At 67.4% G+C, this 55,522-nt stretch carries 55 protein-coding genes, 1 tRNA gene and 1 riboswitch (2 of these 57 cut by a window edge); of the genes, 24 read left to right on the top strand and 32 right to left on the bottom strand.

What is annotated here, in order from left to right; translation table 11 throughout:
- On the top strand, positions 1–360 hold the 3' portion of the coding sequence (locus L540_RS06230; RefSeq protein WP_043210153.1) for an Ldh family oxidoreductase. It extends 696 nt beyond the left edge of the window; the window shows 360 of its 1,056 coding nt (coding positions 697–1,056); its start codon lies off the left edge, out of view; it ends in the stop codon at positions 358–360.
- On the opposite strand, the gene virB11 is transcribed toward L540_RS06230, so the two are convergent.
- The 17 genes from virB11 to L540_RS06145 form a co-directional block, all read right to left on the bottom strand.
- Positions 278–1,345: a P-type DNA transfer ATPase VirB11 gene (gene virB11, locus L540_RS06225; protein WP_068945266.1), complete on the bottom strand. Its 1,068-nt coding sequence runs from the start codon at positions 1,343–1,345 to the stop codon at positions 278–280. The genes L540_RS06230 and virB11 overlap by 83 nt on opposite strands.
- Positions 1,338–2,372, bottom strand: coding sequence for a type IV secretion system protein VirB10 (gene virB10, locus L540_RS06220; protein ID WP_053073175.1), 1,035 nt, complete (start codon positions 2,370–2,372; stop codon positions 1,338–1,340). The genes virB11 and virB10 overlap by 8 nt, the downstream gene beginning before the upstream one ends.
- Positions 2,373–2,376: 4 nt before the next feature.
- Positions 2,377–3,147, bottom strand: coding sequence for a TrbG/VirB9 family P-type conjugative transfer protein (locus tag L540_RS06215; RefSeq protein WP_053073174.1), 771 nt, complete (start codon positions 3,145–3,147; stop codon positions 2,377–2,379).
- 3 nt (positions 3,148–3,150) lie between these two features.
- On the bottom strand, positions 3,151–3,837 hold the full coding sequence (locus tag L540_RS06210; RefSeq protein ID WP_043210155.1) for a VirB8 family type IV secretion system protein: 687 nt from the start codon (positions 3,835–3,837) through the stop codon (positions 3,151–3,153).
- 169 nt (positions 3,838–4,006) lie between these two features.
- Positions 4,007–5,284: an EexN family lipoprotein gene (locus L540_RS06205; RefSeq protein ID WP_043210158.1), complete on the bottom strand. Its 1,278-nt coding sequence runs from the start codon at positions 5,282–5,284 to the stop codon at positions 4,007–4,009.
- Complete coding sequence (locus tag L540_RS06200) at positions 5,281–7,731, bottom strand: VirB4 family type IV secretion/conjugal transfer ATPase (RefSeq protein WP_048026090.1); 2,451 nt, start codon at positions 7,729–7,731, stop codon at positions 5,281–5,283. Before L540_RS06200 ends, L540_RS06205 begins: the two co-directional genes overlap by 4 nt.
- Positions 7,728–8,045, bottom strand: coding sequence for a VirB3 family type IV secretion system protein (locus L540_RS06195; RefSeq protein WP_053073172.1), 318 nt, complete (start codon positions 8,043–8,045; stop codon positions 7,728–7,730). The genes L540_RS06200 and L540_RS06195 overlap by 4 nt, the downstream gene beginning before the upstream one ends.
- 4 nt (positions 8,046–8,049) lie before the next feature.
- Positions 8,050–8,385 carry a TrbC/VirB2 family protein gene (locus L540_RS06190; protein ID WP_268902917.1) on the bottom strand — a complete coding sequence of 112 codons (336 nt, stop codon included), beginning with the start codon at positions 8,383–8,385 and terminating at the stop codon, positions 8,050–8,052.
- On the bottom strand, positions 8,346–8,717 hold the full coding sequence (locus tag L540_RS06185) for a hypothetical protein (RefSeq protein WP_043210160.1): 372 nt from the start codon (positions 8,715–8,717) through the stop codon (positions 8,346–8,348). The genes L540_RS06190 and L540_RS06185 overlap by 40 nt, the downstream gene beginning before the upstream one ends.
- A gap of 4 nt (positions 8,718–8,721) precedes the next feature.
- Positions 8,722–9,126: a hypothetical protein gene (locus tag L540_RS06180; protein ID WP_043210162.1), complete on the bottom strand. Its 405-nt coding sequence runs from the start codon at positions 9,124–9,126 to the stop codon at positions 8,722–8,724.
- A gap of 12 nt (positions 9,127–9,138) precedes the next feature.
- Positions 9,139–9,804 (bottom strand): Pertussis toxin subunit 2, encoded by a 666-nt coding sequence (locus L540_RS06175; RefSeq protein ID WP_165590409.1) that lies wholly within the window; start codon positions 9,802–9,804, stop codon positions 9,139–9,141.
- A gap of 20 nt (positions 9,805–9,824) precedes the next feature.
- Positions 9,825–10,577: a hypothetical protein gene (locus tag L540_RS06170; protein ID WP_053073170.1), complete on the bottom strand. Its 753-nt coding sequence runs from the start codon at positions 10,575–10,577 to the stop codon at positions 9,825–9,827.
- A gap of 264 nt (positions 10,578–10,841) precedes the next feature.
- Positions 10,842–11,978, bottom strand: a complete 1,137-nt coding sequence (gene rodA / locus L540_RS06165) for a rod shape-determining protein RodA (RefSeq protein WP_043210164.1) — start codon at positions 11,976–11,978, stop codon at positions 10,842–10,844.
- The gene (gene mrdA / locus L540_RS06160) at positions 11,975–13,873 is read right to left on the bottom strand and encodes a penicillin-binding protein 2 (protein WP_043210166.1); all 1,899 of its coding nucleotides are present in this window, start codon (positions 13,871–13,873) and stop codon (positions 11,975–11,977) included. The genes rodA and mrdA overlap by 4 nt, the downstream gene beginning before the upstream one ends.
- Positions 13,874–13,884: 11 nt before the next feature.
- On the bottom strand, positions 13,885–14,451 hold the full coding sequence (gene mreD, locus L540_RS06155; protein ID WP_043210169.1) for a rod shape-determining protein MreD: 567 nt from the start codon (positions 14,449–14,451) through the stop codon (positions 13,885–13,887).
- Complete coding sequence (gene mreC, locus L540_RS06150; RefSeq protein WP_043210170.1) at positions 14,435–15,319, bottom strand: rod shape-determining protein MreC; 885 nt, start codon at positions 15,317–15,319, stop codon at positions 14,435–14,437. The genes mreD and mreC overlap by 17 nt, the downstream gene beginning before the upstream one ends.
- An 84-nt stretch (positions 15,320–15,403) precedes the next feature.
- Positions 15,404–16,447, bottom strand: coding sequence for a rod shape-determining protein (locus L540_RS06145; protein WP_025515253.1), 1,044 nt, complete (start codon positions 16,445–16,447; stop codon positions 15,404–15,406).
- Positions 16,448–16,675: 228 nt separating this feature from the next.
- On the opposite strand from L540_RS06145, the gene gatC reads away from it, so the two are divergent.
- From gatC to gatB, 3 genes are read left to right on the top strand one after another with little or no spacing between them, the layout of a single operon-like run.
- On the top strand, positions 16,676–16,984 hold the full coding sequence (gene gatC / locus L540_RS06140; protein WP_043210174.1) for an Asp-tRNA(Asn)/Glu-tRNA(Gln) amidotransferase subunit GatC: 309 nt from the start codon (positions 16,676–16,678) through the stop codon (positions 16,982–16,984).
- Between the two features lie 3 nt (positions 16,985–16,987).
- The gene (gene gatA / locus L540_RS06135) at positions 16,988–18,514 is read left to right on the top strand and encodes an Asp-tRNA(Asn)/Glu-tRNA(Gln) amidotransferase subunit GatA (RefSeq protein WP_043210175.1); all 1,527 of its coding nucleotides are present in this window, start codon (positions 16,988–16,990) and stop codon (positions 18,512–18,514) included.
- 2 nt (positions 18,515–18,516) lie between these two features.
- A complete protein-coding gene (gene gatB / locus L540_RS06130; RefSeq protein WP_043210177.1) occupies positions 18,517–19,974 on the top strand; it encodes an Asp-tRNA(Asn)/Glu-tRNA(Gln) amidotransferase subunit GatB in 1,458 nt (485 codons plus the stop codon).
- 55 nt (positions 19,975–20,029) lie between these two features.
- On the opposite strand, the gene pyrE is transcribed toward gatB, so the two are convergent.
- The gene (pyrE, locus tag L540_RS06125) at positions 20,030–20,698 is read right to left on the bottom strand and encodes an orotate phosphoribosyltransferase (protein ID WP_043210179.1); all 669 of its coding nucleotides are present in this window, start codon (positions 20,696–20,698) and stop codon (positions 20,030–20,032) included.
- 47 nt (positions 20,699–20,745) lie between these two features.
- Positions 20,746–21,528, bottom strand: a complete 783-nt coding sequence (locus L540_RS06120; protein ID WP_043210181.1) for an exodeoxyribonuclease III — start codon at positions 21,526–21,528, stop codon at positions 20,746–20,748.
- Positions 21,529–22,033: 505 nt separating this feature from the next.
- On the opposite strand from L540_RS06120, the gene gdhA reads away from it, so the two are divergent.
- The gene (gdhA, locus tag L540_RS06115; RefSeq protein WP_043210183.1) at positions 22,034–23,371 is read left to right on the top strand and encodes an NADP-specific glutamate dehydrogenase; all 1,338 of its coding nucleotides are present in this window, start codon (positions 22,034–22,036) and stop codon (positions 23,369–23,371) included.
- 79 nt (positions 23,372–23,450) lie between these two features.
- Here gdhA and L540_RS06110 read toward each other — a convergent pair whose 3' ends face one another.
- Positions 23,451–24,089, bottom strand: a complete 639-nt coding sequence (locus L540_RS06110) for a trimeric intracellular cation channel family protein (protein WP_043210186.1) — start codon at positions 24,087–24,089, stop codon at positions 23,451–23,453.
- 154 nt (positions 24,090–24,243) lie between these two features.
- Between L540_RS06110 and L540_RS06105 the strand changes: the two genes are divergently transcribed.
- Entirely contained in the window at positions 24,244–25,113 is an 870-nt protein-coding gene (locus L540_RS06105; RefSeq protein WP_043210188.1) for a universal stress protein, read from the top strand.
- A gap of 25 nt (positions 25,114–25,138) precedes the next feature.
- On the opposite strand, the gene L540_RS06100 is transcribed toward L540_RS06105, so the two are convergent.
- From L540_RS06100 to metX, 4 genes are all read right to left on the bottom strand, one after another.
- Positions 25,139–26,206: a porin gene (locus L540_RS06100; RefSeq protein WP_043210191.1), complete on the bottom strand. Its 1,068-nt coding sequence runs from the start codon at positions 26,204–26,206 to the stop codon at positions 25,139–25,141.
- A 119-nt stretch (positions 26,207–26,325) separates the two neighbouring features.
- On the bottom strand, positions 26,326–27,582 hold the full coding sequence (locus L540_RS06095; RefSeq protein ID WP_082149566.1) for a muropeptide transporter: 1,257 nt from the start codon (positions 27,580–27,582) through the stop codon (positions 26,326–26,328).
- A 60-nt stretch (positions 27,583–27,642) separates the two neighbouring features.
- Positions 27,643–28,254 carry a methionine biosynthesis protein MetW gene (gene metW, locus L540_RS06090; protein WP_043210193.1) on the bottom strand — a complete coding sequence of 204 codons (612 nt, stop codon included), beginning with the start codon at positions 28,252–28,254 and terminating at the stop codon, positions 27,643–27,645.
- Positions 28,251–29,474: a homoserine O-succinyltransferase MetX gene (gene metX / locus L540_RS06085; protein ID WP_043210195.1), complete on the bottom strand. Its 1,224-nt coding sequence runs from the start codon at positions 29,472–29,474 to the stop codon at positions 28,251–28,253. The genes metW and metX overlap by 4 nt, the downstream gene beginning before the upstream one ends.
- A riboswitch (SAM riboswitch) is annotated at positions 29,468–29,548 on the bottom strand. It overlaps the preceding gene by 7 nt.
- Before the next feature lie 116 nt (positions 29,549–29,664).
- Between metX and L540_RS06080 the strand changes: the two genes are divergently transcribed.
- Entirely contained in the window at positions 29,665–30,702 is a 1,038-nt protein-coding gene (locus tag L540_RS06080) for an Ldh family oxidoreductase (RefSeq protein WP_048026085.1), read from the top strand.
- Here L540_RS06080 and L540_RS06075 read toward each other — a convergent pair.
- Both L540_RS06075 and L540_RS06070 read right to left on the bottom strand, forming a co-directional pair.
- Positions 30,689–31,582 (bottom strand): AEC family transporter, encoded by an 894-nt coding sequence (locus L540_RS06075; RefSeq protein ID WP_043210198.1) that lies wholly within the window; start codon positions 31,580–31,582, stop codon positions 30,689–30,691. The two genes, L540_RS06080 and L540_RS06075, sit on opposite strands and share 14 nt — an antisense overlap.
- Before the next feature lie 52 nt (positions 31,583–31,634).
- On the bottom strand, positions 31,635–32,141 hold the full coding sequence (locus L540_RS06070; RefSeq protein ID WP_109842474.1) for a hypothetical protein: 507 nt from the start codon (positions 32,139–32,141) through the stop codon (positions 31,635–31,637).
- Between the two features lie 72 nt (positions 32,142–32,213).
- Here L540_RS06070 and L540_RS06065 point away from each other — a divergent pair, with 72 nt between their 5' ends.
- From L540_RS06065 to L540_RS21205, 5 genes are all read left to right on the top strand, one after another.
- Positions 32,214–33,095, top strand: a complete 882-nt coding sequence (locus L540_RS06065; protein ID WP_372433001.1) for an alpha/beta hydrolase — start codon at positions 32,214–32,216, stop codon at positions 33,093–33,095.
- 38 nt (positions 33,096–33,133) lie between these two features.
- Positions 33,134–34,720, top strand: a complete 1,587-nt coding sequence (gene gshA / locus L540_RS06060) for a glutamate--cysteine ligase (RefSeq protein ID WP_082149560.1) — start codon at positions 33,134–33,136, stop codon at positions 34,718–34,720.
- Positions 34,721–34,756: 36 nt separating this feature from the next.
- On the top strand, positions 34,757–35,278 hold the full coding sequence (locus L540_RS06055; RefSeq protein ID WP_043210201.1) for a lipocalin family protein: 522 nt from the start codon (positions 34,757–34,759) through the stop codon (positions 35,276–35,278).
- Positions 35,279–35,439: 161 nt separating this feature from the next.
- The gene (locus tag L540_RS06050; RefSeq protein ID WP_048026082.1) at positions 35,440–36,606 is read left to right on the top strand and encodes a DUF1624 domain-containing protein; all 1,167 of its coding nucleotides are present in this window, start codon (positions 35,440–35,442) and stop codon (positions 36,604–36,606) included.
- An 8-nt stretch (positions 36,607–36,614) separates the two neighbouring features.
- Positions 36,615–37,703: a porin gene (locus tag L540_RS21205; RefSeq protein ID WP_053073169.1), complete on the top strand. Its 1,089-nt coding sequence runs from the start codon at positions 36,615–36,617 to the stop codon at positions 37,701–37,703.
- A 253-nt stretch (positions 37,704–37,956) separates the two neighbouring features.
- On the opposite strand, the gene L540_RS06040 is transcribed toward L540_RS21205, so the two are convergent.
- Positions 37,957–38,031, bottom strand: a tRNA-Arg gene (locus L540_RS06040).
- A gap of 203 nt (positions 38,032–38,234) precedes the next feature.
- On the opposite strand from L540_RS06040, the gene L540_RS06035 reads away from it, so the two are divergent.
- A complete protein-coding gene (locus tag L540_RS06035) occupies positions 38,235–39,131 on the top strand; it encodes a c-type cytochrome (protein ID WP_043210203.1) in 897 nt (298 codons plus the stop codon).
- Between the two features lie 90 nt (positions 39,132–39,221).
- Here L540_RS06035 and L540_RS06030 read toward each other — a convergent pair whose 3' ends face one another.
- From L540_RS06030 to L540_RS06015, 4 genes are all read right to left on the bottom strand, one after another.
- The gene (locus L540_RS06030) at positions 39,222–40,736 is read right to left on the bottom strand and encodes a 3-hydroxyacyl-CoA dehydrogenase (RefSeq protein ID WP_043210205.1); all 1,515 of its coding nucleotides are present in this window, start codon (positions 40,734–40,736) and stop codon (positions 39,222–39,224) included.
- Positions 40,737–40,765: 29 nt separating this feature from the next.
- Positions 40,766–41,998, bottom strand: coding sequence for a CaiB/BaiF CoA transferase family protein (locus tag L540_RS06025; RefSeq protein ID WP_043210208.1), 1,233 nt, complete (start codon positions 41,996–41,998; stop codon positions 40,766–40,768).
- A 110-nt stretch (positions 41,999–42,108) separates the two neighbouring features.
- Positions 42,109–43,257 (bottom strand): acyl-CoA dehydrogenase family protein, encoded by a 1,149-nt coding sequence (locus L540_RS06020; RefSeq protein ID WP_043210210.1) that lies wholly within the window; start codon positions 43,255–43,257, stop codon positions 42,109–42,111.
- Between the two features lie 5 nt (positions 43,258–43,262).
- Positions 43,263–43,895 (bottom strand): TetR/AcrR family transcriptional regulator, encoded by a 633-nt coding sequence (locus L540_RS06015; protein WP_043210213.1) that lies wholly within the window; start codon positions 43,893–43,895, stop codon positions 43,263–43,265.
- A gap of 149 nt (positions 43,896–44,044) precedes the next feature.
- On the opposite strand from L540_RS06015, the gene L540_RS06010 reads away from it, so the two are divergent.
- A complete protein-coding gene (locus tag L540_RS06010; RefSeq protein ID WP_043210215.1) occupies positions 44,045–45,031 on the top strand; it encodes an NAD(P)H-dependent flavin oxidoreductase in 987 nt (328 codons plus the stop codon).
- Positions 45,028–45,777: an enoyl-CoA hydratase-related protein gene (locus L540_RS06005; protein ID WP_043210217.1), complete on the top strand. Its 750-nt coding sequence runs from the start codon at positions 45,028–45,030 to the stop codon at positions 45,775–45,777. The genes L540_RS06010 and L540_RS06005 overlap by 4 nt, the downstream gene beginning before the upstream one ends.
- 1 nt (position 45,778) lies before the next feature.
- Here the strand turns inward: L540_RS06005 and L540_RS06000 are convergent, their stop codons facing one another.
- Positions 45,779–46,612 (bottom strand): enoyl-CoA hydratase/isomerase family protein, encoded by an 834-nt coding sequence (locus L540_RS06000; protein ID WP_043210220.1) that lies wholly within the window; start codon positions 46,610–46,612, stop codon positions 45,779–45,781.
- A gap of 75 nt (positions 46,613–46,687) precedes the next feature.
- Between L540_RS06000 and L540_RS05995 the strand changes: the two genes are divergently transcribed.
- From L540_RS05995 to L540_RS05955, 9 genes are all read left to right on the top strand, one after another.
- Positions 46,688–47,551 (top strand): NAD(P)H-hydrate dehydratase, encoded by an 864-nt coding sequence (locus L540_RS05995; protein ID WP_043210222.1) that lies wholly within the window; start codon positions 46,688–46,690, stop codon positions 47,549–47,551.
- Positions 47,552–47,685: 134 nt separating this feature from the next.
- A complete protein-coding gene (locus L540_RS05990) occupies positions 47,686–47,919 on the top strand; it encodes a hypothetical protein (RefSeq protein WP_043210225.1) in 234 nt (77 codons plus the stop codon).
- Positions 47,920–48,244: 325 nt separating this feature from the next.
- Complete coding sequence (locus tag L540_RS05985; RefSeq protein WP_048026080.1) at positions 48,245–49,870, top strand: ABC transporter substrate-binding protein; 1,626 nt, start codon at positions 48,245–48,247, stop codon at positions 49,868–49,870.
- Positions 49,871–50,009: 139 nt separating this feature from the next.
- Entirely contained in the window at positions 50,010–50,969 is a 960-nt protein-coding gene (locus L540_RS05980) for a M14 family metallopeptidase (protein WP_043210227.1), read from the top strand.
- 65 nt (positions 50,970–51,034) lie between these two features.
- Complete coding sequence (locus tag L540_RS05975; RefSeq protein ID WP_043210230.1) at positions 51,035–52,012, top strand: ABC transporter permease; 978 nt, start codon at positions 51,035–51,037, stop codon at positions 52,010–52,012.
- A gap of 8 nt (positions 52,013–52,020) precedes the next feature.
- Entirely contained in the window at positions 52,021–52,941 is a 921-nt protein-coding gene (locus L540_RS05970; protein WP_043210231.1) for an ABC transporter permease, read from the top strand.
- A complete protein-coding gene (locus tag L540_RS05965; protein ID WP_043210234.1) occupies positions 52,938–53,915 on the top strand; it encodes an ABC transporter ATP-binding protein in 978 nt (325 codons plus the stop codon). The genes L540_RS05970 and L540_RS05965 overlap by 4 nt, the downstream gene beginning before the upstream one ends.
- Entirely contained in the window at positions 53,912–54,922 is a 1,011-nt protein-coding gene (locus tag L540_RS05960) for an ABC transporter ATP-binding protein (protein WP_043210235.1), read from the top strand. The genes L540_RS05965 and L540_RS05960 overlap by 4 nt, the downstream gene beginning before the upstream one ends.
- A 2-nt stretch (positions 54,923–54,924) precedes the next feature.
- A protein-coding gene (locus L540_RS05955) for an alpha/beta hydrolase family protein (protein WP_043210238.1) crosses the window boundary here: on the top strand, positions 54,925–55,522 show its 5' portion. It continues 308 nt past the right edge of the window; 598 of the gene's 906 nt are visible here — the first part of the coding sequence; the start codon lies at positions 54,925–54,927; the stop codon falls past the right edge of the window.

Genomic DNA, 55,522 nt, shown 5'->3' with positions numbered 1-55,522 from the left:
AAAGGCTACGCCATGGGCCTGGTGGCCGAGCTGCTGGCCGGCGTGCTCTCCGGCGGCGGCACCATACAGCCGGACAACCCGCGCCAGGGCGTGGCCACCAACAATATGTTCGCGGTGCTGCTCAATCCGCAGGTGGATTTCAACGCCAGCTGGCGCACCCATGAAGTCGACGCCTTCATCGATTATCTGCACGCCTGCCCGCCGCAGCCGGGCGTGGACCGGGTGCAATATCCCGGCGAATACGAGGCGGCCAACCGCGCGCTCAACCACGACGCCATCAGCTTCGCCCCGGCCATCTGGGCCAACCTGAAGCAGCTGGGCGACGACCTGGGCGTGCCCGCCCCCGCGCCCCTGACCTGAGGCGGCCGCCGAACCAGATGTCCGTCATGTGGCGGCGATTGCCCGGTCCTCTGTCCAGATGCACCACGACATCGATGACACTGTCCAGCAAACGCCGTATCACCGGATAGCGCAGCCCGCGGCTGTCCGGATGCTGCAAGCACATCAGAGCCAGGCGGTCGAAGGCCGAGGCGGCGGAATCGGCATGGCAGGTCGTCAGGCCGCCCTGGTGGCCCGAGGAGCAGGCGCGCAGGAAATCAAAAGCCTCCGCGCCGCGCAACTCCGACAGCAGCAGGCGCGACGGGCTCATGCGCAAGGCCGCGCGCACCAGCTCGCTCACCGGCAGCGTGCGGCCGGCTGCCGTGCCATGCAGCAAATGGACGTGGTTGGGATGGTCGTCCAGGCGGATCTCGCGCACGTCCTCTATCGTCACGATTCTTTCGCCGGCCGGAATCTCCGCCGCCAGGGCATTCATCAGCGTCGTCTTGCCCGCGCCCGTCTGCCCCGCCACCACGATGACCTTGCCCAGCCGGACCGCCAGCCGCAAAAACCCGGGCACATCCTGCCGGGCATAAAGGCGGCGCAACGCCTCATCAGTCTCGTGACGACTGGCCGCCGCATCGAACATGCCCTGGGCGGCGAGTTCCGGCAGCCCCCAGCGCGTGGCCGCCGGCTTGCGCACGGTCAGCGACAGCCGGCCCTGCTCGCAGGCGGGCGGCACCACGATCTGTATGCGTTCGCCCTGCGGCAGATTGCCGGCCAGCAGCGGCGTCTCGAATGACACATCCCGGTCGTTGTAGCGCGCGACCGCCTTGGCCAACCCATGCAAATGCGCCAGCGACAGGCCCTCGACAGCATGGCGCTCCCATTGCCCTTTGCGCTCGCACCACAGCTCCGCCGGGCGGTTGACGCAGATTTCCTGAACATCCGGCGCCGCCAGCCAGGGCTGGATGAGTTGCAGATGGTAGGCCACCGAGGCATCGCGCAACAGCGTCGGATTACTCATGGATGACTCCGGAGAAATCGATCTCGCGCGCCACCATGATGCCCACCCGCTCGCCCGGGTTCTTGCGCAGGGTCGCCGGGATGTTGATGGAATGGCGCAGGACTTCGGCGGCCAGGGTGTTGACCGCGCCGCTGGTCTGCACCGTGACGGTGGCGTCGTTCCTCGGCCGCAAGAGCTGGGATGCCGCGTCGCCCATCACGCTGAACAGCAAGGCCGCTCCAAAACGCTGGGCGAAATGCGTGTCGACCACGCCCGGCAGGCCGCTCGCGCCCAGGGCGTCGATGGCGGGAGAATCCAGGGCCACCGTGACGCCAGCCGGCGTGATCAGGCGGTTCCACAACACATAGATCCGCGAGACGCCCTGAGCAAGGCCGGCGGCATAGCGGCCGGTGACCATGGCGCCGCGCGGGATCACCACCCGTCGGCCCGAGGCGCTGTAGACGTCCTGCGTCACGCGGCATGTCGCCATGCCGGACACGGTCGTGTCCAGGCGGGTCTGAAGCACGCATTCGATATAGCTGCCCGGCAAGAGCACGGCATCGCGGTCCCGGACCCGCGCCGCGCGGCTGGGCCGCGCCTGGGCTTGCAAGGCATCCGGCGACGCGCCCTCCTGCACCGGCTCGCCCCGCCACTGCGCCTGGGGCGGCGTTTCCTTGATCATCATGGTCGCCCCGTCCTTGAAGGGCTGGCCGCGCCGCTGCGGCAGGACCGGCATATCGGGTTCCGGATACCACGGCGGCTCGGGCGCCGGGGCAGGCGGCGGCGGGGCCGGCTCGATGACGGCTGGCGCCATGGCTTCAGACGCGGCGAATACCCGATGTCCGGTCAGCGGCAAGGCCAGGCTGGCGCCGGCCGCGGGCGCGCTGACCGGCGCCAGCCAGCGTTTCCACAGCAGGCCGGCCGCGAGGATGAGCAGCGCCGCCAGCAGGCAGGCGAGCACGAGCCGGCGCGGCGCGGCCGGGGCCTGGGCAAAGCGGGGCGCGCCGCGTCCCAGACGGTTTTCCGCGCCAGGGATATCCGGTTCCATGCCGTCACCGCGAGCAGGCCAGGGCCTCGCCCTGATTGATGACCTTGACCACCTGCCGCCCCAGCCGCAGCATCAGCGCGGGCAGCACGCGGTGCACGAGCACATCGTCGCCTTCGACATGCCAATTGACCAGAGACTCTTCGCCCGTGGGGTCGACCGCGAAGATGGCCGGCAGCTCGCCGCGGTTGCGGAATCTCAGCCGGGTCATTTTGCCGTCGTCATCGGCCAGGATGGGCGCGATGCCGGCAGAGTTCTCCCCGACCTGCATGGCGTAACGGCGATTGACCGCCTTGAACGCCGCGGGCATGGCCGCCGGGCTGCCCGCCGGATAATCGAAGGCGATGCGATAGGCCACCGCCCGGCGCCGCAGGGTCTGCGCGTCCACCGTGTCCGCGCCCAGCAGGACAAGATCGAAATCGTAGAGACGGGCATCGGTCTTGACCTGCAGGTTGGTGTCCCACACGCCGGGCTGGGGCTCCATGGTTTCCATGCCCTGCTGGGCGGCGGCCTGCGGCTTGATATACAGGACATTGGCCTGCGGGCTGAAGCTCCATCCATCGGCAAAGCCCGAGGCCACATCGACGATGGTCTCGCCCTCGGAGAATACGATGCGGGTCACATAACCGCTCCAGGCCCGCACCAGGACCACGTCCTCGGCGCGATACTCGGCGCGCTGTATGCGTGCATCGTCGCGTCCGGGGCGCGGCAATTGCGCCGCGCCGGCGGCGCCCGCCAGCCCGCATATCAACAGCATGCACGGCCACTTCGGCATCATGCGCTACTCTCCCAACTCGATATCCTTGCGGTAGCTCAAGACCTGGAAAGCCAGGGGATTCTCCAGGCGCTGGGCCTCGCTCAAGACCTGCGGCCGGCCATAGGCGAAGCCGATGGAGGCCACCCAGATTTCCGTGGCGGGGCGGTCCCCCTTCACTGTCCTGTCCTGGACGCCGCGGCTGAAGCGCACCGTGGCGGCCCCATTGCCGTGATCGACCAGGGACAGCACCTTGACCTGGACCTGGGTCGATTCTCCATAACGCTGGTCCAGGGCCTCGGGACCCTCGAAGAGCGCATCGTAGGCCTGGGCCACGTCCGGACTGGACAACAGGCGCGTCAACTCATAATCGCGTTGCAGCGTGTACCAGTCGTAGCTCTCCCGCGCCCGCACATAGCGCGCCAGCCAGTACTTGTTGACGGCGGCGTTGGCGGTCACCGGCATGCTTTCCAGCAGCGGGACCGCCGTGGCGGCGCCCGTGGCGCGCTCGACCTCGATCAAGTAAGGCGTGGACGACTTCAGGGGCAACATCACGACCACCGCCGTCACCGCCAGGGCCGCAAGCAGACAGGCCGCGCCCGCCACGCGCCAGGCGCGGCGCTCCGAGCGCGCCATCGCGGCCAGCCGGCTGGCTTCCCAGCCCAGGATGTCCATCTCCGGGTCCGCCTGACTTGCCCTGAACACCGGTTTCATGGCGTCGGGTGCCGCGGCGCACATGCCGCGGCGTCAAGGGGAACGCCGGCATTGACCGGAATCACCGGCTTGCCCCGCACGGAGGGCATATCGGGCAGCGCGGCGCAGGCGGCCAGCCCCGCGCACAGCGCGGCGGCCGCCAGGCAGCGTCCGAGAACCCGCGCCGGCCTCATTTGCGCACCCGCCTGGCGGCCGCGCCGCGAGGCGCCGTCCAGGACCATCTGCCGCGCGACGGCGGCAGGGCGGCGGCGCCGCCGCCGCGCGGGGCGGACCGCAGGGTGAAGGGGGCCGCGCCCGGCATACCGCGCGGCGCAACACTGCCGGGCGCCAAGACCGTGACAGCCGGCGCACGGTCTCCCCATGAGCGCGGCGCGGCGACCTCCGTGCGGATCCGCTGCCGAGGCGGGACCTCGCGCGCCCGCCCTAAGGCCGTCGCGGGCCGCAGCAGGACGATCAGGCCGGCCAGCGCGAGCAGCGCCAGGCTGTGGGCCAGCGCCAGGCCGCTGGTGTACAAGGCAAACCCCAAGGGATCGGGGCCCGGCTCCGGCCGCAGCAGCGAGAGATAGACCTGGCCCACCAGTCTTGCGCCCGCCGGCCCCAAGGCCATCCCCACGATGGCCAAGATCGCGGCGCGCATCCAGGCGCCGGCCCACGCGGCCAGCGGTGGAAAAACCCACAGAAGCAGGAACACCGGTCCCACCGCCAGCAACAGCGCCAGCGCCAAGCCCGGGCCCAGCGTCAACGCCATGGATAGCGCCAGCAGCAGACCCTGGGCCAGCAGCACGGACAAACCGCCCAGCATCCACAGCCACGCGGCGGGACCGGCGGCGCCCAGGACCGCCTGGTGGAAGTAGTACGCCCCCCACTGTTGCGCGAGGGCGCCGATGCGCAGCAAGGGGTCGGCGCCCAAGACCTCCTGCAAGCCCTGCGCCCAGCCGGCCAGCGCCTGTGCGATGCCGGCGACCGCCTGTTGATAGCCGTCCGCCGACAGACCGATGGCGCCGACGACCACCACAGGGATGGCGCGATACAGCAGCTGGCCGGCGGACATCGACCGGCCGGCCAACAGGCCCAGCGCCAGCAGCAGTATGGACAAGGTCAGGGCCAGCCGCGCCAGGCCCTTGAGCGGCGCCACCACCCACTTGACGGCGGCGGTCACGAGACTGCTGTCCGCCCAGGCGCGATACCATCGCGCCAGGACGGCGTCGTGCTCGGCCGGCGCCGGCGTCAAGGGCACGGCGGGCCAGCTGCGCCGCGCCAGCGCCTGCTCGGCATTGACGCATTCGGGGCCGGCGCCGCCCGGATCGGCCCGACAGCGCTCGATCTGCTCGGCCAGGGCATCGGGATGCTCCAGGAACCAGGCGACCGAGGGCGTCGCGGCGGGCTCGGCGCCGGTCACCAGGGCCGGCAATAAGCACAGGACAGCGAGCAGCACGCGCGGGTTCATGTCCTCCCCTCGCGCCGGCGCAGCCGCTGAAACGCTGCCAGCCAGTCCCCGTCGTCGCCAGGCTGCGCCACGGCGCGGTCGAAGTAAGCCAGGTTTTGCGCGGTGCCGGACAGCACCGCCAGCTCGTCGTCCATGCCCGAAAGATCCAGTTGCGCCAGGACGGACCGCGTGCCTTGCTTGACCAGAAACAGCCGGCTGTCTTCAGGCAGGGAGCGGATGATCTCGTACTCGGTGCGCGTGCACTTGAAACCCTCCACGTACTCCTGTTCGTCGGCCCTGGGATTGGGCAGATAGATTTCCGTGGCGCATTGCTGCACCAGGGCCGCCGCGATGGGCGAGCCGAGCAGGCTGCTGGGCATCTGGGTCGAGAACACGCCCAGGCCGTTCTTCTTGCGTATGGTCAGCTGCTGGTCCCCGACAAAATCCGCGAAGACCGGGTCGCCCAGCCAACGCCAGGCCTCGTCCATGAAGTACACGAAGCGGCGTCCATCCATGGCCTGCGTCATCCGGTGCAGCAGGTACAGGGATACCGGCGTGCTGACCTCCGGATGCTCCAGCAGCTCCGTGCCGTCGATGCCGTGGTTGGTGCAATGTTCGAAATCGACAAGGTCTTGCGCATTGTCGAAGACCCACCACAAAGCCCCCTGGCTGCCCGCTCCATCATCGCCGCACCAGCGAGCCAGCCGCCGCACCAGCGCCTCCTGGGCCCGATCGCACTCGGTGAGGTTCTGCAAGACCGTGGTCAGTCTGCGCAAGGCGGGAGGCATGCGCATCACCGTGCGCAGGGCCTGTGACAAGGCGGCCTGCTGCTGGGCCGTCAGTGTCTGCCCCGGCATGCGCACCAGTGTCTGCAGAAAGACCTCCAGGAATTGCAGATTGCCCTCGCTGGCCGGCATGAGCAGCGGGTTGAGTCCGGTCGGCCGGCCGTCGCGCAGGCGCAGATAGGTGCCGCCCAAGGCCTTCAGGACGATCTCCGCCCCCCTGTCCTTGTCGAAAAACACCACGGTGAGCCGCTCGTCGCTGAACTTCTGCAATTGGCACAGCAGCATATTCATCAGCACCGTCTTGCCGCTGCCAGACTGGCCGATCACGCGGGTATTGCCCAGCACCATCCTGCGCTGCGCATTCTCCTGGGAATTCGAGTAATGGAAATTGAAGTAGAAAGGCTGACCTGAGGGGGTGGCGAATACCGTGAGCGCATCGCCCCAGGGATTGCCATCGCGCTTGCCGGCAAAGAATGCGTGAAAGCAGCATAGGTCGGCGAAGTTGCGGCTGGTGAGCAAGGCGACGCGGGGCCGATAGGCCCAGTTCGCCGGCAGTTGCGCATAAAACGCCGCGGCCAGGCCGAGCGTGATGGGTATGGCCAGAAAGCCGCGCTCCTGGATGATGGTCAGCGCCTCGCTGACATGCTTGCGCAGCGCCTCCGTATCCTGGCCGAAGATCATCATGGAATAGTGATACTCGCCCATCACGAACTCGCCATCGAGCAGGGCATCCTCGGCCTGCGCGATGTCGGCGATCTGGCTATGGGCGGCATCGCCGACATTGCGCAATTGCCGCCGTTGCCGCTGAAGAAAGGCCAGGGCGTGGCGATTGCCCACGAAGCTGAACGACTGCGTGATCACATACTCGTAGTCGGCGTACATCAGGCCATCGAGCATGCCGGCCTCGGTATGGGTCCCATACTCCTTGAAGTCTATCGCCTGCGCGTAGAGGCTGTACTGCGCATGGCGCAGCTCCATCATCTCCGAGCCGAAATAGAGCGCGGCCGTTCCCAGGTAGTGGTCCAGGGGCCCGGCGGGCACCCGCAGCCGGCCGCGCCGTCCCGTCATCAGGAATTCAAGAAACTCCAGCGGCTGGGAGCAGAGAACGCCGGGGCCGGCGTCATAACTTTGCAGGACTTGCGGACCACCACTCTCACCCCCGCCATATCTGCGCAGCCCCGCCTCCAGCACGGCGCCGAGTTCATCGAGGCGATGCAGGGCCTGTTGCAGCGCAAGACGCCAGCCGGCTTCGTCGCGATGCCTGCCGGCCCGCCATCCTCGCCCGGCGGCGATGCGCGGACGATAGACCAAGGTGAGGAATAACTCGTTGACCATGGGCCGGGTGGCCGCCAGCGCCACGCAATAGGCCTCATGCAGCCGCTGGCAGAAGTCGTTCCGGTAGCGGGCCGGCGGCGGATCGTCGGCATGGCGCCGGACGCTGTGCGCCCACAGCGCCACCTGTTCAGAGGCCAGGGTGCGCAGCAGCGCATTGAACTGTTCGCGCCGTGTCACCAGGGTTTGCGCATCCGCGGTCTCGAAAGCCAATCCGTCCAGACGCCAGATGCGCAGCAGCTCGCCGTCCTTGGTCAGCAAGGTGTCGTGCCGCACATGGCTGCTGTACGGAATGAAAGCGGCCTGCGCCGCCGCATCGCGGCCGGGAAGAATATCCAGCGCCCGCCTCACCTGACCTGCTCCCCATTGCGCGGAAGGGATCGATGGCGATAGGGAGGGTGCACGCCATACCCCTTCAACCCGCCCGCACCGCGCAAGCGCAAAAACAGCCAGAGCAGGCGGAATTGCTGGTCGTCGCGCAGGGTCAGGAAGCGCATCACCGCCACCAAGAACGGCAGCATCAGCAGAAACCAGAGGCTGAACCAGATGCCCAGGAGCGCGCACAACGCCACCACCCCGACAAAGGCCACGGCCGGCACCCCGAGTATCATCGCCGGGCGCGTGCAGCCCTTGAACAGCGCGGATCGCAATAAGGCGTCCTGCATCGCTTCAACCCAGCAGATAGCGCGCGATCTCGGCGGCGCCGCCGATCAGCAAGCCGGCCAGCACGACGCGCGCCACATCCAGCACATCGGCCTGCCGGAACAGCAGCCGGTAGCCCGACCACATGATGGCGATCGTGACCGTGGAAACCGCCACTCCGCGCAAAACCAAGAGAATATTGTTCATGAAGGCGTTGACCCTGTGCAGCCCGCCCACCTCGGCATGCGCGGCCGTCGCCGCCAGCAAGGGCAGGATCAGCATGACGATCGCGCGCGCCGGCCGGCTGCCGGCCGGCCCCCGCCTTAGCGACGGGCGGGAAAACAATAGCTTCCGATGGCGCACAGATCCACCTCCTCGATATCGGCCGCCCCTCCCGGATAAGGCGAGGGCTGGGCATAGACTCGCACCGGCGCCTTGCTCCAATGCGCGAACAGGCCGGCGCGATAGGTCTTCTCGAACCACCAGTCGAACTGCCGTGCGTCCATGCTGGCGCACACCTTGACCTGGCTGGCCCGGGGTTTGGTCAGCAGCAGGCAAAACTGGCGCTGCACTTCCGGAGTCAATACATAGGAAACCTGTTCGACGGAATAGCCTTCGTAGATGACCACTCCCGGCGCGCTGCCCGCCGCGGCATGGACACCCAGCAAGACGGCAAACACGAGTCGCTTCAGCATGATTTCAATAGCAGGGATTCTGGCATTGGACGATGCGGAATGCATCTCTGGCGCGTTCACCCTCATAGACGAATTTGGCGTCGGAGGTGGACGATGAGTACACGCGAATACGGACTTGTTTCAGATAGACCGCCCGCAACAGCAACTCCAGCGGCGTCGTCACACCAACCTGACGCGGCGCGCCGAAGCAAAAGCGAAAGCGCAGACTCGGGTCGGTCAAAAGCCTGTCCTTGCGCACGGCGGCGGCGCAGATCAGGATGCGCTGGGCGTCGTAGGGCTTGACGCCGATCGATTCGACCACCAACTGGTCGGTGACGCTCGCCTCCGCTTGCCCCCAGGCCGGGGATCCCGCCAAGGCCAGTCCGCAGATGACACCCCCCGACAGGAATCGGCACACCACGCTTCTCATCACCTATCTCCTTCAGCCGCACCTGCCATCCGAACCGCACATGGATATGCCGGAAATCGTAAAGACCTGGATACCGACATCCTTGTAATCGAAATGCTCTTCGCCGAGATCCGCGTAGATGCGCAGGGCCTGACCGGTGAGAAAGGCGGAGTACAGCATCCGACGCAAAGGCGAATAGAGTTCGGAGTAGCGGATGGTGTCCGGAGCGATGCATCCGCCGACGATGACTGTGCCGCCCCGGCTGAACAATGCGCAGAACTTACTGCCCTGCGATGCCATGAAATTGGTCACCGTGACATTGGAAAACATGCCCCTGGAAGCAGCGCTTGTTTTCGTCGTTTTCACGCAGACAGTGCCCCTGTAGAAATAGGCGCTGCCAGGAGCCCCCCGCTCCCACTGGCCGCCATACTCCCCTCCCAGATACTTGCCGTCGAATAACGCATAAATGGGCCAGCCCGTGGGCGTCATCTGACGCAAGCGCCGCTGCAGTGCCGGCGTGCTGTTCAGCTCGGAATAGGTCAGCATCCGCTGGCCGCTCTTGCATCTGCCATATGCCCCTTGGAACGTCAGCAGGGAGGCATCAATCACAGGCCTGGCGGTCCGCGCTTCGGCCGGAGGATGGCAGAGAAGCAGCGCAAGGAGCAGCGCGCCATAAACCCGCTTCATATCAGCTTTCATCACCATATCGTGGCTGCCAGTTATTGAGTCAAGGTGTACTCATAAACCAAATAGTCGTACTCGGTTTCCGCCGCGCGCCTGCGCGTGCCCGCATCCCGCTGCCTGACCATGCAGGCGGTCGCATAAGGCCAGAGGCGAACCAGCGTCGTGAGCAACTCCTGCAAACTGCGCGCCGAGCGATAGGGTCCGGGGTTGCCCGCGGTTGCGCTCTCGATATAGCCGGGATTGGGGATGTATTGCTCGCTCACTTCACCCGTACGCCCATTGCGGTGGACGCGGGTGACGCCGCGGATACTGCTGCCGCTGATGCGACGATAGGCCAGCCATTCACTCTGATAGGAGGCCAGGGCGCCCGCGCCCAGGGAGGCCGACCCTTCTCCATAGGTTTCGACATAGGCCAGATAGGAGGAGACAGCCTCGTAAAAATTGGTGTCGGCGCGGATATGGTAGATATATCCGTAGAAGTCTCCGGTACCCTCTCCCGCCTGCTGGGCGCGGTATGCATCCATCATCCGCGAATCGAGGTAGACCCGCGTGTAGGTTTCACTACGCGATGTGGAGATAAAGGCTGAGTTCCTGGTCGCTGAGTTCGCGCAAGAGCGGCCGGTCAAGTGCTCCAGGATGTTGTCGTTCCCCCCCCAGGAGGTAAAGCCATTCTGGAACACATCTTCGTAGTTCCGGCCGTCATAGCGATAAACGGTGGACGGCGGGGCCGCATGGGCCGGCACAAACGCCGGCAAGAGCGCCATCAACACGATTCTCACGTAACGCATACCCACGCCATTCCTGCTATGCCCGTACTCACCCGCGACCTGTAACCCGTCGCTACTTTGTCGTGATGTAATGGTATGCAGTCAGGGGGTCCGGGGGATTCAGCGGCTGTCGCGCAATCCCCCGTGAAGCCTCCGGCAACGGCGTGCGCCCCCTCCGGCGCACGAGATTGAAACAGGGAATGTCATCCGGCGCCGCGCGGCGATCCGGCGGAAGCAGACAGGAAGCCGCCCCGCCGCCAGCGGCGGCCGCGAACCCCGTCAGGCTCAGGCTTTCAGGGGCTTGGAGCGGCTGATGCTCATCATGATGCCAAAGGCCACGCCCATGGTGAGCAGGGCCGTGCCGCCATAGCTCATGAAAGGCAGGGGTACGCCCACCACGGGCAGGATGCCCGTGACCATGCCGACATTCACGAACACATAGATGAACATCATCATGGTCATGGACCCCGCCAGCAGGCGGCCGAACGGGTTGGCGCAGCGGGCCGCGATGGCGAGTCCCCGCGCGATGAGCAGGCAGTAGAGCACCAACAGCGCCACGCCGCCGTACAGGCCGAATTCTTCGGCATAGACGGCGAAGATGAAGTCCGTGGTGCGCTCGGGAATAAAGTCCAGGTGGGTCTGCGTCCCCTGCATATAGCCCTTGCCATAGAGCCCACCGGATCCGACCGCGATCATGGACTGGATGGTATGAAAACCCTTGCCCAGGGGATCGGAGCTGGGGTTGAGCAAGGTGCACACCCGGTGCTTCTGGTAGTCATGCAGCACGACCCAGTCGACGTCCGGCTCGCAGAGCTGGTCTTCGTAGTACACCAGGGTGCCGATGCCGATCACGCCGGCCAGCACGGCCGGCACCAGCAGCTTGAAGGACAGGCCGGCAAAATAGATCACGAAAAAGCCCGCGCCGAACACCAGCAGGGCCGTGCCCAGGTCGGGCTGCAGCACGATGAGGCCAAAGGGCGCGGCCAGCATGAGCGCGGCCACCAGGAAGTCGCGGATGCGGACCTGGCCCTCATGACGCTGGAAATACCAGGCCAGCATCATGGGCACGGCGATCTTCATCATCTCGGAGGGCTGGATGCGCGTGAAGCCCAGATTCAGCCAGCGCGTGGCCCCCTTGCTGGTTTCGCCCGCGAACTCAACCCCCAGGAGCAGCACGACGCCCACCACATAAAAAGGCAAGGCCAGTTTCATGAGGGTTTGGGGCGGCACCAGCGCCATGATCCACATGGCGAAAAAGGCGATGACGAAGTTGCGCGACTGCTCGGCGAAACGCCAGTCGGTGCTGCCAACCGCCGAATGCATGACCGTCAGGCCCAGCGCGGCGAACAGCGCCAGCACCAGCAGCAAGGGCCAGTCAAAGGCGGTGAACACGCGCAACAGGATGAGGCCCAGGCGTTTCATTGGGAGCTCTCCTCGGCGGCGACCCGCTGCGGCCGCACAATCTTGTCCTCGCGCCTGGGCGCCAGCCAGTAATCGAATACTTCGCGCGCCACCGGCGCGGCGGCACTGGCGCCCCAGCCGGCATTCTCGACGATCAGGGCCACGGCGATGCGCGGATGATCCACCGGCGCGAAACCCATGAACAGGGCGTGATCGCGCAGGCGCTCATCCAGAGCCGAGGCCCGGTATTGCCCGCCGCGCAGGCTGAAGACCTGGGCCGTGCCGGTCTTGCCCGCGGCCTGGTAGGGCGCGCCGACAAAAGCCCGCCGCGCCGTGCCCGCGCGGATCACGTCGGCCATGGCGCCCTTGATCACATCGAGGTTGGCCTGCTTGAGCGGGATGCGGTAGTCGGGGGTGGAAGGCGTGGCGGCAAGCTCGCCGGAGCGCGAATCACGCACCGCGTGCACCAGATGGGGCCGGCGGTACAGGCCGTTGTTGGCCAGCGTCGAGGTGGCCTGGGCCAGCTGCAGCAGGGTAAAGGCGTTATAGCCCTGGCCCACGGCCACGGAGATGGTTTCTCCGGCGTACCAGCGCTGGCGCTCGCGGTCCTTGTAGGCGCGGCGCTTCCAGTCGGTCGAAGGCAGCACGCCGGCGCGCTCGCCCTCCAGGTCGATGCCGGTGATCTGGCCGAAGCCGAATTGCTTTGAAAAATCGTGCAGCGCGTTCACGCCGATTTCCGGGCCCAGCGAGTAGAAGTAGGTGTCCGAGGACACGACGATGGCCTTGTGCATATCCGTCATGCCGAAGACCGCGCCGGCGGCGTTGCGGAATTTCTGCCCGCCGAACTCGTAATAGCCGGGGTCGGGGATGCGATCCGTGGCGCGGCGCTTGCCCAGCTCCAGCGCGGCCAGGCCCACGAAGGGCTTATAGGTCGAGCCGATGGGATAGGTGCCGGACAAGGGCCGGTTGACCAGGGGATGGTCGGGCGATTCGTTCAGGCGGCGCCAGTTCTCGACATCGATGCCATCGACGAAGAGATTGGGATCGAACGAAGGCTGGGAGACAAAGGCCAGCACCTCGCCGGTATCCGGGTCGAGCGCCACCAGGGCGCCCCGCCGGCCCGCGAAGGCCTTCTCGGCGATGCGCTGCAACTCGAGATCGATGGACAGCATGATGTCCGAACCCGGCACGGGATCGATGCGGCGCAGGGTGCGCACCGGACGCCCGCCCGCGGTGACTTCGACTTCTTCCAGCCCCGTGCGGCCATGCAGGGCCTGCTCCCAGGTCTTTTCGATGCCCTTCTTGCCGATGACGTCGGTGCCGCGGTAGTTGCCCAGCTGGCCGCTTTTTTCGAGCTCTTCCAGGTCGTTCTCGGCGATGCGGCCGATATGGCCCACGACGTGCGCGGCCACTTCGCCCTGGGGATACTCGCGCACCCAGCGCGCGCGCAGCTCCACGCCCGGAAACTCGAAAGCATGGGCCGAGAACCAGGCCGCCTCGGTCTCATTGAGATTGTTGCGCAACACCAGATTGGCATAGCGGCTGGACTCGGCCACCCGGCGCTTGAAGCGCCGCTGGTCGGCCGGGCTGACATAGACCACCGGAGTCAGGCGCTCGAACAGCGCGTCGATCGAACCGGCGCGGGCCGGCACGACCTCCAGCGTATAGGTGCGGTAGTTGCGCGCCAGCACGACGCCATTGCGGTCCAGCACCTCGCCTCGCCGCGGCGGGATGGGCTGCACCGCGATACGGTTGCGGTCGGCGCGCTCGGAAAAGCCTTCGTAGCGGTCCACCTGCAGAAACCAGAAACGCCCGACCAGCACCCCGAAGCAAAGCAGCGCAAAAAGACCGCCGACCCAGGCGCGCAGGCGGAAGCGCTGCTTCTGCTGCTGGCTGGTCTTTTTGAACTCGAACATGGGCGCTCCGCTCAGCTGGCGGACGATTCGCCGTCATCGTAGCGGCGCTGCGGCAATTGCAGCACCCAGCCGACGATGGGCCACAGCGCCGTGGTCAGCAGCACGCCTATGGCCCAGTCCCAGCCGGCCCAGCGGCCGGCCAGCCAGGCCATGATGATCTGGGCCAACAGCTGCGGCACGAAGAATACCGGCAGCATGTGCATGGCCTGGCTCCAGAGATCGAAGCGTTGCAGGCGGCGATGCAGGGCGAGGGCCCCGTAGGCGATAAGCGTGTAGGACAAGGCATGGCCGCCCAGCAGGCCGGCGTCATGGACGTCCAGCAGCAGGCCGAAGGCGAAGGCCGTCAACATGCCCACCCGGCGCGGCTCGTAGGCGCTCCAGAAGGCGATGACCAGGGCCAGGATGTCGGGCGAGGCCGGCCATTGCCGCCAGGGCAGCAGCGACAGCAGCCACACCAGCAGCAACGTCCCCCATACGAAGGCGCCGTGCGCCGGATGGGCCAGGCGTTCGGGCTGGACATTGCTGGGCGTGCCCAGGGTGCGCGGCGCGCGCTGGGCGGCGTTATTCCGTGGCGCCAAGATCGGCCTCCTCGCGGTTGGCTTCGGCGCGCGCGACATCGACCTGCAGGACCAGGAAGTGGCGATAGCGTTCGGGATGGGCCAGCGGCTCGCACAGGGCGCGCGCAAAGCCGGAAGCGGTGTCGCGTTCGACCGAGGTCACCTTGGCCACGGGCAGGCCGGCCGGGAACAGGCCGCCCACGCCCGAGGTCACGATGGTGTCGCCCGGCTTGATGTCGGCATTGGCCGCCAGATAGCGCACTTCGATGACGCCGGGGGAGTTGCCGCCGAAGGCGATCAGGCGCAGCCCGTTGCGCAGCACCTGCACCGGAATCGAGACGCGCTCGTCGGTCACCATGGCGGCCTCGGCCGTCATGGGCGTGACGCGCACGATCTGGCCCACCACGCCGCCTTCGTCGATCACGGGCATGCCGGGCGCGATGCCGGCCTTGCTGCCTTTATTGAACACCAGCCGCTGATGGAAGGCATTGGGCGGCTCGTACAGGATCTCGACCACGCTGGCCGGCTGGCCGACCGTGTCGGTCACGCCCAGCAGGCGGCGCAGCTGGGCGTTTTCGGCCGCCAGCTGCACCGCATGGGTGGCGACCTGGGACAGTTCGATGCGCTGGCGCTGCAGGGCTTCGTTTTCGCTGCGGATGAGGTTGGCGGCGTTGACCCATTCGTCGACCTGCTGCACGAGGTCGCGCGGCGCCATGACGGCCCGCTGGAAGGGATAGAGCGCCACCGACACGGCGCGGCGCACCGGTTCGAGGATGCGCAATTGGGAATCGACGACAATCAGCGCCAGCGCCAGCGCGACCAGTACGGCCAGCCGCACTTCGGCCGGCGGGCCGCGTCTGAATAGCGGTGGAGTGCCTTGTCGTTGCATGAATCTCAGCCCGGGCCCGTCGGCCCGTTGGCATGAGGCCGGCCGGGATCGCGCGAAGGCGATCCGCAGGGCGGCCGGTCTCGCTTAGTCGTTGATGAAAATCGCGCCGAGCTTTTCAAGGTGTTCCAGCGCCTCGCCGCAGCCACGCACCACGCAGGTCAGGGGATCGTCGGCCACCACCACGGGCAGGCCGGTTTCTTCCTGCAGCAGACGGTCCAGGTCGCGCAGCAGGGCGCCGCCGCCGGTCAGGGCGATGCCCTTGTCGGTGATGTCGGCGCCGAGTTCGGGCGGCGTCTGCTCAAGGGCGATCTTGACGGCGGAGACGATCTGGTTGAGCGGATCGGTCAGCGACTCCAGGATCTCGTTGGACGAAACCGTGAAGCTGCGCGGCACGCCCTCCGCCAGGTTGCGGCCCTTGACCTCGATCTCGCGGACCTCGGAGCCCGGGAAGGCCGAGCCGATTTCCTTCTTGATGAGTTCGGCGGTGGGCTCGCCGATCAGCATGCCGTAGTTGCGGCGGATGTAGTTGACGATGGCTTCGTCGAACTTGTCGCCGCCGACCCGCACCGAACCCTTGTACACCATGCCGCCCAGCGAGATGACGGCCACCTCGGTGGTGCCGCCGCCGATGTCGACCACCATCGAGCCGCTGGCGTCGGAGACGGCCAGGCCGGCGCCGATGGCCGCGGCCATGGGCTCTTCGATCAGGTAGACGTGGGAGGCGCCCGCGCCCAGGGCCGATTCGCGGATGGCCCGGCGCTCGACCTGGGTGGAGCCGCAGGGCACGCAGACGATGATGCGCGGGCTGGGCGCCAGCATGTTGCGCGGATGCACCATGCGGATGAACTGCTTGAGCATCTGCTCGGTGACGGTGAAGTCGGCGATGACGCCGTCCTTCATGGGGCGAATGGCCTCGATATTGCCCGGCACCCGGCCCAGCATCTGCTTGGCCTCGTGGCCAACGGCCTGGATGACTTTCTTACCGTTGGGGCCGCCTTCGTGACGAATGGCGACCACCGAGGGTTCGTCCAGCACGATGCCCTTGCCCCGGACATAGATCAGCGTATTGGCGGTACCGAGGTCGATCGCCATATCGCTGGAAAAGTAACTGCGGAGGAATCCGAACATGGGAGCTCAGCTAGATTCAGGAATTAGGGGTCAAGCCGCGACCTCAGGGGCGACGCGCTACGCCACCGTGGCCCCTGACCGCAGCGATTAAACCGTGAATCATAACTTATAATTTCCTTGGAAATAGCGTACAAATCGCAGCTATTCAAGCTTTGTAACGGGTTCGACCTGTGCATACTGCCAGGTTTCCTTCACCCGCTACGCCCCCCGTTTTTAGACCTTTCCCCCATGGCGCTGAACGAACAAGACGTGGCCCGGATTGCCCGCCTGGCCCGAATCGAACTGACTCCCGAGCAGCGCGCCCGGGCGCAGGATGAACTCAACGGCATCCTGCACCTGATCGAGCGCCTGCAATCGGTCGACACCCAGGGCGTGGAACCGCTGGCCCATCCGCTGTCGGCGCACGAGGACGTCGTCCTGCGCCTGCGCCAGGACGCGGTGACCGAAACCGCCTCGGAAGAACGCCGCGGCGAGCTGCTGGCCAACGCCCCCGAGCAAAGCGCCGGCCTGTTCCTGGTCCCCAAGGTCATCGAGTAAGCCATGAGCCTATCCCACACTGAATTCGGCGATATCGCCGGCCTGCGCGCCGCCCTGGCCGAACGCCGCGTGAGCGCGGTCGAGCTGGCCGAAAGCGGCCTGGCCGCGGCCGCCGCGGCCGCCGGCCTGAACGCCTTCCTGCATATCGACCCCGAACTGACGCTGGCCCAGGCGCGGGCGGCCGATGCCGCCCTGGCCGCCGGCACCGCCGGCCCCCTGGCCGGCATCCCCATCGCCCACAAGGACGCCTTCGTGACGCGCGGCTGGCGCAGCACGGCCGGCAGCAAGATGCTCGACGGCTATGTCAGCCCCTTCGACGCCACCGTGGTCGAGCGCCTGCAGGCCGCCGGCGCCGTCTCGCTGGGCAAGCTGAACTGCGACGAGTTCGCCATGGGTTCGGGCAATGAAAACTCCGCCTACGGCCCGGCCCGCAACCCCTGGGACCCGGCCGCCGTGCCCGGCGGCTCCTCGGGCGGCTCGGCCGTGGCCGTGGCGGCCCGCCTGGTGGCCGCGGCCACTGGCACCGATACCGGCGGCTCGGTGCGCCAGCCCGCCGCCCTGTGCGGCGTGAGCGGCATCAAACCCACCTACGGCACGGTGTCGCGCTACGGCATCATCGCCTTCGGCTCCAGCCTGGACCAGGCCGGCCCGCTGGCCCCCAGCAGCCGCGACCTGCTCGAACTGCTCGATGTCATGAGCGGCTTCGACCCGCGCGACGCGACCAGCCTGGAGTCCTGCGACGGCGTCCAGAACGCGCCGGGCCGCATCCGCGCGGCCTTCGACGCGGCCCAGCAGGGCTACCAGGCCGGCGGCAGCCAGCCCCTGAAGGGCCTGCGCATCGGCGTGCCGGCCGAGTTCTTCGGCCCCGGCCTGGCCCCGGACGTGGCCGCCGCCGTCGAGGCCGCGCTCAAGCAGTTCGAGGCGCTGGGCGCCGAGCGCGTGGCGATTTCGCTGCCGCGCACCGAGCTGTCCATCCCTGCCTATTACGTCATCGCCCCGGCCGAGGCCTCCAGCAACCTGGCCCGCTTCGACGGCGTGCGCTACGGCCACCGCGCCGCGCAGTACAGCGACCTCAACGAGATGATCAGCCGCTCGCGCGCCGAAGGCTTCGGCGACGAGGTCAAGCGCCGCATCCTGATCGGCACCTATGTGCTGTCGCATGGCTATTACGATGCTTATTACCTGCAGGCCCAGCGCCTGCGCCGCCTGATCGCCCAGGACTTCCAGCGCGCCTTCGCCGGCCAGTGCGATGTCATCATGGGGCCCGTGACCCCGGGCGTGGCCAAGAACATCGGCGAAAACCGCGACGACCCGACCGCCGACTGGCTGGCCGACATCTATACGCTGGGCGTGAGCCTGGCGGGCCTGCCCGCCATGTCAGTGCCCTGCGGCTTCGGCGCCGCCGGCCGCCCGGTGGGCCTGCAGATCATCGGCAACTACTTCGACGAAGGCCGCTTGCTGGCCGTCGCCGACCGCTACCAACAAGTGACCGACTGGCATCAACGCACGCCGGCAACGCAGGACGCCTGACCATGGAATGGGAAATCGTCATCGGGCTGGAAACCCATGTCCAGCTCTCCACCGAATCCAAGATCTTCTCGGGCAGCAGCACCCGCTTTGGCGCCGCGCCCAATACCCAGGCGAACGTGGTTGACCTGGCGCTGCCGGGCAGCCTGCCGGTCATGAACCGCGGCGCGGCCGAACGCGCCATCCTGTTCGGCCTGGCCATCGGCGCCAAGGTGGCGCCGCGCTCGGTCTTCGCCCGCAAAAACTATTTCTATCCCGACCTGCCCAAGGGCTACCAGATCAGCCAATACGAGCTGCCCGTGGTGCAGGGCGGCACGCTGTCCTTCTTCGTGGGCGAAGAAGAAAAAACCATCAACCTGACCCGTGCCCACCTGGAAGAAGACGCCGGCAAATCGCTGCACGACGAATTCAACCTGGCCAATGGCGCGCCGGCCAGCGGCATCGACCTGAACCGCGCCGGCACGCCCCTGCTGGAAATCGTCACCGAGCCCGAGATGCGCTCGGCCGCCGAGGCCGTGGCCTACGCCCGCGCCCTGCACAGCCTGGTGGTCTGGCTGGGCATCTGCGACGGCAACATGCAGGAAGGCTCCTTCCGCTGCGACGCCAACGTGTCGGTGCGCCCGCGCGGCCAGGCCGCGTTCGGCACCCGGGCCGAGATCAAGAACGTCAACTCCTTCCGCTTCCTGGAGCGCGCCATCCAGTACGAGGCGCGCCGCCAGATCGAATTGATCGAGGACGGCGGCACCGTCGTGCAGGAAACCCGCCTGTACGACGCCGACCGCGATGAAACCCGCAGCATGCGCAGCAAGGAAGACGCGCACGATTACCGCTATTTCCCGGACCCCGACCTGCCCACGCTGGTCATCGGCCAGGACTGGGTGGACGCCGTGCGCGCCAAGATGCCCGAGCTGCCCAGCGCCATGCGCGCCCGCTTCGCGGCCGACTATGGCCTGCCGGCCTATGACGCGGCCCAGCTCACCGTCAGCCGCGGCCTGGCCGCCTACTTCGAGGACGTGGCCCGCGCCCTGCCGGCCGGCCAGGCCAAGCTGGCCGCCAACTGGATCATGGGCGAGCTCGCCGCCACGCTGAACCGCGAAGAGAAAGACATCGCCCAGACGCCGGTGCAGGCCGCCCAGCTCGCCGCCCTCATCAACCGCATCATCGACGGCACGATCTCCAACAAGATCGCCCGCGATGTCTTCGCGGCCATGTGGGCGGGCGAAAACGGCGCGGATCCCGACGCCATCATCGCCGCCCGCGGCCTGAAGCAGATCAGCGACACCGGCGCCATCGGCGCCATGATCGACGAGGTGCTGGCCGCCAATCCCGCCATCGTGGCCGAGTACCGCGCGGGCAAGGAAAAAGCCTTCAACTCCCTGGTCGGGCAGATCATGAAGGCCGCCCGGGGCAAGGCCAATCCACAGCAGGTCAACGAACTGCTCAAGGCCAAGCTGTCGGCCTGATCGGCACGGCAAAGCGGCCCTCCATGGAGGGCCGCTTTTTTTATGCCGCGCCGGGTCAGACGCCGTATTTCTGGCGGTAGGCCAGCACCGACTCGCGGTTCGCCGCGAATTGCGCGTCGTGTTCGAGCAGTTTGAGGATGTCGGCCAGCGAGGCGATGCTGACCACGGGAATGCCATAGGTCCGGGCGACATCCTGCACGGCGGAATGCGGCGACAGGGCGTCGTCCGGGCCGGCGCGCTCCATGCGGTCCATCGCGATCAACACGGCGGCCGGCTCGGCGCCGGCCGCGCGGATGATCTCGACCGACTCGCGCACCGAAGTGCCCGCTGTGATGACATCGTCGATGATGACGACCTTGCCGGCCAGCGGCGCGCCGACCAGGGTGCCGCCCTCGCCGTGATCCTTGGCTTCCTTGCGGTTGTAGGCAAAGGGAATATCGCGGCCGCCCGCCTGGGGATGCGCGGCCAGCGCCACCGCGGTGGCCGTCGACAGCGGGATGCCCTTGTAGGCGGGGCCGAAGAGCATGTCGAAGGCCACGCCCGAGTCCAGCAGGGCCTGGGCATAGAACTGCGCCAGCTTGCCCACGGAGCGCCCGCTGTTGAACAGGCCGGCGTTAAAGAAATAGGGACTGATTCTGCCGGACTTGACCTTGAAGCTGCCGAAACGCAGCACGCCCTCGTCAAGAGCGAAGCGGACGAAATCAGTGGCGGTGGTGGAGGACATGCGGGGATTCCGGATCAGGATTGGCAAACCCCGCCATTATCCGCGATTTACAGCGAGTATTCGTAGTCGATGGTCAGGGGCGCGTGGTCGCTGAAGCGAGCCTCCTTGTAGATGGCCGCGCGGCGCGCCGTATCGGCCAGGCCCTTGCTGGCGATGTGGTAATCGATACGCCAGCCCACGTTCTTGGCCCAGGCCTGGCCGCGATTGCTCCACCAGGTATAGCCCTCGCCGGTGGCGTCCGGCGCCAGGCGGCGGTAGACATCCACCCATTGCAGCTCGTCGAATACGCGGGTGAGCCAGGCGCGCTCTTCGGGCAGGAAACCGCTGTTCTTGAGATTGCCCTTCCAGTTCTTGAGGTCGGCTTCCTTGTGGGCGATATTCCAGTCGCCGCAGATGACCACTTCGCGGCCGCAGGCGATCAGCGCGGCCAGGTGGCGGTAGAAGTGCTCCATGAAGTGATACTTGGCCGTCTGCCGGTGGTCGCCGCTGGAGCCCGAGGGCAGATAGACCGACACCACGGACAGCTTGGGATAGACCAGCTCAATATAGCGGCCTTCGGCATCGATTTCGGGCACGCCCAGGCCGATCACGACCGACTCCGGCTTGTGCGGCGTATAGATGCCGACCCCGCTATAGCCTTTTTTCTCGGCGTAATGGAAATACCCCTGGCAGGCGCCGGGCGCCTTCATGGCCGGTGCGATGTCCGCCTCCTGGGCCTTGAGCTCCTGGACGCAAATGAAATCGGCGTCCTGCTGGCTCATCCAATCGAAAAAGCCTTTGGTGTTGGCGGACCGGATGCCATTCAGGTTGGCGGAAATGACTCGCAGCATAGGGATTCCAGAAGCAGGTGGCGGCGCAAAGTAGCCAAGGGCCTCAACTATAACGAGATCGCCTGGTTTCGAGGCCGCAGCGCCACAAAATTAAAAGGGACGTATAAAAAGGGGAAAAATTTTTGACCCGGCATGGGCGGCCGCTAAAAACGGGGAGCGTTTTTCCGGGCCACCGGATCCATGAGGAATGAAACGTGCCCATATTATTAGGGACATATAGAATAGGCGATTGATTCTATTGAAAATAAGACGGCACTCACGCGAAATGCCTACAGCTGAAATCGCCGCTTTCAAGCGGCAAACCACAATATGCGTCCCCATTAAATAGACGCCATTGGCGGCATCTTGACGGCCTCCCCGCCCCCTGCCGCAGCGCGCAAAACCTTCCTACAATCCGCGCACCAAACTAGTGCTTGCTGGTGAAAACGCACCGTTTCGGATCAAACGATGCACCGAATTGATCCATCAAGCACCGCTATGCAGCATTACCGGAGCCCCTTTTTCCATGCAGTCATTGAACGATTTCCTGGGCCGCGTCGCGAGCCGCGATCCCCATCAACCCGAATTCATGCAGGCCGTCCAGGAAGTCATGGGCAGCCTGTGGCCTTTCATCGAGAAGCATCCGCACTACGGCCAACAGGCCCTCCTGGAGCGCCTGGTCGAACCCGAGCGCGTGATCCAGTTCCGCGTGTGCTGGACCGATGACCAGGGCCGCGCCCAGGTCAATCGCGCCTTCCGCATCCAGCACAGCTCGGCCATCGGCCCCTATAAGGGCGGCATGCGCTTTCACCCCAGCGTGAACCTGTCGGTCCTGAAGTTCCTGGCCTTCGAGCAGACACTGAAGAACGCCCTGACCACCCTGCCCATGGGCGGCGGCAAGGGCGGCTCGGACTTCGACCCCAAGGGCAAATCCGAAGGCGAGGTGATGCGTTTCTGCCAGGCGCTCATGATCGAGCTCTACCGCCATCTGGGTCCGGACACCGACGTGCCGGCCGGCGATATCGGCGTGGGCGGCCGCGAGGTCGGGTATATGGCCGGCATGATGAAAAAGCTGTCGAACTCGGCCGCCGCCGTGTTCACCGGCAAGGGCCTGACCTTCGGCGGCAGCCTGATCCGCCCCGAGGCCACCGGCTACGGCACGGTCTATTTCGCCGAGCAGATGCTGCGCCGCGTGAGCATGTCCTTCGAGGGCCTGCGCGTGTCCGTGTCGGGTTCGGGCAATGTGGCCCAGTACGCCGTCGAAAAAGCCATGGCCATGGGCGCGCGCGTGCTGACCGTCTCCGACTCGGGCGGCACGGTGCTGGACGAAGCCGGCTTCACCCCGGAAAAGCTGCAAGCCCTGATGCACGTCAAGAACGTGCAGCGCGGCCGCGTCGAAGACTACGCCCAGCAGCAGGGTCTGCGCTTCCTGCCGGGCGCGCGTCCCTGGCAGGTGCCGGTGGACGTGGCCCTGCCCTGCGCCACCCAGAACGAACTGGACGAAAACGACGCCCGCGCCCTGATCGCCAATGGCGTGAAGTGCGTGGCCGAAGGCGCCAACATGCCCGCCACCCTGGCGGCCGCCCAGGCCTTTATCGACGCCCATGTGCTCTACGCGCCGGGCAAGGCCAGCAATGCCGGCGGCGTGGCTGTTTCGGGCCTGGAAATGAGCCAGAACTCGGCGCGCCTGTCCTGGACCCGCGAAGAAGTGGACCAGCGCCTGCAGGCCATCATGTGCGACATCCACGAAAACTGCGTACGCCACGGCCACGGCGAGTCGGGCTACGTCAACTACCTGGACGGCGCCAACATCGCCGGCTTCGTCAAGGTTGCCGACGCGATGCTGCAGCAGGGCCTGTACTGATCGCGGCCCCGGCATCAGGCAAAAACGCTCCCGCGGGAGCGTTTTGCTTTGGTGAGCGGCCCTGGCGAAGGCCCCGCGCTCAGTGCCAGTCGCCGCGATAGACGAACTTGGGCATTTGCCAGTTAAAGCGCAGCGCCAGCAGGCGCAGGGCCAGGCCGGCGGCCAGCGCCGCGGGCACGGCCAGGCCGCTGGCGCCGCTATAGTGGTCCAGCGCGAGATATAGCCCGCCCGTCACCAGCGAAACGCTGGCGTAAAGCTCGCTGCGAAACAGCAGGGGGATGTCGTTGCACAGCACATCGCGCAGCACGCCGCCGGCGCAACCCGTGATGACGCCGCTGATGATGACCACCGACAAGGACAGGTCCATTTGCTGGGCCACTTTGCAGCCGATGATGGTGAAGGCCACCAGGCCCAGCGCATCCAGCAGCAGGAAGACCTTGCGCAGATGGCGCAGCATGGGCGCGCATAGCGCCGTGAGCAGGGCCGCGCCCGCGGTCATGCCCAGGTATTCCGGATGGGCCACCCAGGTCAGGGGATAATGGCCCAGCAGCACATCGCGCATCGAGCCGCCGCCCAGGGCGGTCACGCAGGCGATGACGCATACCCCCACCCAATCCATATCGCGCCGGCCGGCGGCCAGGGCGGCGGTCATGGCTTCGGCCACGATGGCGATGAGATAGAGCGAATGCAGGAGCAGGGTGGAGGCTTCGGTTGGCATGCCGTAAACGGGGTCGATGCAAACAGGACATTGTAGGACGGCGTCGTTGACGCCGGTCAATGCCCTCGGGCACGATAGGCGGGACAATCAATGCATCCCTCGCGCAGATGTGCGCTCCCCGGCCGCCCAATCGGCCGTTTCCAGGAGTAGACGCATGACCGACCCCGCTGGCCCCATCCTGCTTGCCACGGACCTGAGCGCGCGCAGCGACCGCGCGCTGGACCGCGCCCTCATGCTGGCCCGCCAGCAGCACTCCCGCCTGGTCGCCCTGCATGTGATGGAGCCGCCCAACGCCACCGCCCTGACCACGCCTGCCTGGCGGCGCCTGACGCCGGACCACAAGGCCCTGGCCGAACGCCGGCTGGCCGACGACCTGGCCGAGGCGGGCGTGCCGACCGAAGCCGTCGTCACCAATGGCCACCCCCTGGAGGTCATCCTGGACACGGTCGCGCATTTCGGCTGCTCGCTCATCGTGACCGGCGTGGCGCGCGAGACGACGCTGGGACGGCTTTTGCTGGGCACCACGGTCGAGCGCCTGGCCCGCCAGGCGGCCGAGCCCGTGCTGGTGGTCAAGGCGCGTCCGCGCAAGCCCTACCAGGATGTGGTGATCGCCACCGACTTCTCGGAAGGCTCGCGGCAGGCGCTGACCGCCGCGCTGAAGGTAGCCGGCGACGCCCGCATCACGCTCTTCCATGCCTATTCGGTGCCGCCCCAGAAGGACGGCCAGCCGCAGGACGCCGTGGTGCGCAGCTTCTATAACGATGCCCTGCAGAAAGCCCAGGCCTTCGTGGCCCAGACGCCCGAGCTGGCCGGCAGGACGCCGCCGGACATCGTGCTCGAGCCCGGGCAACCCGAGAACCTGCTGTCGGAGTTTGTCTTCAACCGCCGCTGCGACCTGGTGGTGACGGGCACCCATGGCCTGACCGGCATCCTGCGCACGGCCATCGGCAGCGTGGCCGAGAAACTGCTGGAGGCGCTGCCTTGCGACGTACTCATCGTGCGCCAGGCCAAGGCAGCGGAATAAGGCGGGCGGCAAGCCCGCCGCGTCATCAGAAGATGTGACGGATGCCGACGGCGGCGCCCACCTGGGAGCTGCGGCCGGCGATGTCCACCGACGAGGCATCGTAGACCTTGTTGTAGTCCACGGTGCCATACAGCTGGGTGCGCTTGGACAGCGCGTATTCCGCCACGCCCACCAGGGCCATGCGCTTGCCCTTGTCGCCATCGACTTGGATGTTCTTGGCGACATCGTAGTAGGCCGCGCCGGTCAGGGCCCAGCGGGCCGAGGCCTGCCAGGTGGCGCCCAGGAAATAGCCGTTGTCCTTGCGGTCCAGGCCGGTCACGGGCACGTCGTTGCCCACCACCGCATTGACCCAGCCCGTTTCGTCGCGGCCATTGAAATAACCGGCGAACAGCTTGACCGTCTCGAACTTGTAGCTCGCGTTCAGGTTCCAGACTTGCTGGCGGTAATCGGAATTGCCGTCCGAATAGGTCTTCTGGTAGCCGCCGCCGACCGAGAAGGGGCCGGTGGTGTAGGTCAGCGTGGTGCCGATCTGGCGGCCCAGGCGATGATCCTGGAAATCGCTGCCGAAGGCATAGGAAACGATGAAATCGAAACCGCCCAGCTTCGTGTTGCGGTAGCGCACCGAATCCGAGCTGCGCGCCCGCGACATGGCCACCGGCAGCCAGGAGTTCTCGTTGTAGTTGCCCACGGTCAGCGGATCGTAGGAATCGGCCAGGATGGTGAACAGCGGCGTATCCTGGCGGCCCAGCGAGATCGCGCCCCACTGCCCGCCGTCCAGCCCGACATAGGCATGGCGATTGAACAGCCTGCCGCTATCGGACTGCTGGCCGTTCTGCAGGTTGAAGCCGCTTTCCAGGCGGAAGAAGGCGCTCATGCCATTGCCCAGGTCCTCGACGCCGCGCAGGCCCCAGCGGCTGTTCGAGATGGCGCCGTTCTCCAGGGAGACGCGGCTGGAATTGGCATGGGTCGCGCCGTTGCTGGTGCTCAGGTAGCGCACGCTGACATCGGCGATGCCGTAGAGCGTGACACTGGTTTCGGCATGGATGGCCGGCGCGATGCACAGGCCAGCGAACGCGATGGCGTATCGCTTCATGGAGGTCTCCTCGTGGTCGGGCGGGATAGGCCCTATATTGTCTGCGCCCATCCCCCTCGGACGGGCCGCGCGGATAGCGCAGGCGCAACCTTATCATTACGCCCCGCGGCGCGCAGTCCTCAGGCCCTGGAACCCTCGCGTTCCAGGGCTTCGATGTCGCCTTTGCGCAACCACAGCAGCACCAGCCCCGGCAAAGCGATGAAGACCGTCACCATGAAAAACCCGGACCAGCCCATATAGGCCACCAGCACCGGCGTGAGCGGACCGGCCAGATAGGTGCGCCCCACGGCCGACAGGGCCGACAGCAGGGCGAATTGCGTGGCCGAGAAAGCCTGGTTGCACATGGCCATCAGCAGGGCCACGAAGGCCGCCGTGCCCAGGCCGCCGCACAGATTCTCGATACCCACCGCGACCGCCATGAGGCTCAGGCTCTTGGGCGCCACGGCGATGACCCAATAGCCCAGGTTGGAGACGGCCTGCAGCAGGCCAAAGGCCATCAGCGAGCGATACAGGCCCCAGCGGCCCATGATGGCGCCGCCGGCCAGGGCGCCGACAATGGTCGCGGCCAGCCCGAGCACCTTGTTGACGGTGCCGACCTCGGTGGGCGTGAAGCCCGCGCCGCGGATAAGGAAGGTGGTCGACAAGGCGCCGGCGAAAGCATCGCCCAGCTTGTAGAGCACGATGAGGGCCAGCAAGGTCAAGGCGCCGCGGCGGCTGAAGAATTCCCGGAACGGCTCGACCACGGCGCGGCCCAGGCTGCGCGGCGCGGCGCTGGGCTGCTCGGGCTCGGGCGCCCAGAGCGTGCCCAGCACGCCGGCCAGCATGAGAAAGCCCATGAGGACGTAAGTCGGACCCCAGCCCAGCCAGTGATCGGCCAGCACCAGCGCCAGGCCGCCCGAGACCAGCATGGCCAGGCGATAGCCCAGCACTTTGACGGCCGCGCCGGCGCCGCGCTCATTCTTGTGCAGCACGTCGGTGGAATAGGCGTCGAAGGCGATGTCCTGCGAAGCGGACAGAAAAGCCACCAGCACCGCCAGCAAGGCCAGCGGCAACAGCGATTGCCCCGGCGAAAGCAGACCCATGGCCATGATGGAGACGGCCAGCAGCAGCTGGCTCACCAGCATCCAGCTGCGGCGGCGGCCCAGGAAGGGCGGCGCATAGCGGTCGATGAGCGGCGCCCAGAGAAACTTGAGCGTGTAGGCGCTGCCCACCAGCGTCAGGAAGCCGATCTCCTGCAGGGAAACGCCTTCCACCGTGGCCCAGGCCTGCAGGGTGCCGCTGGTCAGCGCCAGGGGCAATCCACTCGCAAAACCCAGCACCAGCAAGGGCGCCACGCGACGGCTGAAATAAATCCGGTAGCTATCGGAGGCGATGATGAATCTCCAGGCAGCGGCCCGCGCGCGGACCTGTTTCAAGGCAAGGTGGAATATTAGAGCCTATGCCTCGAATCGGTATACCGCCAAGGTGCTGCGCCAGCCCGGCAAGACCTTGATCTCGCGCTCATCATTGAAGGTGGCCCGCTCCAGGATGCGCACGCCGACATCGCGCGCCAGATCCTCGAAATCCCTCAGTGTGCAGAGGTGGATATTGGGCGTGTTGTACCACTGGTAGGGCATCTGTCCGGTGACCGGCATGCGGCCGCGCAGGATGGACCAGCCATGGGGCCAATATCCGAAGTTCGGAAAGGAGACAATGCCGAAGCGCGACACCCGCGCCATTTCGCGCAGGATGTGTTCGGTGTGATGCATGGACTGCAGCGTCTGCGACAGCACCACGGTATCGAACTGCTTGTCGTCGAACAAGGCCAGGCCGTCTTCGAGGTTTTGCTGGATGACCTCGACGCCGCGCCGCACACAGGCGATGACCCGCTCGTCGTCGATCTCCACGCCCGCGCCGCGCACCTGGCGGTGGTCGCGCAGATAGGCCAGCAAGGCGCCGTCGCCGCAACCCAGGTCCAGCACGCGCGAGCCGGGCGCGATCCAGCTGGCGATGCGTTCGAGGTCGGGGCGCAGCACGGCCGGCGTGGCGGTATGGGTGGCGGGGCTCATGCCAGGCATTCCTCGGCGGGTTGCTGGGACGTCAGCCCCAGGCTGCGGGCGATGCGCTCGTAATAGCCCCTGACCACGGCGTGGTAGCGGGCGTCTTCGAGCAGGAAGGCGTCATGGCCGTGCGGCGCATCGATTTCGGCATAGGTCACCGGGCTGCCGTTTTTCAGCAGGCCTCGGACCAGCTCACGCGACCGCTCGGGCGGGAAACGCCAATCGGTGGTGAAGGACACCAGCAGGAAGTCGGCCGTGGCCGGCGACAGGGCGCGCGCCAGATCGCCTCCGGTGTCGCGCGCGGGATCGAAATAATCGAGCGCGCGGGTGATCAGCAAATAAGTGTTGGCGTCGAAGTAGCGCGAGAACTTCTCGCCCTGGTAGCGCAAATAGGACTCCACCTCGAACTCGACGTCATAGCCATAGCGGTAGGCGCCGTTTTCGGCGGGCTCGCGCTGGGTGCGGCCGAATTTCTCGGCCATGTCGTCATCGGACAGATAGGTGATGTGCCCGATCATGCGCGCGACGGCCAGGCCCCGGCGCGGAACGGTGTTGTGGGCGTAGTAGTTGCCGCCGTGAAAATCCGGATCGGTGATGATGGCGCGGCGCGCCACCTCGTTAAAGCCGATGTTCTGGGCCGACAGGCGCGGCGTGCTGGCGATGACCACGCAATGCGCCACGCGCTCGGGCAAGGTCAGCGACCAGCTCAGGGCCTGCATGCCGCCCAGCGAACCGCCCATCACGGCGGCAAAGCGCTCGATGCCGAAATGATCGGCCACCCGCGCCTGGGCGCGCACCCAGTCTTCGACGGTCAGCACCGGAAAGGCCGCCCCCCAGGGCTGGCCCGTGGCCGGATTGATGCTGGCCGGGCCGGTCGAGCCGAAGCAGGAGCCCAGGTTGTTGATGCCGATGACGAAGAAAATATCGGTGTCTACGGGCTTGCCCGGACCCACCATGTTGTCCCACCAGCCGATATCCTTGGGGTTATCGGACGCCACCCCGGCGACATGGTGCGAGGCGTTCAGGGCGTGACAAATGAGAACCGCATTGCTGCGCTCGGCATTCAGGGTGCCGTAGGTTTCCACCGCCAGTTCGTAGGCTTGCAGCGACTGGCCGCTTGCCAGGGGCAGGGGCTCATCGAAGCGCAGGAAGACAGGAGAGACGACCCCGACGGAATTCGGGGCTTCGGACGACGCGGCAGTGGCCGCGGGAATAGCAGGGCTGGTCATGCAGACAGACCTCTTTAGCTGGATTTATAAGAGGCGCCCGCAAGCGGATCAGGCAAATCGGCGCCGACAATGTGCCGCACATTCTAGCACCGCCCGGCCGGCTGCCAAATTTGCCGCCAGGCGGCGCCGGGCCGTGGCACGATACCGGGTGTCGCGGCGCGCCGCCCCCGTTTTTCTTGGAACCCGCATCATGGCCCATGTCTATCTCGATGAATTGCAGCTGCTGGCGGCGGCCTCGCTGGTGGCCGCCGGCGCCACGCCAGCCATGGCCCAGGCCACGGCGCGCGCCCTGGTCTACGCCGACAGCCAGGGGCTGGCCTCGCACGGCGTCTCACGGGTGCCGGCCTACGCCGGCCATCTGCGCGCCGGGCGCGCCGTCGGCAGCGCCGTCCCCCGGCTGGCGCACGAAAAAGGCGCCACCGCGCTGATCGACGCCGGATCCGGCCTGGCCTATCCGGCCTGCGCCATGGCCGTGGCCGAAGGCATCAGGCGGTCGGGCGAATATGGCGTGTCCTTTGTCGGGGTGGGCAACAGCCACCACTTCGGCGCGGCCGCCTACCACCTGGAAGCCGTGGCCGAGGCCGAGCTGGTCGGCCTGGCCCTGAGCAATTCCCCGGCGGCCATGCCCGCCTGGGGCGGCAAGCGGCCGCTATTCGGCACCAATCCCATCGCGGCGGTCTTTCCGCGCCGGCGCGGCGCCCCCCTGCTCATGGACCTGTCGCTGGCCGAAGTGGCGCGCGGCAAGCTCATGATCGCCGCGCGCGACGGCAAATCCATTCCCGAGGGCTGGGCGCTGGACGCCAACGGCCAGCCCACCACCGACCCCAAGGCGGGGCTGGCCGGCAGCATGCTGCCGGCCGGCGGCGTCAAGGGCGCCATGCTGGCCATGATGGTCGAATTGCTGGTCGTGGCGCTGACCGGCTCGCAGTTCGGCTTCGAGACCGAGTCCTTTTTTGGCAACGCGGGCGGCCCCGCCCGGCTGGGCCAGGCTTTCCTGCTCATCGACCCGCGGGCGCTGGCCGGCCGCGACAGCTATCTGGAGCGCGTCGAAACCCTTATCGAAGCCATGCTGGCCGATGACGGCGTGCGCCTGCCCGGCCAGCGCCGCCGCGCGCTGCGCGCGGAGGCGATACAGCACGGCGTGGACATCCCCGATGCGCTGCTGGCCGAACTGCGCGGCATGTGCGGAGCGGACGAGCCGCCCGGCGCGCCGCTCAGTGGCGCGTGAACCAGAGCAAGGCGGGCGCGACCAGCAGGAAGAGCACCGTGGACACCAGCACCGCGCCGGCCGCGGTGTCGCCCATATCGGTGTAGCGCCGCGCATACATGTAGCTGACCACGGCGCAGGGCATGGCCATTTGCAGCACCAGGGAGCCGGCCAGCGGGCTGCCCAGCCCCAGGGCCCAGACCACGGCCAGGCCGGACAGCAGCCCCACCACCAGGCGCATCACGCCCAGGCCCGCGCCCACGCGCAAGCCGCCCGACGGGATCAGCGCCAGCGCATGGCCCAGGCTGAGCAGCATGAGCGGCACGGTCACCGCCCCCAGCATGCGCGCCGTCTCGATGATCCAGGCGGGCACGGGCACGCCGCTGTAGCGCCAGGCCACGGCGATCAGCGAGGCCAGCAACACCGGGCTGCGCCAGCCGCCGCGCGTGGCCGCCCCGGGCAGGATGCGCACGCCTATGGTGTGCATCACGAAGGAGTTGATCGCGAAGAAAGCCACCGCGGCCGACAGGCCCACGTCGCCGAAAGCCAACTGCGAAACCGGCAGGCCCAGGTTGCCCGCATTGGGCATGAAGGCGGTGGGCAGCAGCTTGCGCACCGGCAGGCCGGTCAACCTGAGCAGCGCGGCGCAGGCCAACGCACAGACCAGCAGGGCCAGCAGCGAGGCCAGGGCGATATCGCCCAGCGCGCGGTCATCGAGCTGCGTGGTCACGAAGGTATGGAACACCAGGGCCGGCGTGGTGACCGACGTGACCAGCATGGTGACGAAGGCGCCGCCGAAGGGATAGTCGCGCTTGCCCCAGAATACGCCGATGCCCACGCATGCCAGCAGCGGCATCAGCATCACGACGGCGGAAAAATAGAACTGCGCGACGGCAAACATGGGGAAAGCGATTCTCTCAGGCAATCCGGAGGCGGAGGATTCCGCGCCGGTCTCAGGGCCGCAGGCGCGCGGAACGCACGAACTCGCGCGCATGCTCCGGCGACAGAGAGCGGCGGCTGCCGGTGGCGACGACTTCGACCAGCATGGAGGATGTCACCCATATCCGCGCCAGCAGCCAGGCGTCGCGCTGGCCGGGCGGCGCATGCACTTCGATCTCCGCGCCGTCCTCCGGCATCCCGGCCGGCGGCTCGGCGCCGAAATTGGCGTACAGCGAGCGCCGCAGCGCTTCGCCCAGCTCGCGCGCGGCGGGCTTGCCCCGCAGGTCTTCCGGCAGGGGCGCATAGCCCACGGCAAACACCGCGCCCTCGACCTGGGCCGAGGTCAGCGAAAAATGCAGCTCGCGTCCGGCCAGGGCGAGATCGCGGCTGTCGGTCTGCGCCCGGGCCGGAAAGGCCGCCCGCAGCTGCCCATCGGCCACGTCCAGCTCGCGCCAGTCGTAGCGGGGGGAGCACGCGGCCAGAAGGCCGATCACGCCCATCAGGAGAAGTTTCTTGAGCATGCAATGAAAGCGCGCTGAAATGGCGAAACGCGGCTGCCCGCCGGCAGACCGCTCCTGCAAGGAAGTTCGGAATTGTCGCCGATTTTGCTCGACCCTGCCTTGGCCGACGACGGCACGCCCCTGGCGCGCTACCGCTGGCCCGCGTCCCGCCCCCGGCCCGCAGCGGCCGCCTATATCCTGCATGGGCTGGGCGAACATGCCGGGCGCCATGACCGCCTGGCCCGATGGCTGGCCGCCCGCGGCTGGCAGGTCGCCGCCCACGACCACCGGGGCCATGGCCGCTCGGGCGGCCCGCCCGCCGCCTTGCGCCAGCGCGACGACCTGGTCCGCGACGCGGCCGGCCAGATCCGCGCCTATGCCGCGGAAACCGGCCACGCCCCGCTGCTCATCGGCCACAGCCTGGGCGCGCTGGTGGCGCTGCGGCTGGCCCTGGACGAGGCCGCGCCCCTGGCCGGCCTGGTGCTGTCCAGCCCGCCCCTGATGCTGCGCATGCCCGGCTGGATCCTGCCGCCGCTGCGGCAACTGGCCCAGCGCTGGCCCGACGCCGCCCTGCCCTATCCGCTGGCGCCCGCCCGGATCTCCCATGACAAGGCCGTGGTGCGCGCCTTCCGCCATGATCCGCTGGCGCGCCGCTGCATCACGGGACGGCTGGCCAGCTTCATCGACGCCTCGATCGCCCAGGTCATGGCCGCCGCGCCGCGCCTGGCCCGGCCCACGCTGCTGCTGGTGGCCGGCGATGACCGCGTGGTGGCTCCGGCGGGCAGCCGGGTGTTCGCCCAGCGCGCGCCGGCCGGGCTGTTGACGCTGCGCTGCTACCCCCGGGCCTGGCATGAAGTGTTCAACGAATGCGCCGAGTATGCCGATCCGGTCTATGCTGATCTCGGTGATTGGCTCGACGGCCATCCGATTTCCCTAGCGCGCACGGGGCCAAATTCGGCGCCCCGGGCGGTCTGAACGTAAAATCTCCGCTCGATAACCCCAAATTCATCGCCGTGACAGCACATACCAACCCGCGCCTTGCCCTGGTCCAGGCCCATCTCGATCTGTTGGCGCAAACCCTGCGCGGCGTCGAAAAAGAAGGCTTGCGTGTGGACGCCCAGGGCGCACTGGCGCTAACGCCCCACCCCAGCGGCCTGGGCTCGGCGCTCACCAACGAACAGGTCACCACCGACTATTCCGAGGCCCTGCTCGAACTGATCACCGGCACGCACACCAGCGTGGAGTCGCTGCTGGCCGAGCTGCGCGACACGCACCGCTTCGTCTATAGCGTGCTGGACGGCGAGTTCATCTGGAACCAGTCCATGCCGGCGCGCCTGCCGCCCGAGGCCGAGATTCCCATCGCCTGGTACGGCAAGTCCAACACCGCCATGCTCAAGCATGTCTATCGCCGCGGCCTGGCCGAACGCTACGGCAAGACCATGCAATGCATCGCGGGCGTGCACTACAACTTCTCGCTGCCCGATGCATTGTGGCCGCTGATCGAGCCGGGCGCGGCCTCGCCGCAGGAAAGCCGTTCGCGCGGCTATATCGGGCTGATCCGCAACTTCACGCGCTACTCCTGGCTGCTGATGTATCTGTTCGGCGCCGCGCCCGCGCTGTCGCGCGCCTTCATGGGCGGACGCGAGCACCCGCTGCTCTCCCTGAACGCCGAAACCCTTTATCTGCCGCACGCGACCAGCCTGCGCATGAGCGACCTCGGCTACCAGAACAAGGCGCAATCCCAGCTCAAGCTCTGCTACAACGATCTGAGCACCTTCCTGGGCCGGCTATACGAAGCCGTCACCCAGCCCTGGCCCGCCTACCAGGCCCTGGGCACGCATCGCAACGGCGAGTGGATACAGCTCAACACCAACGTGCTGCAGATCGAAAACGAGTACTACTCCAGCATCCGCCCCAAGCGCAGCACGGGCCGGGGCGAGCGCCCCATCACGGCGCTGGCCGAACGCGGCGTGCAGTACGTCGAGGTCCGCTGCCTGGATATCGACCCGCAGGAGCCCACCGGCCTGTCGGCCGACACGGCGCGCTTTGTCGATGCCTTCCTGTTGTTCTGCGCCCTCTCGGACAGCCCTTTCTTTGCCCAGGACGGCTATTGCCAGCGCAGCGCCGACAACTTCGCCACCGTGGTCAAGGAAGGCCGCAAGCCGGGGCTGGTCCTGGACCGCGACGGCCAGGCCATCGGCCTGGCGCAATGGGGCGAAGAGCTGCTGGACCAGGTCGCGCAATACGCGGCGCTCTATGACCAGGCCCTGGGCGGCCAGGCCTATGCCGAGGCCGTCGAGCGCCAGCGCGCCAAGCTGCGCGATGCCGATCTCACGCCCTCGGCGCGCCTGTTGGCCGAGCTGCATGAAAGCGGGCTGTCATTCCAGGACTACACGCTGGCCCAGAGCCAGCGCCACGCCCAGACCCTGCGCGAAACCGCCCTGCCGGCCGATCAGGCGCGCGCCTATGCCGAAGCGGCCCAAGCCTCCCTGGCCCGGCAGCGGCAGATCGAGCAATCCGATACGATAGACTTTGACACCTATGTGGCGCGCTATCACGCCGCGCTGAAAAATCCGCTGCCTGCCCGCGACGCCACTTGATGCGCCCCAGGCGGCCGCCATCGCAGGAGACTTTGCATGCGCCGCCTGATCCTCCTCACCCTGGCCGCCCTGGCCACGGGCCTGGGCGCCGCCCAGGCCCAGCAGCCCGCCGTGCGCACCGTCGCGCACGTCGACCTGGACCGCTACGCCGGCCGCTGGTATGAGATCGCGCGCCTGCCGATGGTCTTCCAGCGCAATTGCGTGGGCGACACCACGGCCGAATACACCCGCAACGCGGACGGCACCGTGGGCGTGACCAACCGCTGCCGCGACAAGAACGGCGACATCGACGCGGCCACGGGCACGGCCACGGTAATCGAAGGCAGCGGCAACGCCAAACTGGAAGTCTCTTTCTTCAAGCCCTTCAAAGGCGATTACTGGATCATCGGACTGGACCCGGAGTATCGCTGGGCCGTCGTGGGCGCGCCCGACCGCAAAACGCTGTGGATTCTGGCCCGCGCGCCCAAGCTCGACCCCAAGGCGCTGGAGCAGGCCCTGGCCGCCGCCAAGGCCCAAGGCTATGACCTGAGCGAGCTGAAGTACACCGAACAGCGCTAGACGCGCGCGGCAGACCCGTCCCGTTCCGGTAACTGAGGCCGATTCGACAAGGCATATCCTGCCTGGCCACCTAGATATGTAATGTTATTACATTCCAATATTGGAATGCCGCCGGCTCGCGCCGCGGGCCGGCGTAGCGGTCACGATTCCCTGCTTTTCCCATGACATCCTCGATCTCCCCTGCCTCTTCAGATAGCGGCCGGCGTCTGCTCGCCATCGACGCCTTGCGTGGCCTCGTCATTGTGATCATGTTGCTGGACCATGTGCGCGAAACCTTCTTCCTGCACCAGCAGGTCGGCGACCCCATGGACGTCTCCGCGACCTCCCCGGCGTTGTTCTTCTCCCGGCTGTTGACGCATCTGTGCGCGCCGGCCTTCGTGTTCCTGGCCGGCTTGTCGGCCTGGCTATACGGCGCGGGCAACCGGGGCGCCACGGCGGCCTTCCTGGCCAAGCGCGGCGTCTTCCTCATCGCGCTGGAACTCCTCGTCGTGAACTTCGCGTGGACCTTTCAGTTTCCGCCCAGCGTCATCTACCTGCAGGTGATCTGGGTGATCGGCCTGTCCATGCTGGCGCTGGCGGCCTTGCTGTGGCTGCCGCGCGCGGCGCTGGCGGCGGTGGGCCTGGTCCTGGTGGCGGGCCACAACGCGCTGGACGCGGTGCACTTCGCGGCAGGCCATGCGATGCACCTGCCATGGGCCGTGCTGCACGATCGCGGCTGGATCGAACTGGGCGACACGCTGCGCATGCGCACGTCCTATCCCTTGCTGCCATGGATAGGCGTGATCGCCTTGGGCTATGCGGCCGGCCCCTGGTTCGCGCGGCAAGTCCCCGCGCCGACGCGCCAGCGCCGCTTGTGGACAACAGGCTTGGCCGCCCTGGCGGGCTTTGCCGTCCTGCGCGCGATCAATGGCTATGGGCAGGCCCAGCCATGGGCCGCGCAGGATGAGGCCCTGCGCACCGCGATGAGCTTTCTGAACGTCACCAAATACCCGCCGTCGCTGATGTTCCTCTTGCTGACACTGGGCCTGAGCTTGTGCCTGCTGGCGCTGATCGAACGCGCGCCATCGGCGGCATGGACGCGCTTGCTGTCCGTCTTCGGCGCCGCGCCCATGTTCTTCTATCTGCTGCATCTGTACGTCCTGAAGGCGCTCTACCTGGCGGGCGAAAGTATCTGGGGCTTGAATCAGGGCAAGTATTTCGGCGTGGACAGCATGGGCGCCGTCTGGTTGATCGCCATTGTGCTGGCCGTGGCGCTGTACTGGCCCGTGCGCGGGTTTGGCCGCCTGAAAGCCGCGCGGCGCGACATCCCCTGGCTCAAATACCTGTGAGGCCGGCGATGGCGATACGCAAGTTTTGCGCCTGCGCCGCGGCGCTGATCGCGCCGTGGGCGGCCGAGGCCCGCCAGGACGCCGTGACGCTGTACGGCGTCGTGGACCTCGGGCTGGCGGGGTTTTCCACCCAGGAGCGCGGCACGGCGATCCGCATGCTGTCGGGCACGCAGTCCGGATCGCGCTGGGGGCTGCGCGGCAGTGAGCACCTCGGCCATGGCCTGCGGGCGAATTTCCAGCTTGAAAGCGGCCTCCTCGCCAACAACGGCAGGTCCGCGCAAGGCGGACGCCTGTTCGGCCGCGCGGCATGGGCGGGCCTGTCAGGCGGCTTCGGAGAGCTGCGCCTGGGCCGGCAGACTTCGGTGTCCTCCGCCACGCTGGCCAACTACGATGCCTTCTTGGCGTCGTACCTGATCACCGGCGCGCAGACCGCGCTGCTGCCCTACAACGCCAACCGCGCGGACAACATGGTCGCCTACTGGAGCCCATCGGCCAGCGGCTTGCGCGCGGGCGTGGACGCCAGCCTGGACTATGACGGCGGCGGCGGATTCCGCACCGCGTCGACCAACAAGCTGTACAGCGCCGCGCTGGTGTTCGAACAGCCCGGCTATTCCATCGCCGCGACCTATGAGGGCGCGCGCTGGGCGGACGGCACCCGGCAGTCCGCCGCGATGGCCCGCGCCGGCGCCCGACGCCAGCCCTACGCCTACACGCTGGCCGCCCGCGCCACGTTCGGCGCATTCACGGGATATGCGGGCTGGTCGCTGATGCGCAATGGCTCGACGCTTCCGGCCGCGCCGTCGCCGGGCCAGCGGGCCTATTTCCCCGATAGCACCGTACATGGCGTGATGGCGGGAGCCGCCTGGCGCGCGGGCGCCGCGACGGCGATGCTCTCATGGCAGGGCAGCCTGCCCGGCGGCGGCGCCCTCAAACGCGCGGGCGCCACGCACGCCCAGCAGGTCTATTCGCTCGGCTATGTGTACGACCTGTCCAAGCGCACCAACCTGTACGCCGTCTACGGTTATATGCGAGGCGCCTGGGACGACCCGGCCTGGCATCAATCGCAATATGCCGTGGGCATACGCCACCGGTACTGAGCCGGCCCTGTTGCCTTTGCGGGCGGTGTCGAAGATCCACCAACGCGCGCGTGCTGCCGCACAAAAATGGCGCAGCGCTTGTCATCGCCGATGTCAATACGGCGACTGCACAACCTTGTGTATCCGCTGATGGACCGCGTGATCCCGGGCATGGCGCTTGGCCAAGGGATCGGGCTCGCGCCGCGGGCGAGCGTTTTGCAAGCAGGGAGCGGGAAGAGGCGCCTGGCAGCGCGCCAGGCCTTTGATGTGCGGGTGGCGCGCCCGACAGGAATCGAACCTGTATCAAGAGCTTCGGAAACTCTCATTCTATCCATTGAACTACGGGCGCAGCGCGGCGCTATTGTACCCATTTTTGAAACCGCCGTTGGGGGCTTACCCCAATTCGGATTTCGTCCCCGATTGCCGTTATATAATCCAGCGTTTATTGCAGGTCGGGGAGCTTGTTCTTGCCCCGGCCTTCCTCGTAGTTGCGTTGAGTTGTCGTGTCAGTCTGATTCCGCCACCTGGCGTTCCGATTAGCAGGATTAGGATATGAGCAACGAGCAGGATCACATCGAAGAACATTCATCTCCCATCAAGACGCCCCGTCAGTTGATCGTCACGGTCGTGCTGGCATTCGTCGTCCCCATCCTCATCATCATCCTGCTGGTCAACATGGTCGTCTCGGACGCCAAGGTTGGCGCAGGCTCCGATACCCTCTCCGAAGAAGCCGTCAACAAGCGCATCGCGCCCGTGGCCGGTTTCCAGCTGGTCGACGCCAATGCGCCGCGCGTCTACAAGACGGGCGACCAGGTCTTTGCCGCCGTCTGTACGGCCTGTCATACCGCCGGCGTGGCCGGCGCGCCCAAGGTGGGCGACAACGCGGCCTGGGCGCCTTTCATACAGGCCGGCTTTGACGCCATGCTCAACGTGGCGCTGCACGGCAAGGGCGGCATGCCGGCCAAGGGCGGCAACCCGGCCTTGAGCGATTTCGAAGTCGCGCGCGCCGTGGTCTACATGGCCAACAAGTCGGGCGGCAACCTGCCCGAGCCGGCCGAGCCCAAGGAAGAAAAGAAAGAAGAAGCCGCTGCCGCGCCTGCCGCTGTCGCGCCCGCTGCCGCTGCGCCCGCTGCCGCTGCGCCCGCCGCTGCTGCGCCCGTCGCTGCAGCCCCCGCCGCGGCGGCTCCCGCGCCGGCGGCCGCCGTCAATCCGGCCGGCGAAAAGCTCTACAAGAGCACCTGTTTTGCCTGCCACGCCACGGGCGTGGCCAATGCGCCCAAGTTCGGCGACAAGGCCGCCTGGGCCCCTTACGTGGCCACCGGCATCGACACCATGGTCAAGGTCGCGCTCACCGGCAAGGGCGCGATGCCTCCCAAGGGCGGCGCGGCCACGGCCTCGGAAGCGGATATCCGCGCCGCGGTCGAGTACATGGTCAACGCGGCCAAATAATCCCCCGCGGCCTCGCACGCCAACCGCGTGAACGGCCCAAAAAAATATCGGCCCCCGGGGGCCGATATTTTTTTGCCTTGGACGGACCGATCAGGCTTGCGCCAGCGGCAGGCCGAGCTGCACGCGGCGCTGCAGCCACAGGCTGGGGCGGTAGCGCGGATCGCCCGTGACCCGCTCCATATTGCGCAAGATCTCCAGCATGCGCGCCGCGCCCAGCGCATCGCCCATGGCCAGCGGGCCTTTGGGATAGCCCAGGCCGAGGTTCACGGCCTGGTCGATGTCGCCGGGCGTGGCGATCTGCTGCTGGGCGATGTCGCAGGCGATGTTGACGATGGTCGCCACGATGCGCTGGGCGATGAAGCCGGGCGAATCCTCGATGACGCTGACGGCCACGCCGTCCTTGGCGAACAGGGCATGGGCGGCGTCGCGCCAGCGCGCCGCGGTCGCCGGCGAGGTCATCAGGGTGCGGCGGCGGCTGGCGGCGAAATCATGCAGCACGTCCAGGCCCACCGTGCGCGCGCCGTCCAGGCCCTGGCCGGCCACGCAGCTGGACACATCCTCGCCCAGGGGCGTGACGACCAGCAGCGCATCGGCCGGCGCGGCTTCGGCCTGCACCACCTCGGCGCCCAGCTGGCGCAGCAAGGCCTGCGCGCGCGCCTGGCCGTCGGCATGCGCCGGGCTGACCCAGACGCGCAGGGCCTGCGGCAGGGCCGGCACGGCGGGCTCGGCCGGCACTTGCTTCTGGCCATCCTTGTAGACGTAGAAACCTTCGCCGACCTTGCGGCCCAGCAGGCCGCCGGCCAGGCGCACCGTCGTGATGGGCGAAGGGCGGAAACGCGGTTCGTCGAAGAACTGGCTGTAGATGGATTCCATCACCGGATGCGACACATCCAGGCCGGTCAGGTCCAATAGCTCGAAGGGCCCCATGCGAAAGCCCGCCTGCTCGCGCATGATGGCGTCGATCTGGTCAAACGGCGCCACGGCTTCCTGGGCCGCGCGCAGGCCCTCGGTGTTCATGCCGCGGCCGGCGTGATTGACGATAAAGCCCGGCATATCCTTGGCGCGCACGGGCGTGTGGCCCATGCGGCGCGCCAGGGCGGCCAGGGCATCGCCCACGGCCGGCGCGCTGCGCAGGCCGTCGATGACCTCGACCACCTTCATGAGCGGCACCGGATTGAAAAAATGAAAGCCCGCCACGCGCTCGGGCCGTTGGCAGGCCGCCGCGATCGCGGTGATGGACAGCGAAGACGTGTTGGAAGCCAGGATGCAATCCGCCCCCACGATGGACTCCAGCTGCGAGAACAGGTCGCGCTTGACGTCCAGGCGCTCCACGATGGCTTCGACCACGAGCTGGCAGTCCGCCAGCTCGGACAGGGCCTGGACGGGCTGGACGTGTTCCACGGCCGTCTTGACGGCTTCGGCGCTCATCTTGCCTTTCTGAGCCAGCTTGTCCCAGGTCTGGGCCAGGGCGTCGCGCGCGGCGGCCACCGCGGCGGCATTGTTGTCATGCAAACGGACTGTGATGCCCGCCTGGGCCGCGATCTGCGCAATGCCCCGTCCCATGGCCCCGGCGCCCACCACGCCAAGGATCTGAATATCAGCCATCTGTCTCTCCTGCTTTCTGGATATTGTGGTCAGTCCGCCGCGCCCTGGGCCAGCGCCTGGATGTCTTCATCGGACAGGCCCAGGCGTTCGCTCAGGATCTGCCGCGTGTGCTCGCCCAGCATGGGCGCGGGGCGGCGGTATTCCACCGGGGTTTCCGAGAACTTGAGCGGGCTGGCGGCGACGGGCACCGTGCCGGCCAAGGCGTGCGGCAGCTCGCGCTTCATGCCGCGCGCCAGCACATGCGGGTCTTGGTAGACCTGGTCCAGCGTATTGATGGGGCCGGCGGGCACGCCGGCGGACTCCAGCTCGGCCAGCCAGGTGTCGCGCGCGCCAGTGGCCATGCGTTCGGCCAGCAGCGGCACCAGCGTGTCGCGGTTGCGCACGCGCTGCGGATTGGTGGCATAGCGCGGATCGTCGGCCAGCTCGGGCAGACCGACCACGCGGCAGTAGTTGCGGAACTGCCCGTCGTTGCCCACGGCCACGATGAGGTGGCCGTCGGCGGCGGCGAAGACCTGGTAGGGCACCAGGTTCTGGTGGGCGTTGCCCGCGCGCTGCGGCGCCTTGCCCGAGGTCATGAAATTGAGGTTCTGGTTGGCCAGCATGGCCACCTGGCAATCCAGCAAGGCCATGTCGATATGCTGGCCCAGGCCGCTGCGCTCGCGCTCGATGATGGCCGCCAGGATGCCCACGGTGGAGTACATGCCGGTCATCAGGTCGGCCACGGCCACGCCGGCTTTCTGCGGGCCGCCGCCAGGCAGGTCGTCGCGCTCGCCGGTGATGCTCATCAGGCCGCCCATGCCCTGGATCATGAAGTCATAGCCCGGACGGCTGGCGTAGGGGCCGGTCTGGCCAAAGCCGGTGATGGAGCAATAGATGATGCGCGGATTGATGGCCTTCAGGCTCTCGTAGTCCAGCCCGTACTTGCGCAGGCCGCCGACCTTGAAGTTCTCCACCACGATGTCGCACTGCTTGGCCAGTTCGCGCACCAGCTCGGCGCCGCGCGGGCTGGCGATGTCCAGCGCCACCGAGAACTTATTGCGGTTGGCCGACAGGTAATAGGCCGCCTCGCTGGTGTTCTCGCCGGCGGCGTTCTTCAGGTAGGGCGGCCCCCAGGCGCGCGTGTCGTCGCCTGCGCCCGGACGCTCGATCTTGATCACTTCGGCGCCGAGATCGGCCAGGTTCTGGGTGCACCAGGGACCGGCCAGCACGCGGGTGAGATCCAGCACGCGGATGCCGGCCAGGGGAGCGGTACGTTGCGACATGGTTTTGCTTGAAGTAAGACGTCGGGAAGCTGGCATATTAGCCCCAGCCGCCCGGGGTTGTTTTCCGTTTTGTGCACGATCTTGTGCGGCGGGCGCACAAGATCGCCGCCTCAGGCATAGGCCTTGAGGGTCTCGCGCGCGATGACCAGCTGCTGGATCTGGGTCGTGCCCTCGAAGATGCGGAACAGGCGCACGTCGCGATAAAAGCGCTCGACCGCGTACTCGGCCATATAGCCCGCGCCGCCATGGATCTGGACCGCGCGGTCGGCCACCCGGCCGACCATTTCGGTGGAGAACATCTTGGCGCAGGCCGCTTCCATGGTGGTGTTTTCGCCCCGGTCGCGCTTGGCGGCCGCATCCAGCACCATGCAGCGCGCCGCGTACAGCTCGGCCTGGCTGTCGGCCAGCATGGCCTGCACCAGCTGGAACTCGGCGATGGGCTTGCCGAACTGCTGGCGCTCCAGCGCATAGCGGGCGGCGTCGCGCACCAGGCGCTCGGCGATGCCGACGCACAGCGCGGCGATATGCAGGCGGCCCTTGTCCAGCACGCGCATGGCGGTGCGGAAACCCGTGCCCTCCTGCTCGCCCAGCAGGGCGCTGGCCGGCACGCGGCAATTGTCAAAGACCACATCGCAGGTCAGCGCGCCGGCCTGGCCCATTTTCTTGTCGGGCTTGCCCAGCGTCAGGCCGGGCGTGCCGGCCTCGACCAGGAAGCAGGAGATGGAATCGGCGCGGCGCTCGGGCGCGGTGCGCGCCATGACGGAGAACAGCCCGGCGATGGGCGCATTGGTGATGTAGCGCTTGGTGCCGTTCAGGATGTAGTGGTCGCCATCGCGCGTGGCCGTGGTGCGCAGGGCCATGGCGTCGGAGCCCGCGTCGGGCTCGGTCAGGGCGAATGCGCCGATCAGTTCGCCGCTGGCCAGGCGGGGCAGGTAGTTGGCGCGCTGCGCCTCGGAACCCGCCAGCACGATGGATTGCGAGCCAATACCGATATTGGTGCCGGCCAGCGAGCGGAAGGCCGGCGAGGTCTGGCCCAGCTCGAAAACCACCTTGACCTCTTCTTCCATGGTCAGGCCCAGGCCGCCATGGTCGGGCGAGATCGACAGGCCGAACAGACCCAGCTCGCGCATTTCGTTCACGATGTCGTCGGGAATCTGGCCGGTATGCGCCAGCGCTTCTTCGGCCGGCACCAGGCGCTCGGTCACGAAGCGGCGCACGGCGTCCAGCAGCAGGGTCAGGGTTTCTTGGTCCAGTGCCATGGGGTTTACCTCGGTTCGTTCTCGGGGCGGCAAAGGCCGCCGGTAATCAAGTCAAAATAATCTTGCGCGATGACGCGCGCGGTCTGCCCCTGCCCGGGCTTGTACCAGCGCACCATCCAGTTGAGCAGGGACAGCACGGCGCGCCCGGTGGCGGCAACCTCGCGCGCGCGGAACACGCCTTCATCGACGCCTTCGGCCAGGATGGCGCGCAGCACGGCCTCGTAGCGGTCGCGCAGCCGCGCGGCGTCGGCCTGCTCGGGCAGGGCCATGCCCGAATACCCGATCAGCATGGTGACGAACTGCTCGTGGTGCGCCTCGAAGTAATCCGCATGCGCCACCATGAAGGCGCGCAGCCGCGCATAGGCGCCGGTCTCGGCGTCGCAGGCGCGGGTCACCGCGGCCAGCAGGCCGCCGAGCACCTCGAGAATGATGGCGTCGTAGATGTCCTGCTTGGTGGGGTAATAGTGATAGATGGCCGCCTTGGACACGCCGATGGAGGCCGCCAGGTCGGCGATCGAGCTGCCTTCATAGCCGCTGCGCGCAAACAGGGCGGAGGCGGCCTCGAGGATGCGCTCGCGCGGGGCGGCCAGGGTCGGCGGACGGCCGGCGCGGCGGGCCGGCGGAGGAGAAACAGACATGGCGACAGACAGGCGGGGCGTGTTTACTGGAGAACCTGCATTGACAGCGATTTACCGCATGCCGTTAAATGAATTCAATTAATTACCGGACGACCGGTAGGTAATTATAGACACGGCTTTCTCAACGCTCAATATCATCGGAAACCCTTATGAACGCCCGAGACACCGCCGCGCCCCATCCCGTGGTCGCCGATCTGTATGGCCAGATGCATCTGCCCGTCATCTGCTCGCCCATGTTCATCGTGTCCAACCCGGCCCTCGTGCTGGCCCAATGCGCCAGCGGCGTGATGGGCGCGTTTCCGGCGCTCAACGCGCGGCCCCAGAGCCTGCTGGCCGATTGGCTGGCCGAGGTCGAGGCCGGCCTGGCCGCCCACCGCCAGGCCCATCCGCAAGCCCGTGTCGCCCCCTATGCCGTCAACCAGATCATCCATCAGTCCAATGACCGCCTGGAGCAGGACCTGGCCGAGTGCGCCCGCCACCGCGTGCCCTACATCATCACCAGCCTGCGCGCCCCCGGCGACGTGGTGGCCGGCATCCATGCCTGGGGCGGCAAGGTCTTTCATGACGTCACCACGATTCGCCACGCCGAGAAAGCCCTGGAGGCCGGCGTCGACGGCCTCATCCTGGTGGCCGCCGGCGCGGGCGGCCACGCCGGCACGCTCAGCCCCTTCGCCCTGCTGGCCGAGGTAAGGCGTTTCTACGATGGCCCCATCGTGCTGTCCGGGGCCATCGCCAACGGCGCGGGCGTGCTGGCCGCGTTGGCCATGGGCGCGGACTTCGCCTATATGGGCACGCGCTTTATCGCCAGCCGCGAAGCCAATGCCAGCGAAGGCTATAAACAAGCCCTGGTGCAGGCCAGCGCCAATGACATTCTCTATACGCCTTTCTTTACCGGCATCCCGGGCAACTACCTGAAGGCCAGCATCGTCAACGCCGGCCTGGACCCGGCCAATCTGCCCGCGCCGGACGCCTCCAACTTCGGCACCACGCGCGCCAAACCCTGGAAAGACATCTGGGGCGCCGGCCAGGGCGTGGGCAGCATCACCGGCGTGCAGCCGGCCGCCGAGATCGTGGCCCAGCTGCGCGGCGAATTCGACGCCGCGCAGGCGCGCCTGGCCGGCAGGACCTTCGCATGAGCGGCCCGGTGCTGGCCACCCGCCAGGATGGCATCCTCACGCTGACCCTGAACCGGCCCGAGCGCCGCAATGCGCTGGATACGGCCAGCTATCTCGCCCTGGCCCAGGCCCTGCGCGCCGCGCAGGACGATCTCGACGTAGGCGCCGTGGTGCTTGCCGGCGCGGGCGGCCATTTCACGGCCGGCAATGATTTGCGCGATTTCCAGGCCGAGCGGCCGGCGGGCGACAGCCCCGCCCTGCATTTCCTGCGCGCCCTGCTGGATTGCGATGCGCCGGTGCTCGCCGCCGTCGAGGGTCATGCCATCGGCATCGGCGTGACGCTGCTGCAGCACTGCGATTTTGTCTACGCCGGCCAGGACGCCACGCTGCGCATGCCCTTCCTGGCGCTGGGCCTGTGCCCGGAGGGCGGCTCCAGCCAGGCGCTGGCCCGGATCGCCGGCGCGCGCCGCGCCGCCGAGTGGCTGCTGTTGGGCGATGCCTTCGGCGCCGAGGCCGCGCGCCAGGCCGGGCTGGTCAGCGACGTCACGGCCGCCGGCCAGGCCCTGGCCCGCGCCCAGGCCACGGCCGCCCGCCTGGCGGCCCAGCCGCGCCAGGCCCTGCGCGTCTCCAAGGCCCTCATGCGCGGGCCGCAGCGCCCCGCGCTGCACGCCACCCTGGACCGCGAGGCCGAGCAATTCCGCCAGCGGCTGGCCAGCGCCGAGGCACAGGCGGCCTTCGCCCGCTTCTTCGCACCGAAGGCCGGCTGAATCAGAAAGGCGAGCCGGGATTGAAATCCGGCGCGCGGCGTTCGCGCAAAGACTGTATGCCTTCGCGCACGTCCGGCCCGGCAAAGCCCATGAACTCCAGCGCCAGCGAGGTATCGAAACTCGGCCCGGCCTGGCGCAGCCAGTTGTTCAGGGCGTACTTGGTCCAGCGGATGGCTGTCTGCGACCCGCGCGCCAGGCGCCGGGCCACCTCGAAGGCGCGCTCGACCAGCTGCGGCTCGTCCACGCACAGCGACACCAGCCCGATGCGCTCGGCCTCCTCGCCGCTGACGGTCTCGCATAGCAGCAGGTAGTACTTGGCCTTGGCCATGCCGCACAACAGCGGCCAGACGATGGCGGCATGGTCGCCCGCGGCCACGCCCAGGCGGGTATGGCCATCGATGATGCGGGCGTCGCGCGCGGCGATGGAGATGTCGGCCAGCAGCCCCGCCACCAGGCCGGCGCCCACGGCCGCGCCATGCATGGCCGACACCACCGGCTTGTTGCAATTGATGATGTTGTAGACCAGGTCGCGCGCCTCGCGCCAGACCCGCGCGCGGACCTCGAAATCGTCGGCCATCTGTTGCACCAGGTCCAGGTCGCCGCCGCCCGAAAAGCCCTTGCCCTCGCCCCGGATGACCACCACGCGGGTGTCCGGATCGGTATCGATGTCGCGCCAGATATCGGCCAGCTCGCGATGCAGCCGGTGATCGGCGGTCGAGAGCTTGCCGCTGGCATCCTTGGCGCCCATGATCAGCTCCAGCACGCCCTCGGGGTGGCGGCGCAGCTTGAGGGATTGATAGCCTGCGTAGTGGGCGAGCGTTGCGTCGGTGCTCATCATGGTCTCCGGTTGGCGCGGCAATGCGCGCGGTTTTTGGGCACTATAGTGGAAAGCCGTCTTCCAGGAACCGCCATGCCCGCCTCGCCACCCGACCTCATCGACCGCAGCCAGTTTCCCGCCTTGTTCTCGCCGCGGCCGGCCGACAGCCACAAGGGCAGCTTCGGCAGCCTGGGCGTGCTGGGCGGCGGGCCGGGCATGACGGGCGCGGCCCTGCTGGCCGCGCGCGCCGCGCTCAAGCTGGGCGCCGGCAAGGTCCTGGTCGGGCTGGCCCAGCATCCCTGCCCGTTGGCCTGCGATCCACAGCAGCCCGAACTCATGGTGCGCGAAGCGCACGATCTGCTGTCCCTCGGCCCGGCCCTGTCGGCCTGGACGGCCGGCTGCGGCATCGGCGTCTCGGCGCTGGCCGCCAATGCGTTGTCCGAACTCTTCCAGCGGCGCCGCAACGCGCCGCTGGTGCTGGATGCCGATGGACTGAACCTGCTGGCCAGCGGCGGCATCCGGCCCAGCTGGGGGCAGGGCACGGTGGTGCTGACGCCGCACCCGGCCGAGGCCGCCCGCTTGCTGGGCCGCGACACCGCCCAGGTGCAGGACGACCGCCCCGCCGCCGCGCGCGAGCTGGCGCGGCGCTACGGGGCCTGGGTCGTGCTCAAGGGCGCGGGCAGCCTGGTCTGCGCCCCGGATGGCGCCTGCCGGCGCAATCCCACGGGCAACCCCGGCCTGGCCAGCGCCGGCACGGGCGACGTCCTGGCCGGCATGCTGGGCGCGCTGCTGGCCCAGGCGCTGCCGCCCGAGCAGGCCGTCGCCGCCGCCGTCTGGCTGCATGGCGCGGCCGCCGACGCCCTGGTCGCCCAGGGGATCGGCCCCATCGGCCTGACCGCGGGCGAACTGGCTGACGCCGCCCGGGCCATCCGCAACGGGCGGCTTGCAAGCCCCTGATTCGCCGGACATTTCGGTCCGGACAGGTTTGTTTACAACATACCTAGGGTTTCCCCTAGGTTTTTGTTGCATTGCACCTAGGGTTATCCCTATAATGGTTTTCACCTAGTCAAGAAAGACGATTGGAGGACACCATGAGCGACCTGACCCTGAATCAAAACGCCCGCATGACCGATTCGCTGGAGCGTGATCTGCTGCGCGGCGCTATGGAAGAACAATCCACCCCGCACCCCGTTGCCGCCATCAAGCGCGTGGCCGCCGGCATCGGCCGCGGCGTCGCCGGCTTCTTCTCCTTCGTGGACGAAGTCAACGAATCCATGAACCGCGCCCGCGCCCAAAGCGCCAACTACACCGGTTCGCAGTGGTAAGTGCGTGAAGCGGCACGGCGCCCGAATGGGCCGTGCCGTCCCCTGACGGCGCCGGTCTCCCCCCTCCCTCTCCTCCGGCGCCGTCCGCGTCGCGCCCGGCCTGCAAGGCGGGCGCGATGCTTTTCTTCCATCGCCCCCAACGCCCCGCGCGGACGTGGCGCGGCGGCCGCCCCGGCCGGCAATGGCCCCGGCGCTTCCCCCATGCAAATGATTTGCTGCATCGCAGCAAATCGCCTGCCCGGCCCGCGGTCGCGTAGGACCGAACGTTGACAATGCCGGTAGCGACTATCAATAATCGCGGCCTTGTATACCCGGAGTTGTCAACATGAAGTCTCGCCTCCTCGCGACCGCCCTGACGGCGGGCCTGCTGGCCGCCCCTGGCGGCGCCGCACTGGCCCAGACGCTGAAAATCGCCCTGTCGTCGGAGCCGACCTCCGCCGATCCCCACTATCACAAGCAGACGCAGAATGACGCCTTCTCGGCTCATGTCTACGATTCGCTGGTGGGCCGCGATGCCAACATGAAGCTCAAGCCCGCGCTGGCCACGTCCTGGAAGAACCTGGACGACCTGACCTGGGAATTCAAGCTGCGCGACGACGTCAAGTTCTCCAACGGCAAGCCCTTCACCTCCGAGGACGTGCTGTTCACCATCTGCCGTACGCTGAATAACGAGACCAATATCTCGCAGTCGTACATGGACATGACCAAGCGCATCGCCGACGTGCAGACGCCGGATGCGCACACCGTGGTCATCAAGACCGCCGAGCCGCTGCCCCTGCTGCCGGCCGAACTGGCGCGCAGCCTGCCCATCATCTGGAACGGCATCGTCGAGCACGGCAAACTCAGCTTCAACCCCAAGGCGGGCTGCGGCGTGACCGGCAAGTGGCCCACCGTGGCGGATTTCAACAATGGCAAGGACGCCATCGGCACCGGCCCCTATCTGTTGAAGTCCTATGTCAAGGGCACGGGCATCGAGCTGACGCGCAATGACAATTACTGGGGCGAAAAGCCGGCCTGGAAGGAAGTGAAGTTCGTGCCGGTGCCCAATGCCGGCCCGCGCCTGACCGGCCTGCTCTCGGGCGACTTCGATGTCATCGAGAACCCCGCGGCGCGCGACCTGCAGCGCATCAAGAGCAATGCGCAGTACGGCTATGTCGCCACGCCCTCCACGCGACTGATCTTCTTCCAGCCGGACGTGGGCCGCAGCACCAGCCCCTTCGTCAAGGCCGCCGACGGCAAGAACCCGCTGCAGGACCTGCGCGTGCGCCGCGCCATCTCCATGGCCATCGACCGCAAGACCATCGTGGCCCGCATCATGGACGGCCTGGCCACTCCGGCCTACCAATACATGCCCGACGGCATGTTCGGCGGCGTGCCCAATGCTCCCGAGATCAAATACGACCCCGAAGCGGCCAAGAAGCTGCTGGCCGAGGCCGGCTATCCCAACGGCTTCGAGATGACCATCTCGACCACCAACGACCGCTACGTCAATGACGGCCAGATCGCGCAGGCCGTGGCCCAGTATCTGTCGCGCGTGGGCATCAAGGCCAATGTCGACGCCATCACGGCCTCGATCTACTTCCCCAAGCGCGCCAAGCGCGAGTTCAGCTTCTCGATCGGCGGCTGGCCCTCCGAAGTCGGCGAGGCCTCGGGCCTGTTCCAGCTGTGGGTCGCCTCGCTGGACTCGCCCAAGAGCCTGGGCACCAGCAATTACGGCGGCTTCTCCAACGCCGACTTCGACAAGGTCTACCTGCAGGCCATCGTGACGGTCGATCCGGCCAAGCGCGAAAAGCTGCTGCAGCAATCCACGCAGATCGCCCTGGACAACGTGCCGCTCATCCCGCTGCACTTCGAAAGCAGCATCTGGGCCTTCCGCAAGGGCCTGGTCTACGAAGGCCGCCGCGACCAGTACACGCTGGCCATGTCGGTCAAGCCGGCCGACAAGAAGTAGACTGTCATGATCCGGGTACGGTATCCCCGCGAGGGACGCTGACCCACCCGAGGGCGTCGCCGCAGGCGGCGCCCTTATTCCTTTCTGGAAGGACAGATTTGTAACCCCTATACAATCTGCCCCGCGTTCCGGAGTTGCCATGTCCCTGCTTCCTACCCGACCCTTTGATCTCGCCCGACCTGACCTGGACGGCGAGCGCGCCGGCAACACCGGCACGCCAGGCGTCTGGCACTTCGACTCAGGCCAGCCGGGCAGGCGGGTTCTGCTCACCGCCTTGATCCACGGCAATGAGCTGTGCGGCGCCTGGGCCTTGAAGACGCTGCTGGCCAGCGGCCTGGCGCCGCGGCGCGGCAGCCTCACCCTGGCCTTCTGTAATCTGGCGGCCTTCGACCGCTTCGATCCGGCCGACCATGCCCGCTCGCGCTTCGTGGACGAGGACATGAACCGCGTCTGGAGCGCGGACAAGCTGGCCGAGGGGGACAGCCAGGAGCGCCGCCGCGCGCGCGAACTGCTGCCCTGGGTGGAGCGGGCCGACTGGCTGCTGGACTTCCATTCCATGAGCAATGCCGACGAACCGCTGCAACTGAGCGGCCTGGCGCCGCGCAATATCGCGCTGGCCCGCGCGCTGGGCAACCCCGCCTATATCGTGTCCGACGCGGGGCACGCGGCCGGCGTGCGGCTGCGCGACTACGGCCGCTTCGCCCCCGACGGCGATCCGCAGACCCGGTCGCTGCTCATCGAATGCGGTTTCCATGGCGCGACCGCCAGCGCGGCCGTGGCCCTGGACATCATGGCGCGCTTTCTGCTGGCCTCCGAAATCGTGGAGGCGGCGGACGTCCCGGCCAAATGGCTGCGCCCGGCCGCCAGCGCGCCGCAGGCCCTGCGCGTGACCGAGGCGGTCACCGCGCGCAGTAACGACTTCCGTTTCGCCCAGGCCTGGAAAGGCCTGGAGAAACTGCCCCAGGCCGGCACCGTGATCGGCTGGTCCGAGGGCGAGCCGGTGACCACGCCTTATGACAACTGCGTGCTCATCATGCCCTCGCTGGCCAATCTGCGGCCAGGGGTGACTGTTGTGCGGCTGGCCCAGCCCCTGGCCTGAAACCGGGCTTGCGATCGCCCCATCCGGGCGCATCTTTTCATTGAGACCACCAAGGAAATCGAAACGTGGCCTTGTTTATCCTCCGCAGGCTGATCCAGAGCCTGTTTGTCCTGCTGGCGGTATCGCTCGTCGTCTTCCTGGCGGTCTACGCCGTGGGCGACCCGATCGAACTGCTGGTCAGCCCCGAAGCCAGCATGGAAGCGCGCCAGGCGATGATCACGCGCCTGGGCCTGGACCTGCCGGTCTGGCAGCAGTATGCGAACTTCCTGTGGCGCGCCCTGCACGGCGACCTGGGCACCTCCTTCGTGCACGGCATCCCCGCCCTCGAGCTCATCGTGCAGCGCATCCCCGCCACCTTCGAGCTGGTGCTGGTGGCCATCACGCTGACCTGTGTGGTCGGCATCCCGCTGGGCCTGGTCGCGGGCCTGTACCGCGACGAGCCGTTGGGCCGCGGCATCATGGCCACCTCGGTGCTGGGCTTTTCCCTGCCCAACTTCTGGCAGGGCATGATGCTCATCCTGCTGTTCTCGGTCTGGCTGGGCTGGCTGCCGGCCTCCGGACGCGGCCCCACGGTCAATGTGCTGGGCGTGCCCTTTTCCATCTTCACGGCCGAGGGCTGGTCGCATGTGATCATGCCCGCCATCAACCTGGGCCTGGCCAATATCGCGCTGGTGCTGCGCCTGACGGCCAGCGGCGTGGTCGAGGCCCAATCGCAGGAGTATGTGAAGTTCGCGCGGGCCAAGGGCGTCAAGCCCGGCCGCATCGTGCGCCGCCACATCCTGCGCAACATCCTCATCCCCGTGGTGACGGTGATCGGCATGGAGTTCGGCCACCTGATCGCCTACTCCACCATCACCGAGACCGTGTTCGCCTGGCCGGGCATGGGCAAGCTGCTGATCGATAGCGTCTACCACCTGGACCGCCCCGTCGTGGTGGCCTATGTGATGCTGGTCACGCTGATCTTCGTCATCATCAATCTCGTCGTCGACATCCTGTACGCCGCGCTCGATCCGCGCGTGCAGCTGGTCGCTCCCGCTCAATAAGGTCCGCCATGGCAACTTCCTCCAGCAATGGCCGCACGCGCACGGTGGCTCCCCTGGCCGATACCCCGCGCCGCGCCCAGATCCTGAAAAAGCTGCGCAGCCGCCCGACCCTGCGCGGCTCGGCGCTCGCCCTGTTCATCCTCATCGCCTTCGTGCTGCTGGCGCCATTCTTCGCGCCGCAAAACCCCTACGACCTGGCCAGCCTCAACCTGCTGGACGGCCGGCTGCCGCCGCGCTCGCCCATGATGGACGGCGGCTTTTACTGGCTGGGCACCGATGACCAGGGGCGCGACATGCTCAGCGCCATCCTGTACGGCCTGCGCATCAGCCTCTTCGTCGGCCTGACCGCCGTCGTGCTGGCCACGGCCATCGGCAGCCTGGTGGGCCTGGTGGCCGCCTATACCGGCGGCATCATCGACGCCATCCTGATGCGCGTGGTGGACTTCATCCTGGGCTTTCCGACCATTCTGGTGGCCCTGGTGCTGCTGGCCATGATGGGCCGCGGCGTGGACAAGGTGATCCTGGCGCTGGTCATCGTGCAATGGGCGCACTATGCGCGCATCATGCGCGGCCGCGCGCTGCAGGAGCGGCGCAAGGAATACGTGGAGGCGGCCGCCAACCTGGGCTTTCCGGCCTGGCGCATCATGCTGTTCCACCTGCTGCCCAACTGCCTGGGGCCGGTGATGGTGTTCGCCACCATCCAGATCGCCAACGCCATCGTGCTGGAAGCCACGCTGTCCTTCCTGGGCGTGGGCGTGCCGGTGACCGAGCCTTCGCTGGGTCTGCTGATCGCCAACGGTTTCCAGTACCTGCTCTCGGGCGATTACTGGATCAGCCTCTTCCCGGGCCTGGCCCTGCTGATCCTCATCCTGACCATCAATATCGTGGGCGACCGCCTGCGCGAAAGCCTGGACCCGCGACGAGCATGAACGACACGCTTCTCGAAGTGCGCGGACTGCGCACCGCTTTTCATACCGAGGCCGGCGCCTGGCCGGCCGTCGACGGCGTGGACCTCACCGTCAAGCGCGGCGAGATCGTCGGCCTGGTGGGCGAATCCGGCTCGGGCAAATCGGTCACCGGCTTCTCCCTGCTGGGACTGATCGATCCGCCCGGCGAAGTCGTCGAAGGCGAGATCCGCTTCAAGGGCAAGGATCTGCGCAAACTGAACGAAGAACAGATGCGCCAGCTGCGCGGCAACCGCATCGCCATGATCTTCCAGGATCCGCTGATGACGCTGAATCCGGTGCTCAAGGTCGGCGAGCAGATGCTGGAGGCCATCCTCACGCATGAAAACATGCCCCGACAGCAGGCGCTGGAGCGTTGCCGCGAAGCGCTCGCCATGGTGGGCATCCCATCGCCCGAAAAACGCCTGAACGCCTATCCGCACGAGTTCTCCGGCGGCATGCGCCAGCGCGTGGCCATCGCCATCGCCATGCTCAACCGGCCCGACCTCATCATCTGCGACGAACCGACCACGGCGCTGGATGTGACCATCCAGGGCCAGATCCTCTACCGCATGCAGGAGATCTGCCGCGAACATCAGACCGCGCTGATCTGGATCACGCACGACCTGGGCGTGGTGGCCGAACTGGCCGACAAGGTGGCCGTCATGTATGCCGGCCGCATCGTCGAGTCCGGCCCGGTCAATGAAGTGCTGGACGCGCCGCGCCACCCTTACACGCGCGGCCTCCTGGACTCCATGCCGGCGCGGACCCAGCCAGGCAGCCGTTTGCACCAAATCAATGGCATGGCGCCCAGCCTGTCGGCGCGCCCCTCGGGCTGCGCCTTCCGCCCCCGCTGCCCGAATGTGATCCCCCGCTGCACCGAGCAGCCTCCCGCCGCCACCCATGAAGGGCCGCGCAGCTTCCGCTGCTATGTGCCGATTGCCCGCGAGGCCGCATGACCCAAGCCGACACCCCCGTTATCGAACTGCGCGACGTCCACAAGCGCTTTGAAAGCCACCCCGACCTCGCGCAACGCATCCTTTCCCTGGCTGGCCGGCCCATGGACCGGCGCACCGTGCACGCCGTCAATGGCGTGTCGCTGTCCGTGGCGCGCGGCGAAGTCGTGGGCCTGGTGGGCGAATCCGGCTGCGGCAAGTCCACGCTGGGCCGCGTGGTGGCCGGCCTGCACCGCCAGAGCTCGGGCGAACTCTATTACCAGGGCCGCGAGGTCGGCGGCCTGCAGGGCGCCGACAAGCTGGCCTATACGCTGGGCGTGCAGATGATCTTCCAGGATCCGCAGGCTTCGCTCAATCCGCGCCAGCGCCTGCGCCAGATCCTGGGCGAAGCGCTGAAGGTGCACAAGCTCGCGCCCGCCGCGGAAATCCCCGCGCGCGTGGACCGCGCCCTGGCCGAAGTGGGCCTGGACCGCGAGTACCGCGACCGCTTCCCGCATCAGATTTCCGGCGGCCAGCGCCAGCGCATCGGCATCGCGCGCGCCCTGCTGGTCGCGCCCAAATTCCTGGTCTGCGACGAGCCCGTGGCCGCGCTGGACGTCTCCATCCAGGCGCAGGTCATCAACCTCTTCATGGACCTGCGCGAACAGCACGGCTTCACCTATCTGTTCATCAGCCATGACCTGGGCGTGGTGCGGCACATCTCCGACCGCGTGGCCATCATGTACCTGGGCAAGATCGTCGAGCAGGCCAAGGCCTCGGAGATCTTCGCCCATCCCAACCATCCCTATACCCAGGCCCTCATGGCCGAGGTTCCCGATGTGGAGCGGCGCGGCCGCAAATTCACGCCCATCCGCGGCGAGATCCCCTCGCCGCTGAACCCGCCCTCCGGCTGTACCTTCCACCCGCGCTGCCCGCATGCCATGCCGCGCTGCAAGGAAGAGGCCCCCGAGCTCAAGACCATCGCGCCGGGCCATATCTCGGCCTGCCATCTCAACGACAACGCCGCCTGACCATGAAACCCTCCGAACTGAGCAACGCCGAACGCATGGCCGTCGAACTGGGCCATGCCGGGCGCAACAGCTTTCCCTATGTCGACGATGACCGCAACGCCGACCGCCCCTTCACGCTGAACACCTACCGGCCCTACGGCTACACGCCGCAAGACCCGGTGGTCATCGTCCAGCATGGCGTGCTGCGCAACGGCGACGACTATCGCGACTTCTGGATCCCCGCGGCCGACAAGCATCGCCTGCTCATCATCGCGCCGACCTTCTCCAATGACATCTGGCCCGGCGTCGAGAGCTATAACAACGGCCGCGTCTTCACCGCCTCGGGCAATCCGCGCCACATCGACGGCTGGACCTATGCCCTGGTGGGCCGCGTGCTCAAGGACCTGGCCGCCTCCGAGATCTCGGCCTGCAAACCGGTCTACCTGTTCGGCCATTCGGCCGGCGGCCAGTTCGTGCATCGCCTGATGAGCAGCCAGCCCTCCGACGCCTATGCGGGCGTCATCGCCGGCAATCCCGGCTGGTACACCCTGCCCACGCTGGACCTGCCCTACCCCGAAGGGATGGGCGGCGTCGGCCTGACCGAACAGCACCTGGCTCGGC

Origin of the sequence: Bordetella pseudohinzii (genome assembly GCF_000657795.2) — a bacterium.
GTDB classification, from domain to species: Bacteria; Pseudomonadota; Gammaproteobacteria; order Burkholderiales; family Burkholderiaceae_B; genus Bordetella; species Bordetella pseudohinzii.
Note: the sequence above shows the minus strand (reverse complement) of the source record. Positions and strands in the feature narration are given on the sequence as shown.

Excerpts from the sequence above, each read along its gene's own strand:
- gatB (WP_043210177.1), top strand. The coding sequence starts at position 18,517 with ATGGAATGGGAAATCGTCATCGGGCTGGAAACCCATGTCCAGCTCTCC.
- L540_RS06180 (WP_043210162.1), bottom strand. The coding sequence starts at position 9,126 with ATGAGAAGCGTGGTGTGCCGATTCCTGTCGGGGGGTGTCATCTGCGGA.
- L540_RS06005 (WP_043210217.1), top strand. The coding sequence starts at position 45,028 with ATGAGCGGCCCGGTGCTGGCCACCCGCCAGGATGGCATCCTCACGCTG.
- L540_RS06020 (WP_043210210.1), bottom strand. The coding sequence starts at position 43,257 with ATGGCACTGGACCAAGAAACCCTGACCCTGCTGCTGGACGCCGTGCGC.
- L540_RS06055 (WP_043210201.1), top strand. The coding sequence starts at position 34,757 with ATGCGCCGCCTGATCCTCCTCACCCTGGCCGCCCTGGCCACGGGCCTG.
- L540_RS06075 (WP_043210198.1), bottom strand. The coding sequence starts at position 31,582 with ATGTTTGCCGTCGCGCAGTTCTATTTTTCCGCCGTCGTGATGCTGATG.
- L540_RS06105 (WP_043210188.1), top strand. The coding sequence starts at position 24,244 with ATGACCGACCCCGCTGGCCCCATCCTGCTTGCCACGGACCTGAGCGCG.
- L540_RS06185 (WP_043210160.1), bottom strand. The coding sequence starts at position 8,717 with ATGCTGAAGCGACTCGTGTTTGCCGTCTTGCTGGGTGTCCATGCCGCG.
- L540_RS06175 (WP_165590409.1), bottom strand. The coding sequence starts at position 9,804 with ATGAAAGCTGATATGAAGCGGGTTTATGGCGCGCTGCTCCTTGCGCTG.
- L540_RS06170 (WP_053073170.1), bottom strand. The coding sequence starts at position 10,577 with ATGCGTTACGTGAGAATCGTGTTGATGGCGCTCTTGCCGGCGTTTGTG.
- L540_RS06195 (WP_053073172.1), bottom strand. The coding sequence starts at position 8,045 with ATGCAGGACGCCTTATTGCGATCCGCGCTGTTCAAGGGCTGCACGCGC.
- L540_RS05985 (WP_048026080.1), top strand. The coding sequence starts at position 48,245 with ATGAAGTCTCGCCTCCTCGCGACCGCCCTGACGGCGGGCCTGCTGGCC.
- rodA (WP_043210164.1), bottom strand. The coding sequence starts at position 11,978 with ATGAAACGCCTGGGCCTCATCCTGTTGCGCGTGTTCACCGCCTTTGAC.
- virB11 (WP_068945266.1), bottom strand. The coding sequence starts at position 1,345 with ATGAGTAATCCGACGCTGTTGCGCGATGCCTCGGTGGCCTACCATCTG.
- L540_RS06110 (WP_043210186.1), bottom strand. The coding sequence starts at position 24,089 with ATGCCAACCGAAGCCTCCACCCTGCTCCTGCATTCGCTCTATCTCATC.
- L540_RS06210 (WP_043210155.1), bottom strand. The coding sequence starts at position 3,837 with ATGAAACCGGTGTTCAGGGCAAGTCAGGCGGACCCGGAGATGGACATC.
- L540_RS06025 (WP_043210208.1), bottom strand. The coding sequence starts at position 41,998 with ATGTCGCAACGTACCGCTCCCCTGGCCGGCATCCGCGTGCTGGATCTC.
- L540_RS05960 (WP_043210235.1), top strand. The coding sequence starts at position 53,912 with ATGACCCAAGCCGACACCCCCGTTATCGAACTGCGCGACGTCCACAAG.
- L540_RS05965 (WP_043210234.1), top strand. The coding sequence starts at position 52,938 with ATGAACGACACGCTTCTCGAAGTGCGCGGACTGCGCACCGCTTTTCAT.
- mreC (WP_043210170.1), bottom strand. The coding sequence starts at position 15,319 with ATGCAACGACAAGGCACTCCACCGCTATTCAGACGCGGCCCGCCGGCC.
- gatA (WP_043210175.1), top strand. The coding sequence starts at position 16,988 with ATGAGCCTATCCCACACTGAATTCGGCGATATCGCCGGCCTGCGCGCC.
- L540_RS06015 (WP_043210213.1), bottom strand. The coding sequence starts at position 43,895 with ATGTCTGTTTCTCCTCCGCCGGCCCGCCGCGCCGGCCGTCCGCCGACC.
- L540_RS06100 (WP_043210191.1), bottom strand. The coding sequence starts at position 26,206 with ATGAAGCGATACGCCATCGCGTTCGCTGGCCTGTGCATCGCGCCGGCC.
- L540_RS05970 (WP_043210231.1), top strand. The coding sequence starts at position 52,021 with ATGGCAACTTCCTCCAGCAATGGCCGCACGCGCACGGTGGCTCCCCTG.
- L540_RS06080 (WP_048026085.1), top strand. The coding sequence starts at position 29,665 with ATGGCCCATGTCTATCTCGATGAATTGCAGCTGCTGGCGGCGGCCTCG.
- L540_RS05990 (WP_043210225.1), top strand. The coding sequence starts at position 47,686 with ATGAGCGACCTGACCCTGAATCAAAACGCCCGCATGACCGATTCGCTG.
- pyrE (WP_043210179.1), bottom strand. The coding sequence starts at position 20,698 with ATGTCCTCCACCACCGCCACTGATTTCGTCCGCTTCGCTCTTGACGAG.
- virB10 (WP_053073175.1), bottom strand. The coding sequence starts at position 2,372 with ATGGAACCGGATATCCCTGGCGCGGAAAACCGTCTGGGACGCGGCGCG.
- gatC (WP_043210174.1), top strand. The coding sequence starts at position 16,676 with ATGGCGCTGAACGAACAAGACGTGGCCCGGATTGCCCGCCTGGCCCGA.
- metX (WP_043210195.1), bottom strand. The coding sequence starts at position 29,474 with ATGACCAGCCCTGCTATTCCCGCGGCCACTGCCGCGTCGTCCGAAGCC.
- L540_RS06215 (WP_053073174.1), bottom strand. The coding sequence starts at position 3,147 with ATGATGCCGAAGTGGCCGTGCATGCTGTTGATATGCGGGCTGGCGGGC.
- L540_RS05995 (WP_043210222.1), top strand. The coding sequence starts at position 46,688 with ATGCCCGCCTCGCCACCCGACCTCATCGACCGCAGCCAGTTTCCCGCC.
- L540_RS06030 (WP_043210205.1), bottom strand. The coding sequence starts at position 40,736 with ATGGCTGATATTCAGATCCTTGGCGTGGTGGGCGCCGGGGCCATGGGA.
- L540_RS21205 (WP_053073169.1), top strand. The coding sequence starts at position 36,615 with ATGGCGATACGCAAGTTTTGCGCCTGCGCCGCGGCGCTGATCGCGCCG.
- L540_RS06035 (WP_043210203.1), top strand. The coding sequence starts at position 38,235 with ATGAGCAACGAGCAGGATCACATCGAAGAACATTCATCTCCCATCAAG.
- metW (WP_043210193.1), bottom strand. The coding sequence starts at position 28,254 with ATGAGCCCCGCCACCCATACCGCCACGCCGGCCGTGCTGCGCCCCGAC.
- L540_RS06050 (WP_048026082.1), top strand. The coding sequence starts at position 35,440 with ATGACATCCTCGATCTCCCCTGCCTCTTCAGATAGCGGCCGGCGTCTG.
- L540_RS06145 (WP_025515253.1), bottom strand. The coding sequence starts at position 16,447 with ATGTTCGGATTCCTCCGCAGTTACTTTTCCAGCGATATGGCGATCGAC.
- L540_RS06010 (WP_043210215.1), top strand. The coding sequence starts at position 44,045 with ATGAACGCCCGAGACACCGCCGCGCCCCATCCCGTGGTCGCCGATCTG.
- L540_RS06205 (WP_043210158.1), bottom strand. The coding sequence starts at position 5,284 with ATGAACCCGCGCGTGCTGCTCGCTGTCCTGTGCTTATTGCCGGCCCTG.
- mrdA (WP_043210166.1), bottom strand. The coding sequence starts at position 13,873 with ATGTTCGAGTTCAAAAAGACCAGCCAGCAGCAGAAGCAGCGCTTCCGC.
- L540_RS06070 (WP_109842474.1), bottom strand. The coding sequence starts at position 32,141 with ATGCTCAAGAAACTTCTCCTGATGGGCGTGATCGGCCTTCTGGCCGCG.
- L540_RS06120 (WP_043210181.1), bottom strand. The coding sequence starts at position 21,528 with ATGCTGCGAGTCATTTCCGCCAACCTGAATGGCATCCGGTCCGCCAAC.
- L540_RS06000 (WP_043210220.1), bottom strand. The coding sequence starts at position 46,612 with ATGAGCACCGACGCAACGCTCGCCCACTACGCAGGCTATCAATCCCTC.
- gdhA (WP_043210183.1), top strand. The coding sequence starts at position 22,034 with ATGCAGTCATTGAACGATTTCCTGGGCCGCGTCGCGAGCCGCGATCCC.
- L540_RS05980 (WP_043210227.1), top strand. The coding sequence starts at position 50,010 with ATGTCCCTGCTTCCTACCCGACCCTTTGATCTCGCCCGACCTGACCTG.